General features: G+C 38.3%; 50 protein-coding genes. 14 read left to right on the top strand and 36 right to left on the bottom strand.

Features of this window, described 5'->3' with window-relative positions; genetic code table 11:
* The first annotated feature begins 172 nt into the window (after positions 1–172).
* The 3 genes from F984_RS09110 to F984_RS09100 all read left to right on the top strand — a co-directional run bounded on the left by F984_RS09110 (position 173) and on the right by F984_RS09100 (position 3,686).
* Positions 173–817: a TetR/AcrR family transcriptional regulator gene (locus tag F984_RS09110; protein ID WP_004708743.1), complete on the top strand. Its 645-nt coding sequence runs from the start codon at positions 173–175 to the stop codon at positions 815–817.
* Between the two features lie 141 nt (positions 818–958).
* Positions 959–2,593, top strand: a complete 1,635-nt coding sequence (locus tag F984_RS09105; protein ID WP_004708740.1) for an MFS transporter — start codon at positions 959–961, stop codon at positions 2,591–2,593.
* 13 nt (positions 2,594–2,606) lie between these two features.
* Positions 2,607–3,686, top strand: a complete 1,080-nt coding sequence (locus F984_RS09100; protein WP_004708738.1) for an HlyD family secretion protein — start codon at positions 2,607–2,609, stop codon at positions 3,684–3,686.
* 50 nt (positions 3,687–3,736) lie between these two features.
* Here F984_RS09100 and F984_RS09095 read toward each other — a convergent pair whose 3' ends face one another.
* Positions 3,737–4,636, bottom strand: coding sequence for a LysR family transcriptional regulator (locus F984_RS09095; protein ID WP_004708736.1), 900 nt, complete (start codon positions 4,634–4,636; stop codon positions 3,737–3,739).
* Between the two features lie 109 nt (positions 4,637–4,745).
* Here F984_RS09095 and F984_RS09090 point away from each other — a divergent pair, with 109 nt between their 5' ends.
* The 3 genes from F984_RS09090 (at position 4,746) to F984_RS09080 (ending at position 7,579) form a co-directional block, all read left to right on the top strand.
* The gene (locus F984_RS09090) at positions 4,746–5,669 is read left to right on the top strand and encodes an alpha/beta hydrolase (protein ID WP_004708735.1); all 924 of its coding nucleotides are present in this window, start codon (positions 4,746–4,748) and stop codon (positions 5,667–5,669) included.
* Positions 5,670–5,757: 88 nt separating this feature from the next.
* Positions 5,758–6,516, top strand: coding sequence for an SDR family NAD(P)-dependent oxidoreductase (locus tag F984_RS09085; protein WP_004708733.1), 759 nt, complete (start codon positions 5,758–5,760; stop codon positions 6,514–6,516).
* Between the two features lie 22 nt (positions 6,517–6,538).
* Entirely contained in the window at positions 6,539–7,579 is a 1,041-nt protein-coding gene (locus F984_RS09080; protein WP_004708730.1) for an NAD(P)-dependent alcohol dehydrogenase, read from the top strand.
* Positions 7,580–7,758: 179 nt separating this feature from the next.
* Here the strand turns inward: F984_RS09080 and F984_RS09075 are convergent, their stop codons facing one another.
* The 4 genes from F984_RS09075 to F984_RS09060 all read right to left on the bottom strand — a co-directional run bounded on the left by F984_RS09075 (position 7,759) and on the right by F984_RS09060 (position 12,377).
* A complete protein-coding gene (locus F984_RS09075) occupies positions 7,759–8,277 on the bottom strand; it encodes a GNAT family N-acetyltransferase (RefSeq protein WP_004708728.1) in 519 nt (172 codons plus the stop codon).
* A gap of 32 nt (positions 8,278–8,309) precedes the next feature.
* Entirely contained in the window at positions 8,310–9,941 is a 1,632-nt protein-coding gene (locus F984_RS09070) for a UvrD-helicase domain-containing protein (RefSeq protein WP_004708726.1), read from the bottom strand.
* Between the two features lie 4 nt (positions 9,942–9,945).
* On the bottom strand, positions 9,946–11,643 hold the full coding sequence (locus F984_RS09065; RefSeq protein ID WP_004708724.1) for an ATP-dependent nuclease: 1,698 nt from the start codon (positions 11,641–11,643) through the stop codon (positions 9,946–9,948).
* 185 nt (positions 11,644–11,828) lie between these two features.
* Positions 11,829–12,377 (bottom strand): TetR/AcrR family transcriptional regulator, encoded by a 549-nt coding sequence (locus tag F984_RS09060; protein ID WP_004708722.1) that lies wholly within the window; start codon positions 12,375–12,377, stop codon positions 11,829–11,831.
* Between the two features lie 811 nt (positions 12,378–13,188).
* On the opposite strand from F984_RS09060, the gene F984_RS09055 reads away from it, so the two are divergent.
* A complete protein-coding gene (locus F984_RS09055; RefSeq protein ID WP_004708720.1) occupies positions 13,189–13,629 on the top strand; it encodes an HD domain-containing protein in 441 nt (146 codons plus the stop codon).
* Between the two features lie 37 nt (positions 13,630–13,666).
* On the opposite strand, the gene F984_RS09050 is transcribed toward F984_RS09055, so the two are convergent.
* From F984_RS09050 to F984_RS08980, 14 genes are all read right to left on the bottom strand, one after another.
* A complete protein-coding gene (locus F984_RS09050) occupies positions 13,667–14,311 on the bottom strand; it encodes a hypothetical protein (protein WP_004708718.1) in 645 nt (214 codons plus the stop codon).
* Between the two features lie 11 nt (positions 14,312–14,322).
* Positions 14,323–15,294, bottom strand: coding sequence for a 5'/3'-nucleotidase SurE (gene surE, locus F984_RS09045; protein ID WP_079377104.1), 972 nt, complete (start codon positions 15,292–15,294; stop codon positions 14,323–14,325).
* A gap of 232 nt (positions 15,295–15,526) precedes the next feature.
* Positions 15,527–16,690: a hypothetical protein gene (locus F984_RS09040; RefSeq protein WP_004708716.1), complete on the bottom strand. Its 1,164-nt coding sequence runs from the start codon at positions 16,688–16,690 to the stop codon at positions 15,527–15,529.
* Positions 16,683–18,011, bottom strand: coding sequence for a TolC family protein (locus F984_RS09035; RefSeq protein WP_004708714.1), 1,329 nt, complete (start codon positions 18,009–18,011; stop codon positions 16,683–16,685). Before F984_RS09035 ends, F984_RS09040 begins: the two co-directional genes overlap by 8 nt.
* A complete protein-coding gene (locus F984_RS09030; RefSeq protein WP_004708712.1) occupies positions 18,008–19,594 on the bottom strand; it encodes a GH3 family acyl-acid amido synthetase in 1,587 nt (528 codons plus the stop codon). Before F984_RS09030 ends, F984_RS09035 begins: the two co-directional genes overlap by 4 nt.
* The gene (locus tag F984_RS09025; RefSeq protein ID WP_170318192.1) at positions 19,591–20,379 is read right to left on the bottom strand and encodes a hypothetical protein; all 789 of its coding nucleotides are present in this window, start codon (positions 20,377–20,379) and stop codon (positions 19,591–19,593) included. The genes F984_RS09030 and F984_RS09025 overlap by 4 nt, the downstream gene beginning before the upstream one ends.
* Positions 20,380–20,567: 188 nt before the next feature.
* Positions 20,568–22,115 carry a DHA2 family efflux MFS transporter permease subunit gene (locus F984_RS09020; protein ID WP_004708708.1) on the bottom strand — a complete coding sequence of 516 codons (1,548 nt, stop codon included), beginning with the start codon at positions 22,113–22,115 and terminating at the stop codon, positions 20,568–20,570.
* A gap of 25 nt (positions 22,116–22,140) precedes the next feature.
* Positions 22,141–23,202 (bottom strand): HlyD family secretion protein, encoded by a 1,062-nt coding sequence (locus F984_RS09015; RefSeq protein WP_004708705.1) that lies wholly within the window; start codon positions 23,200–23,202, stop codon positions 22,141–22,143.
* 681 nt (positions 23,203–23,883) lie between these two features.
* The gene (gene iaaH / locus F984_RS09010; protein WP_004708703.1) at positions 23,884–25,344 is read right to left on the bottom strand and encodes an indoleacetamide hydrolase; all 1,461 of its coding nucleotides are present in this window, start codon (positions 25,342–25,344) and stop codon (positions 23,884–23,886) included.
* Between the two features lie 92 nt (positions 25,345–25,436).
* Positions 25,437–26,156 carry a helix-turn-helix transcriptional regulator gene (locus F984_RS09005; RefSeq protein WP_004708699.1) on the bottom strand — a complete coding sequence of 240 codons (720 nt, stop codon included), beginning with the start codon at positions 26,154–26,156 and terminating at the stop codon, positions 25,437–25,439.
* Positions 26,157–26,465: 309 nt separating this feature from the next.
* The gene (locus tag F984_RS09000; protein ID WP_004708698.1) at positions 26,466–27,578 is read right to left on the bottom strand and encodes an OmpW/AlkL family protein; all 1,113 of its coding nucleotides are present in this window, start codon (positions 27,576–27,578) and stop codon (positions 26,466–26,468) included.
* Between the two features lie 728 nt (positions 27,579–28,306).
* Entirely contained in the window at positions 28,307–28,651 is a 345-nt protein-coding gene (locus tag F984_RS08990; protein WP_004708695.1) for a hypothetical protein, read from the bottom strand.
* A 303-nt stretch (positions 28,652–28,954) separates the two neighbouring features.
* Positions 28,955–29,413, bottom strand: a complete 459-nt coding sequence (locus F984_RS08985) for a hypothetical protein (RefSeq protein ID WP_004708693.1) — start codon at positions 29,411–29,413, stop codon at positions 28,955–28,957.
* Between the two features lie 396 nt (positions 29,414–29,809).
* The gene (locus tag F984_RS08980; RefSeq protein ID WP_004708692.1) at positions 29,810–30,025 is read right to left on the bottom strand and encodes a hypothetical protein; all 216 of its coding nucleotides are present in this window, start codon (positions 30,023–30,025) and stop codon (positions 29,810–29,812) included.
* 352 nt (positions 30,026–30,377) lie between these two features.
* Between F984_RS08980 and F984_RS22880 the strand changes: the two genes are divergently transcribed.
* A complete protein-coding gene (locus F984_RS22880; RefSeq protein WP_004708689.1) occupies positions 30,378–30,554 on the top strand; it encodes a hypothetical protein in 177 nt (58 codons plus the stop codon).
* Between the two features lie 251 nt (positions 30,555–30,805).
* On the opposite strand, the gene F984_RS08975 is transcribed toward F984_RS22880, so the two are convergent.
* From F984_RS08975 to F984_RS08945, 7 genes are all read right to left on the bottom strand, one after another.
* Positions 30,806–31,042 (bottom strand): hypothetical protein, encoded by a 237-nt coding sequence (locus F984_RS08975; RefSeq protein WP_004708688.1) that lies wholly within the window; start codon positions 31,040–31,042, stop codon positions 30,806–30,808.
* Positions 31,043–31,193: 151 nt separating this feature from the next.
* A complete protein-coding gene (locus F984_RS08970; RefSeq protein ID WP_004708686.1) occupies positions 31,194–31,412 on the bottom strand; it encodes a hypothetical protein in 219 nt (72 codons plus the stop codon).
* A 286-nt stretch (positions 31,413–31,698) separates the two neighbouring features.
* Positions 31,699–33,093, bottom strand: coding sequence for a methylenetetrahydrofolate reductase C-terminal domain-containing protein (locus F984_RS08965; RefSeq protein WP_004708684.1), 1,395 nt, complete (start codon positions 33,091–33,093; stop codon positions 31,699–31,701).
* Positions 33,094–33,165: 72 nt separating this feature from the next.
* Entirely contained in the window at positions 33,166–33,933 is a 768-nt protein-coding gene (ntrR, locus tag F984_RS08960) for an ADPR responsive transcriptional repressor NtrR (RefSeq protein WP_004708682.1), read from the bottom strand.
* A gap of 60 nt (positions 33,934–33,993) precedes the next feature.
* The gene (locus F984_RS08955) at positions 33,994–35,487 is read right to left on the bottom strand and encodes a nicotinate phosphoribosyltransferase (protein WP_004708680.1); all 1,494 of its coding nucleotides are present in this window, start codon (positions 35,485–35,487) and stop codon (positions 33,994–33,996) included.
* A gap of 11 nt (positions 35,488–35,498) precedes the next feature.
* Complete coding sequence (locus tag F984_RS08950; RefSeq protein ID WP_004708678.1) at positions 35,499–36,383, bottom strand: phosphoribosyltransferase family protein; 885 nt, start codon at positions 36,381–36,383, stop codon at positions 35,499–35,501.
* Positions 36,384–36,564: 181 nt separating this feature from the next.
* The gene (locus F984_RS08945; RefSeq protein WP_004708675.1) at positions 36,565–37,374 is read right to left on the bottom strand and encodes a sulfite exporter TauE/SafE family protein; all 810 of its coding nucleotides are present in this window, start codon (positions 37,372–37,374) and stop codon (positions 36,565–36,567) included.
* Between the two features lie 98 nt (positions 37,375–37,472).
* Here F984_RS08945 and F984_RS08940 point away from each other — a divergent pair, with 98 nt between their 5' ends.
* Positions 37,473–38,261, top strand: coding sequence for an AraC family transcriptional regulator (locus F984_RS08940; protein WP_004708673.1), 789 nt, complete (start codon positions 37,473–37,475; stop codon positions 38,259–38,261).
* Here the strand turns inward: F984_RS08940 and F984_RS08935 are convergent.
* The 8 genes from F984_RS08935 to F984_RS08900 form a co-directional block, all read right to left on the bottom strand.
* Positions 38,256–38,747: a GNAT family N-acetyltransferase gene (locus F984_RS08935; RefSeq protein WP_004708670.1), complete on the bottom strand. Its 492-nt coding sequence runs from the start codon at positions 38,745–38,747 to the stop codon at positions 38,256–38,258. The two genes, F984_RS08940 and F984_RS08935, sit on opposite strands and share 6 nt — an antisense overlap.
* Positions 38,744–39,508 carry an ABC transporter ATP-binding protein gene (locus tag F984_RS08930; RefSeq protein WP_000614440.1) on the bottom strand — a complete coding sequence of 255 codons (765 nt, stop codon included), beginning with the start codon at positions 39,506–39,508 and terminating at the stop codon, positions 38,744–38,746. The genes F984_RS08935 and F984_RS08930 overlap by 4 nt, the downstream gene beginning before the upstream one ends.
* Entirely contained in the window at positions 39,505–40,515 is a 1,011-nt protein-coding gene (locus F984_RS08925; RefSeq protein WP_080631541.1) for a FecCD family ABC transporter permease, read from the bottom strand. The genes F984_RS08930 and F984_RS08925 overlap by 4 nt, the downstream gene beginning before the upstream one ends.
* 2 nt (positions 40,516–40,517) lie before the next feature.
* Positions 40,518–41,537, bottom strand: coding sequence for an ABC transporter substrate-binding protein (locus F984_RS08920; RefSeq protein WP_004708666.1), 1,020 nt, complete (start codon positions 41,535–41,537; stop codon positions 40,518–40,520).
* Positions 41,538–41,799: 262 nt separating this feature from the next.
* Positions 41,800–42,672, bottom strand: a complete 873-nt coding sequence (locus tag F984_RS08915; protein ID WP_004708665.1) for an NAD(P)-dependent oxidoreductase — start codon at positions 42,670–42,672, stop codon at positions 41,800–41,802.
* Positions 42,672–44,048 (bottom strand): MFS transporter, encoded by a 1,377-nt coding sequence (locus tag F984_RS08910; RefSeq protein ID WP_004708663.1) that lies wholly within the window; start codon positions 44,046–44,048, stop codon positions 42,672–42,674. Before F984_RS08910 ends, F984_RS08915 begins: the two co-directional genes overlap by 1 nt.
* A 33-nt stretch (positions 44,049–44,081) precedes the next feature.
* Positions 44,082–45,053, bottom strand: a complete 972-nt coding sequence (denD, locus tag F984_RS08905; RefSeq protein ID WP_004708662.1) for a D-erythronate dehydrogenase — start codon at positions 45,051–45,053, stop codon at positions 44,082–44,084.
* Positions 45,054–45,263: 210 nt separating this feature from the next.
* On the bottom strand, positions 45,264–46,199 hold the full coding sequence (locus tag F984_RS08900; RefSeq protein WP_000774594.1) for a LysR family transcriptional regulator: 936 nt from the start codon (positions 46,197–46,199) through the stop codon (positions 45,264–45,266).
* Positions 46,200–46,310: 111 nt separating this feature from the next.
* On the opposite strand from F984_RS08900, the gene F984_RS08895 reads away from it, so the two are divergent.
* The 3 genes from F984_RS08895 to F984_RS08885 all read left to right on the top strand — a co-directional run bounded on the left by F984_RS08895 (position 46,311) and on the right by F984_RS08885 (position 50,954).
* A complete protein-coding gene (locus F984_RS08895) occupies positions 46,311–47,486 on the top strand; it encodes a fumarylacetoacetate hydrolase family protein (protein WP_004708660.1) in 1,176 nt (391 codons plus the stop codon).
* Between the two features lie 86 nt (positions 47,487–47,572).
* On the top strand, positions 47,573–49,360 hold the full coding sequence (locus F984_RS08890; RefSeq protein ID WP_004708658.1) for an IlvD/Edd family dehydratase: 1,788 nt from the start codon (positions 47,573–47,575) through the stop codon (positions 49,358–49,360).
* A 16-nt stretch (positions 49,361–49,376) separates the two neighbouring features.
* Complete coding sequence (locus F984_RS08885; RefSeq protein WP_004708657.1) at positions 49,377–50,954, top strand: aldehyde dehydrogenase (NADP(+)); 1,578 nt, start codon at positions 49,377–49,379, stop codon at positions 50,952–50,954.
* 76 nt (positions 50,955–51,030) lie between these two features.
* Here the strand turns inward: F984_RS08885 and F984_RS08880 are convergent, their stop codons facing one another.
* The gene (locus F984_RS08880; protein ID WP_004708655.1) at positions 51,031–51,651 is read right to left on the bottom strand and encodes a TetR/AcrR family transcriptional regulator; all 621 of its coding nucleotides are present in this window, start codon (positions 51,649–51,651) and stop codon (positions 51,031–51,033) included.
* A gap of 171 nt (positions 51,652–51,822) precedes the next feature.
* On the opposite strand from F984_RS08880, the gene F984_RS08875 reads away from it, so the two are divergent.
* Together F984_RS08875 and F984_RS08870 are read left to right on the top strand one after the other, a co-directional pair.
* Complete coding sequence (locus tag F984_RS08875; protein WP_004708653.1) at positions 51,823–53,400, top strand: MFS transporter; 1,578 nt, start codon at positions 51,823–51,825, stop codon at positions 53,398–53,400.
* Entirely contained in the window at positions 53,397–54,485 is a 1,089-nt protein-coding gene (locus tag F984_RS08870) for an HlyD family secretion protein (RefSeq protein ID WP_004708651.1), read from the top strand. The genes F984_RS08875 and F984_RS08870 overlap by 4 nt, the downstream gene beginning before the upstream one ends.
* A 79-nt stretch (positions 54,486–54,564) precedes the next feature.
* On the opposite strand, the gene F984_RS0103795 is transcribed toward F984_RS08870, so the two are convergent.
* The coding region (locus F984_RS0103795; protein WP_004708649.1) for an Ig-like domain-containing protein at positions 54,565–57,671 on the bottom strand (3,107 nt) is incomplete at its 5' end.

The following is a 57,671-nucleotide window of genomic DNA, read 5'->3' as shown; positions in this document are numbered from 1 at the left end:
TAATGTTATACATTTTTTTCTTTATTAAGTAAGAGGTTTTGTGTTCTGTAGTAGTTTGAAAAACTTCGGCTTGCATAAGCCAAACACTATTCAGCGCTATAAATTTATAAAATTGACTTAATATTCATTTTTAAATACAATAAAAATGAATAAATAATCATTTTTATTAACTATGACCGAGCCTCAACTTGTAAAACGTAAACGCAGCCCTAGCCTTGAAAAAACACAAGCAACAAAAGAAGCTATTCTTCAAGCTGCACGTATCCATTTTGCAGAGGTAGGTTTTGCTAAAGCCAAAGTTAGCGATATTGCAAAGAAAGCAAACATTGCCAATGGTACGATTTATTCTTATTTCAAAACCAAAGAAGAACTATTTGAAGGTGTGATTGAAGACATCCTACAACAAGATCTTCGTTTAATTCGGGCTACAGATTTACAGGAAAATCAAACTGTTTATTCTTTTTTGCTAGAACATCTAGATAAAATTGTGGGTACTGTTGAAAAATCTGGTCGAGATGGCATTTCACGATTGGTCTTAAAAGAAGGTGAAAATTTTCCAAATATTAAGGAAATTTACTTTCGACGCATCCTTTCTCCGTATTTGGTTGAATTTGAAAAATTAATCCAAATTGCTATAGATCGTAAAGAAATTGCGCCTGTAAATACAAAAGAGTTTTCACTATTACTCATTGCACCCACATGGATGGGTGTCTTATATAACGGCATGCTACAAAATATTGAGACAATCAATATCAATAATCTTTTCCGTACAAATTTATATGCGCTATTTCATACAAATTTTCATAAGCTCGAATAAGCCTAGAAATATGCTCATTTCTTAAGAACGAAGCGTACTCAGCTCTCGTTCTTTTTTACGTTCTCACTTATCTAAACGATTGCATTTTAAATGCGTCGATAGATTTTTACGCCTTAAATTTGTGAAGCAGAGGCTTCAGTTATGCAAAGAACGCCAAAATATTTAGAGCCTATGCCTAACTGGACGGAAACAGAACGTCCGGCATTGATTGGCTCACCTGCCTCAATTGAGCATCCGAATCACCTGAGAGTGGCTTACTTGTTTATTGGTGTATTTATCGCACTCTCGGCAAGTCTAGGAAATGGTTTAATTATTTCCAATGCTTTGCTCTTTCAAGGTGAATTTGGCCTTACCCCAAGTGAAGCAGCTTGGCTTCCTGCAGCTTTCGTTATTGGAAATACTGCTGCAAATTTATATGTCATTAAAATTAGGCAACAGTTCGGACTTCGTTTATTTGCTGAAATCAGTTTAGTTTTATGCTGTATCTGTATTGGTTTACATTTACTTGTAAATAGCTATGAAATGGCTTTAGCGGTTCGATTTTTCGCAGGTATTGTCGCAGCTCCTCTGACTTCGATGAGCGCACATTATGTTATCCAGTCCTTTAAAAAACCGTCAGCACTGAAAGGTATTTATGTCATTTTAGGTTTACAACAGTTTGGTTTACCTTTGGCATGGATGATTTCACCCGGTATTACCCACGGTGAAGGATGGACAGATTTAGCCTATTTTGAACTTGGTCTTTATCTATGCTGTTTAGCAATGGTGGTCAGCCTCAAATTACCGCGTAGTATCCGAGCTGCCGTATTAGAAAAAGCCGATATTTTTCCACTTCTTTTTATCTTTCCTGCCATAGCCTTATTCAGTGCAGTACTTGTTCAAGGCCCTATTGTTTGGTGGTTTAACAACACTTGGATTGCTTATGCCCTTTCTTTGGGCTTTGTCCTATTAGTCATTGGTCTTGTGATTGAACATCATCGTCAACATCCGCTCATCGTGACCCAATGGCTTGTCATGAAATCGACGCTCACGTTTATGATCGGTGCCTTTTCAATCCGCATTCTCATGTCAGAGCAAAACTATGCGGTCGGACATTTTTTACAAGCAATGGGCTTATTACCCGAACAATTAGTAGGACTCTACGGCATGATTGGGCTGGGTGTTCTCGTCGGAAGCGTTGCAAGTATTTTAACGTTTAAACAACACCTATTAATGCAGCAATTGCTGGTTGCAGAACTGCTTATTCTGATCGGTTGCGGTTTAGATCTTGGTCTCACGCATGATATTCGACCTCATAATCTCTACCTTTCGCAGTTTTTGATTGGCTGCGCAGGCGGTATTTTTATGGGACCACTCGTATTGATTGGTTACTTCCGTGTACTACAACACAGCCAATGGAGTGTAGTGACTTTTGCTGTGTTATTGGGAGTTACCCAAAACTTAGGTGGGTTAATCGGTACGTCTTTCTTTTCAACCTATCAACAATATCAAACTCGTCTACATCAAAATGCAATCTACACAAATCTAGATACAACCAATGCTACGGTAGAATCTCGACTTCAGCTATATAGCAGTCAGGCTCGACAAAACAGTACCGATCCCAATTTTCAGCAGAATTATGCACAAAAATCTTTAAATCAAGTTGTTACCCGTGAAGCTCAAGTTCTCGCATTTAATGACGTAATCAAAATCAATGCGCTACTGGCAACCCTCGTATTTATCTTTGGCGTGAGTTCATTGTTATGGACGCGTTATAGCGCACGCAAACAAGCATGAGTGAGTAATTAAAATGGCTGAACAAGCACAAACACTGGGTTCTTCAGCTCAGTTTAGTTCCAAATTAATTAAACCGAAGAAATCGACCCTTATTATTATGGCAATTGTACTATTGGTCGGAGTACTGTTTATTTTCAGGGCTTGGCACTTACCGCCATTTGCTCTAAACAGTGAACAAACCGATAACAGCTATATTAAAGGTCAAACCACGATTTTATCTTCACAAATCAATGGTTATGTAAAACGTGTTTTAGTGAAAGATTTTGATCATGTCAAAAAAGGTCAACCACTCCTGATTATTGATGCTCAAACCTATGATCAAAAAGTAGTTCAGGCACAATCAATGGTTGAACAAGCAAAAAATAATTTGGCCAATCAACAACAAGCCATTGCACAGCGTCAAGCCGATATTGCCTCAGCGCAAGCAAAAGTAGATCAGATTCAAGCTGAATATGAACTTTCTGTAGCTGAGTCAAAACGTTATTCACAATTAGGAAGCTCTGGTGCTGCCTCACAATCCGAACAAGATAAAGCTTTTGCCAATGAAAGAAATAATTTGGCACTTCTTAAACAAGCTTTAGCAAATTTGTCGGTTGCAAAGGAGGCTTTAAAAACGGCGCAAGTGGCTAAAGTCGGTTTACAGGCTGAGGTTAATAATGCCCAAGCTCAACTGGATCAAGCAAAAACAACTAAAAATTATAGTGTGATTTATGCACCTATGGATGGACAGTTGGGTGAAGTCAATCCACGTGTTGGACAATATGTATCAGTGGGTTCTCAATTGCTTTTTTTAATTCCCCAAAAAACTTGGGTGATTGCCAATTTTAAAGAAACCCAAATGAAAAACATGCGTATTGGCCAAAAAGCTACTTTTACAGTCGATGCGTTGGGCCATCAAAAATTCACAGGTCATGTAGAAGAAATTTCACCTGCTGCTGGCTCTGAATTTAGTGTCATTAAACCGGATAATGCCACAGGAAACTTTACCAAGGTGGTACAGCGTATTGCGGTGCGAATTGCGATTGATTCAAATCAAAAAGATTTAAATCGCTTAAGTCCGGGAATGTCCGTGATTACCACGGTAATGAACTAATACTTATTATTTCCAATGAGTGCGCTTAAGAAGATCAATCTGATTAAGCGCTATGCCTTATTAAAATTTTCTTTTAATGCATTGATTAAGATATTTAATAAAGGCGCTTGCTCACGTCTATGCGGATAATACAGGTGATACGGTTCATAGCTATGCCGCCAGTCCTTTAGCGTTTCTTCCAGTTCACCACTTTCAATATAAGGCTGAACCATATCAATAGGTAGATAAGCGATTCCTACTCCACTTCTTACTGCTTGAAGCACGGGAGATAAGGTTGTAAAAACAATTTTAGCGTTAACGTTAACACTCTGCGTTTTATTTCCTTTGGTAAATTGCCAACGATAAAGTTCGCCATGTGTGGGTAACCTTAAATTGATACATTGATGTTCAACTAAATCTTTTGGCTGCTTAGGATGGCCGTAACGTTCTAAATATTGTTTGGTAGCCACTGTCAGCATTTGTATAGGATCACTAATTTGTAAAGCGATCATATCCTTAGAAACCAAACCGCCTCTTCGAAGCCCTGCATCAAAACGACCATCTACAATATCGACCAGACCATAATCAGAGGTAATTTCGACTGAGATTTTTGGAAATTGTTGTATAACTTTTTCAACGGCGGGCCATAAAACAGTTTGGATTCCATATTCATCGGCACTAATACGTAATGTTCCTGCCGGATCGTTTTTTAAAGCACTAAGCTGATTCATGCCATGTTCTATTTCTTCGATGGCAGGTTGAATCAAGCTGAGCAGATATTCACCTGCTTCTGTCGGTGCGACACTTCTCGTAGTTCTTGATAATAGCTTTATACCAATTCGATCCTCTAAATTACGGAGTGTTTGGCTAATCGCTGATTGTGAAGTTCTAAGTTTTGCAGCCGCACGAGTGAAGCTTCGCTCCTGTGCAACCACAATAAATGTATGCAAATCATTCAGATTTTCTTTCATTATTTATAAGTATTCAATATAAGTGCTATCTCATTATAGTGGATTATCATAATGAATCACTAGGGGTATATTGGTTTCATCGAGATAGTTCTTCTCTTGGAGAAAAATGATGAAAACTGTAACTTTTAAAAATAAAGATATTGATGTATCTGCAACTATACGTTTTCCAAAAGATTTTGATGAAAATAAAAAATATGCAGTGATTGTATGCGCCCATCCAATTAGTAGCTGTAAAGAACAAACTGCCGGCGCAATCTATGGTGAAAAACTCACTGAAGCTGGGTTTATTACTTTAGCATTTGATGCATCGTATCAAGGTGCTAGCGGTGGTGAACCTCGTTTTCTTGAAGACCCTGCAACACGTGTAGAAGATTTCCGCTGTGCAGCCGACTATTTAACAACGCTTGCTTATGTTGATGAAAACCGTATTGGTGTATTAGGCGTATGTGGTGGCGGTGGTTATGCTGTTAATGCTGCTATGACTGAACGCCGTTTTAAAGCAGTCGCAACTGTGGTTGCAGCAAACTATGGTCGTTTAATGCGTGAAGGCGACCAAACACCTGAAGCTGCCATTAAAACTTTAGAAGCCATTGCAGCACAGCGTACTGCGGAAGCTCGTGGTGCCGAACCATTTATTACCCAGTACATTCCAAACTCACAACAAGAGCGTGAGCAAGCTGGCATTCATGATATTGATATTAAAGAAGCTGTAGATTACTACAAAACCCCGCGCGGTCAGGCAGAAGGTTCACCAAATAAACTTCGCTTTTCAGGTTTAGCGGCTGCTGTTGGGTTTGATGCGTTTCATTTGGCAGATCACCTACTCACTCAACCCTTACAAATTGTGATTGGTGGAGTTCCGGGAGGCTTCGGTTCATATCGTGATGGTTATGAGCTATATAGCAAAGCGGCTTCTAAAGATAAAAACCTCTTTGTGGTTAAAGATGCAAGCCACTATGACTTATATGATCAACCTGAACCTGTTGCTCAAGCCTTAGAAAAAATTATTCCATTTTTTCAAAAACATCTTTAATTCATAAATTGGAAAGTTTCTCAATCAGGGAAACTTTCCTCTCCCTTCACCTCGTGTTTCACCCTCTCTTTATAAGCTGAATATATCTATGAAAACTGTTCTTATCACTGGTGCCAGCTCAGGTATTGGTAAAGCGCTGAGCTATAAATTTGCGGCTGAAGGTTTTAATTTAATTATTGTTGCCCGCCGCATTGAGGCACTTGAGCAAATCAAACAAGACATTGAATCGAAATATCCTGCCATTAAAGTTTATGTTGAAACTGCCGACTTAAGTAAAGATGGCAGTGCAAAACAACTTTATGAAAAGTTAAATTCTTTCCAGATTGATGTCCTCATTAACAATGCAGGCTTTGGTGATTATGGCTTTCCATGGGATGTTAACCTTGAGAAAGCCAACGATATGATTAACCTGAATATTAAGGCTTTGACGGATTTATCTTTACTGTATGTAAAAGATTATGCAGACAAAGATTCAACCTTAATCAATACCGCTTCCATTGGTGGATACGCCCAATTTGATATTGCAGTCACCTATTGCGCCACCAAGTTTTATGTTGCCTCGTTTACCGAAGGTCTAGCTTTAGCTATGCAGTCTCAAGGCAAAAAAATGCGAGTTAAAGTCTTGGCACCGGGTGCAACGGCAACCGAATTTGTAGGCCAAGCTTCTGTTAATGGTGGCATAGATGGCGACCACCTATTTAGTCCAGAAGCATTTATTAGCGCCGAGCAATTAGCGGATTATGCCTACCAACTGTATCAAAGCGACAAAGTGGTTGGCATTGTCAATGAGCAAAATGGCTTCGATCTCAAAGATCTTATTTACCCTCGAGTAGTTCTTGGCTCATAAATTCAAAAGTTGAGATTTAAAGATGAAAACTTATGGCTATGCTGCTGTAGAGCAAGGCACGTCCCTTGTGCCATTCACATTTGAACGTCGCGAATCAAATGGCGATGATGTGACAATCGAGATTTTATATTCAGGCGTCTGCCACTCAGATTTACATATGGCAAAAAACGACTGGGGACGCACGGTCTACCCGTTGGTTCCCGGTCATGAAATTGTTGGCAAAGTAATTGCCATTGGTCGAGAAGTGACCAAGTTTAAAATTGGTGATCATGTCGCCGTGGGAACTTTTATTGATAGTTGTATGGCTTGCGATCAATGTCAAAAAGGTGAAGAGCACATGTGCCGTGAAATCCTGACCGAAACCTACAATGGTCAGGATCGTGTCACAGGTGAAAATACCTATGGTGGATACGCCAAGCATATTGTCGTGAAGGAACATTTTGTTCTAAGCATTCCGGATCGTTTAGATATTTCGCGTGCAGCACCTTTACTATGTGCAGGCATTACTACTTATTCCCCTCTACGTACTTGGAATGTTGGCCCCGGTACTCGTGTAGGTATTATCGGGCTTGGTGGTTTGGGTCATATGGCAGTAAAACTTGCTGTAGGCTTAGGCGCAGATGTCACAGTACTTAGCCGTTCAAAAAATAAAGAAGCGGATGCTTTACAATTGGGTGCACATCATTTGTTAGATACTTCAGATGAGGCTGCTATGCAGCAAGCATTGAATGGCTTTGATGTGATTTTGGACACAGTGCCAGTAAAACATGACATTAACCCTTATATTCCATTATTAGATATTGATGGAACTTTTGTGGTGGTTGGACAATTAGGGTTACTTGAAGAGCCGTTTACTGTTCCAATGATTATGGGCCGCCGTCGAATTGCAGGCTCTATGATTGGCGGGATTGCTGAAACTCAGGAAATGTTGAATTTCTGCGCCCGTCAAAATATTTTACCTGACTGTGAAATGATTCGTATGGATCAAATTAATGAGGCATTTGAGCGCCTAGAACGTTCTGACGTGCGGTATCGTTTTGTGATTGATATGAGCACCCTATGAGCTCAGATAGTTTCTGACTAAATTTTCTAGTTGAGAGTTGTTTCCTTTCTAAAATCAGCGCAAAAGATTAAAGATAATGGCCCTCTCAGCTAGAAATTTTTAACTGAATATTTATTTGAAAAGACTTTGAATATAAGAATTAAGTGATCAATGAGTTGCTCTATAGATACTTATAGCAACTAAACAAGCTGTTTATAATAAATTGCTGTACCGTCATAGTTCCCGTTTGAGCTTAAGGCAAAACTTGGGATGACACCCACACGAACAAATCCAATTTTGCTATATAGAAGTTCGGACACATCGCCTTCACGTGTATCTAAGAAAAGTAAGCGCAGACCTTTTTCTCGTGCAAAGTTTTCGAGTTCATTCATTAGAAATGTTGCTATTCCTTGTTTTCTTGCTGTTGTAAGTACCATGAGTTTTTCAACTTCGGCTCTATGAACGCCGTTCTTTTTACTTACCAAAGACAATTGGACACTACCTATAATCTTTCCTTGTTGAATGGCAATCCATAGATGACTATTACCTTGTACTAACTTATGATTGACCTCTCGCCAATAATTCACGACTTCGTTCTTTTCTATGGGAGCTAAGAAACCTATTGAAGCTCCGTTATTGATAGAATCTTCTAACAGTAGCGATAAGCCTTTTTCATACTCACCAATTTCATTGATCTCTAAAATTTCTATATTTTTCATATTTCCTCTTAGAATTAGTAGTAGATTAAATATCAGCTACTTAAAAAGTCCTTATATAAAGTTTCAAGATGAGGAAGCGTCAAAAAATTTGATGGTTGAGTATTTTTCTCTACTCCTTGTTTGTTAAACCGTTTAGTAGTTTGAACTAGTAAACAATATTCCTTAGCACGTGTAATACCAACGTAATGTAAATTTAAATCTTGCTTGTATTGAGGGTATAAAGGAGGGTCATCCCAACTTCCTGTATATTCTCTATATGGAAATGACCAATCATCTAAATCAATATGAAAAACAGTATGAAATTCTAACCCTTTTGATTTATGTAAAGTCATTAGCTGAACTTCATTTGTTAGAATAGGCATAAAATTTTTAATATAATTTTCACTACCTAATGTCGAGGTTAGAGCCTCAAGCTCTGAGTGACAATCAGACTCAACACCTGACAAAGCTAAAATTTCAATACTCTTGTTTCTTACTTGACTTAATTCTAAATTCTTAAGTTCTAGAAGGATTTTTCTAATTTTTAATAAATTCCCTTTTGATAAATTTGAATATGCAAAGTGCAGATCAAAGATTTCCTGCATAGTAGTTATTTTACCAAAACGGAATGCCAATATATCTCTAATTAATGCTGCCTCGGGTGTTTCAATTTTTTCAAGGGGTGTATCTGTATATAAACGATAATCAAGCTCCAGTCCTCTAGCTATATAGTTTAATGAACTAGTTCTATATGCCAAGATTGCAATATCAGAATAATTGACAGACTCATGAGATGAAGTAATTCTTTTAATTAACTCGGAAATTTTCTTTGCAGCTTGAGTTGGATTTCCTGTAAAAAGTCCTCTGAAGATTCTAATTTCTTTACAAGGCTTTATAGGATATGAAGGATTTAATAATCTTGATGCATAATTTACAATTGATACATGTGAACGATGATTTTGACTAATAGATAAAAATTTAAATAATGGATTAGCTTTTAGTTCTTCTATACATTTAGGATCACTTCCTCTGAATTGATATATGGATTGATCAATGTCACCCACCGCCGTGCCTATCAAGCCTATCTCAATGAATTTCATAAAAAGTTCATGTTGCGCCCTTGAAGAGTCTTGATATTCATCAATAAAAATAGATTTATATTTAGCCTTAATATACCGGACAGCTGCCGTGCAGTTTTCTAAAATATATAGTGCTAAACCTGCCAAAGAATCAATCCACAAAAAATTGTGTTTATATAGAGTAAGGAAGCCTATTTCATCATTTATAATATTCTTCAAAGTAGGCGCTATATAAGGCTGTTTAAAAAAATTTTTCTGAAGACCTGTTAGTTCAGTAATAATTTTACATTTATTAGGATAACCACTCCACAAATGAGATAAGAAAGGGTAAATAACTTCTTCTAAACAGAAACTATCAATAGTCCCAAAAAAACTTTGCTTTGTAATAAAGCCATTACTTTTACATCTTTTTTTTAACTCTGCACTAGCTTTCTTCGTAAAAGTCATAGCAATAACACCTTGATGAGATAACAAGGTAGGAATACTTTTTCTTATTTTCTCTTTCATCACGGTAGTTTTTCCACTACCAGGACATGCTAAAATAACTAAATTAGAAGAATATTCGATTGCCTCTATTTGCTCTTGTGTTAAATTTAGAGTCTTCATACTATTATCCAGTTATTAAAGATTTTAAGTATTTTAAAGGCTCTGCTAATTCATTATTCTCAAGGTCAATTAACTTTCCTTTAATTTGTTTTAAAAGATAAGACATCCGTATTGCTTTCTTTTGTTGCATAAATTTTATTGCATCTTGCTTATTCTCTTTATCTAAAATAGGAAGTATGGTCGCTTCTAATGAATTTATTAAATCTGTTTCCAAATCAACATTTGAAATAAATACTCCTTTATCTCTTATTGAAGCATAAAAAGAATTCCATCTCTTATCATTTGTAACATCTATGTGATTAATATCAGTTGTACTGTTTGGCCATTCTGCCAATCCTATTGCTCTTAAACAGCGATTAACCCCTGCATATTGCCATTCGCTCTTTCTTGGTACTTTAGACACATCATTATCAGTTCGCATTACCCAAGGAATTTCTAAAGCATTTAGAATATTTGTATATACTTCAAAAGCAATACCATCAACAGATAAGATAGAAATATTATAGTAATCTAAATCTATTTCTAAAGCTTTGGCTAAAGCAGTATACAAAAGAACTTCTGAAGGACCTTCAACTAAGAAAACACCATTAGAGAAAAAACTTTCTGCTGGAATTATGCTTATACGGTATCCCATGTCATCCCAATATTCAGAAATACAGTTTGAGCATCCTCCACTAGCAGCCACTGTACTATAATTTTTTACTAATAAACGAATAATTGAATCTGGTAAAAAATGTGATGCTATTTGAGGTGAATGTGAGGAAATTATAGCTTGACCCGGCAACTCTTCTATTAAATAGTTAGCTAATTTACGTTGCTGATGAGGATGTAAATGGGCTTCTGGTTCTTCTACAGCATAAAAAACAACTTCGTGATCGATATCATGTTCTGCAATACTTTTTGCTTTCCATAAAGCTAATAAAATTTGATTATTTCTACCATCTCCTCCTAGAAGAATATTTGAACCATGTACATTTGCCCCCAATTGAAGATTGTCTATAAAGTCACTAACTTGAATAGCACCAGAATCCAATTGAACTGAATATTCCGAATGATGATATGCTAATTTCTTCAGTTCTTCATTTACTTCTTTAGTTGCATGATCTACATAATATAATTGGGTTATTTTTTCATTTATTTCTTTTAAGTCAAAACCAATTTCATTTAACAAGTCCGTGTCTTCTTCTCTTTGACTTTCGGTTAAATTTGATTGAGATAGTTTAAGTAACTTACGTTTTTCTTTTTGAATAAATCGCTGTAAGTCCCTTTGGGATTGAATATATTTTAAATTGACATATTTCAAATAAAAACGGCTGTTTATTAGCTCAAGATTTTCTAAAGAAGGACCTATTAAAATTTGATAACTTAAATTATTTTTAACAGCCTGATATCGTAAGAAAGTTTTAGCTTCACTACTAACATTTCCTTTTAAAATAGATAAAACAGCATCTTCTTGTATATCTTCAAAGCAAATTGTTATTTCTAGAATATTCATAGCCTCACAAGGTGAGATATAAAAGTCTAACTCTGTTGGTTCAATGTCTGAATCAGATAAAGTTTTATCTAACAAAATTCTTAAAGCATGAAGTAAATTGCTTTTACCAACATCATTTGCTCCAATGATTAATGTATCACCATTAAATTTGATAGTACTATCTTTAAAATTACGAAAACCTTTTAAACTAACACTTGAGATTTTCACCTAGTCATACCCTATTTCAGTTAATATTTTATTAAGTAAAAGTTAAACTTTTTCATCTTATTTCATTTCCAAACTATACAATAAAAGAAAATATAGGTAATACATTTTTTATACTAAGTGGATGTAATATTAAAAATAGTTTAAACCATTGTTGCTTTCAATTAGACGATTATAAGTTAAAGAATTCACCCCATCCCCCTCAAAAACACCTCCAATACTCTTTCATCAACTTCATCTGAGCTTAAACGCTGAATGACGGCGCCTTCGATCATATATAAAAATAGTTTGGCATCGGTAAAAGAAGCATCGGAGTTAAGTGCTCTAAGCTGGCTATATATTTCGTTGGTGAGCCATGTTCTATATCTCACGGCGGTTGTATAGGCGTTTGGGTAGTTATTTTTCGTTTCAAAAATGGCTTTAAATAACAGGTAATACAGCCCGTCTATGTCTGCGTGTAAGTCATAGAGCTTTTTGAGTTTATCGGCTGCGCTTGTGTCGTGGTCGTATTCGAGCATAGTAACTACTTTTTCTTGAAGTCGCTCTTTTTGCACCATCAGGCAGATTTCAATAAAGCGTTCTTTAGATTGAAAGTAGTTATAAAACGTCATTTTTGGTATTTCAGACTCTTTCACAAGTCTGTCGACACCCACGATATGAAACCCGTTGTAATTGAACAGTTCAATTGATTTATTGACGACTTTTAATGCACGTGTTGGGAGAACTAAATTTGGCATATTTTTACCGTTATAAATTAAATTTTTTGTTGTATATAAATGAGATATAAAAGCCTTACACTTTTCTAAGGGTGAAAAAAAGGCGTAGCAAAGCCGTAAAGACTGTGCCTAGCACATCTCAAGTTTTAGTTGTTGATGAAAGTTTTAAGTAATAACGAGCTAAAGCCTGAAAAAGCCTTACGGCGATCAAGCTGCGTTAAATGTTTTAAGCTGTGTTGTTATAGCTTTTGGCAATAGGTGCCAAGAAATGATGGATGCGCAAAGCTAACTCCTTATATATGGAGTTCTGCCAGAGCATAAAATTTATGGTGGCAGAACGAAAGAGGGTTAGCAGACTGGTTTGGACTCCAGCACACCCGAGGGTGTCCCTCTCCCGTCCTACCGCTACGGGAGGGGACGAGATTTACATGCAAAACTATTCCTCAGAAGAAATAATCCTGATGTAGTCCAAAAAAACGGTCTGCTAAAACCGACTGGCAATGTAGGCCAGCCCGCAAATGGTAATCTCCAATATTTGAAGTGTCAATGTGAAATTGGCTAGAAAATATTTAAATAATTATTATTTTTCATTTAATTACATAATTAAGGATATTCTTAAGTAATATTTACAATCTGCTTTTATATCATTAAGTTAAATTTTAAAGTTGCAAAAATTTAAGGTCAGGTTTTGTTCTTATCAAACAAAAATGAATAAACAAAAATGAGCAGTAACTCTTATGCCTAACTTAAGTATTCAGTATAAAATTATGACTTAAGCACCCCATCTCAACCATTAGGCTGCGTTATATCTTTAAAGTAATAAGAGCAAAAAATGACTCAAAATAAAGTTGAATTAGCAGAGAAATTATCAAAAGAATCGCATCAAGGTCAAAAGTATGGTCCTCATGATTACTTTGATTACCATATTAAAGGTGTGGTCAATTCATTAATCGAGCACCAATTTTCAGAGGTCTATATTATTACCGCTCTTCTCCACGATAGCGTTGAAGACACGCCTCTTACCCTAGACAAAATCGAAAGCTTATTTGGAAAAGAAGTTCGTGATGCAGTAGATGCATTAACTAAACGGGAAAGTGAAACACGCGAAGAATATTTACTCCGTTGTGGTTTGAATCCGATCGCTCGAGTCGTGAAACTTCATGATGCAGCCTTTAATGCGCATAACTCACATAAAGAAAATAATCAGTCACGTGTAGATTATTACCTTCAAACCATGTTAACTGTTTCAACGGCGCAAGATAGGTTGGAATAAAAAAGACAACGAAATGAATCCGTTGTCTTTTTTATTTTTAAGATTGTGCAAATGCCCAAATATCTTTTGATGCAACCTTGTCAGATACCAGTCTAAAACTCATAGGCCCTAAGTCTTCATCTACCACAACATAACCTTTCGAGTTATTTTTTAGTGCATCACACTTATTATCGGTAAGTTGATAGTTTGCGGTATTGGCTAATGCACTTTCAGTAATCACACCCGTAAACACACAATTTAGATCTTTCGAGACAATTTTGCCTTGTGCATTCACCTCGGCATTTACCGTCGTTCCATCTGGAAACGATAAATCGTAGGTGCCGACCAATTGATTAAGCAAAAGTTTTTGATCAGCAATTTTTTCATAATGTGCTAATTCAACTGTCATTGCTTGATTAGATTGGTTGCTTCGCCAAGCTTTTGCTTTTGCATCATAGCTCATCACAATCTTGGCACGGTTTTCGTCATCATCTAAAACCAATAATTTAGTTCCATCTGCGCCAGAATAGTATTTACCCGCCATAGGTAACTCTTCATCAGTTTCGGTACTAATAATATAAGTGCCGACGTCTAAACTCGGCGCTAAGGCAGGTTTTTCAGTCGAGACTTGGTCATCATGATCATTGTCATTACAAGCGGCCAATCCAAGCCCAAGGAGTAAAACCAATAAACAACGTTTCATGGTCTTTCTCCTTACTTATTAAATAAGCTTTTTAAACGGATTTTAAGCCATTCTTGACCTGCTGGTCGTTGGTCATAAGCAACTTGCATGGCAGTCACAGCAATTTTGCTTTGCATTACAGCACTTTCATCCGACATTTGAGCGGCAGTTGGTGCCGATGGTGCCGCGTCTATTCCTAAACCAAATTGGTTGTTGCCTTTACTATCTTTGGTCACTTGGAACTTCAATTTATATAAGTCATACGTCCCAATTTTTGAAAATGCAAACGGCGTACTGGTTGTTAAATTTTTAGGGAAATTCACATTGAGGGTAATGCCTTTTGGCAACAACTGGCCCTTGCCTGCCTTAGCTTGTAATTCTTTTAATAACACTACGGTTTGCTTTGCCACAATCGCAGAGTTAGGGTTATTTAAAGTTTTGTCATCTACCGTGTTGGTATCGGCACTTAATGCGATAGATGGAATGCCACGACCTGCTGAAAACTGTACATTGCCAATCGTGCCAGAGTGTACAACGACTTTTCCGACATTTTGGCCTTCATTTGGGCCAGATAAAACTAAGTCTGGTGCTTTACCCCAATGCTTTGGTGCAACCACGTCTAGTCCATAAACGGTTGCCATGACTGGCGTACCATGCGTGTAATTCCAGTCGCCATTGGTATAGCCCGCTTTGGTAAAGGTTCCAGCCGCAGGTGCGCCAATCGGTGCTGCACCATTGTGACAACCGTTTTCAGCCGTAATTTGCTTATCATTATCTGCGTTAATCGTTGTTGAACTGTACATGACAATTGCACCACCACGACCACTTTGTGGTGAACATGGTACAGACACAAGCACGTTATGACCATTTGCTTTTAATTCATCATAGAGTGCTTTGATATTGCTGGTTAGACCGTCATCATTAACCAATAAAATATTTAATGCAAAAGCTTGAGTCGTACACAAAGACAGAATAAGGCCGCCCAATAAACTTTTTTTCATCACTTAACTACCATGTTCTTAAATTTTGATTTGTATAGTAGTTGGGCTATATGTAGGTTTAGTGACTAAGCACTCGTAAAAATCCAAATATTTTTCCATTAAAAATTAAATAATTATATTATAAGTTATTGCTATATTTCTTTTTATCAACTAATTATCAGCCTCATTGTTCATGTTAAGAATGACAAAACCCACTTTCGTGGGCTTCATTAAAAGTATCACCTCAGGCTTTAAATTAAATACGCCCAACTTCTAAGTATGGAATTAGGTTTTTATCAAAATTTGGTCGTGGGTCGCCTTCAAAACTAATAAAGCCATGCATACCCGTTAAACGCTCACCTTTATAAAACTGGTTTAACTGATAACGCGGGTCTTTATGGGAAAGCGTAAAACTCACCACGCCAACACCCTGCTGTTTTGACTTGTTATAGGCATCTTCAAGCATTTTATGATGCAAAGCCAAATCTTCGGGATGGCACATAAGCGTATGTAGCACGTGGTATTGAATAGAATCACCCAGCTTAGGCAAACGCATGCCCTTAGTTATTGGCGTCAAAAAGTTATAAACGGGTCTAAGCACAGCTATGGCCGAGCTGTAATTTAGAATTTTAGTTTGCTTAATACTATGCTGATCCCACAAGCCAAACATACCCACCAGTTTTTCACCCTTAAAGTAAAGTGAAAAGTCCGAGAGTTTTATCCCTGAAAAATACTGATGACCTTGGGCAAGCTCTTCAAAGTTATAGGCAGGTATAAAGTTGTAAAACTCTGCCATGTCGTGAATAAACTGGTTCATGGCTTCCACATGTTTAGCTTCGGCAATACAAGTGTGGATCTCTTGAAGATGACTCTGTTTAGCAGTCTGCTTTAAAAAAGCCGTGATTTTTCTTTTTGCGCCAGTGCTCGTTAGACTGAGTGTCTCGATGAGTCCTTCATCATAATAATCGGGCATTCCCGTTTTGCCCGTTTGTATAGCGGCGCGTGCGGCATGGTTATCATCAAAAATAATCATTTGGCTAAAGTTAGGTGCGTGCATGGTATCTTTCACATGCTTACCTAATACCTTCACCAGTGATTTACCCCGATAGCTATGGTCTACCCGTAAGTCGCCCGCGTAGCGTAAGTTTTGTATGTTTCGGTCGACATAACAAGGACGATAGCCATTGCTATAACAAGCCACTTTCTTTTGGCTTTCGGTATCTTCAATCACAACATGAAGTTTATGCCGATAGACAATGTCGGACGCCTTAAAATAACTCGGTTCACGCTGAAAGCTAATTTGTATACCTTTGGTGGTCATGGGCACCGCAATTAACTCTCGCAAAGCTTCGTCATCTGCCAAAGTCGCTTCACGGGTAATGAGAGTGTTATTCGCAAGTGGTGTATTTGTTTTATTCATTATTCACCTGTTGTGCGGTCTGCATAGGAACCAAACTGTTTAAACGTCCCATTTGGTCGAGTAGCTGATAAACAAACACTACTTCGTCTTGGTCATTTACGGTTTTTTGGGTTTGGGCATCGAGTAGCTTTTGCTCGGTATTGAGCAAATCAAAAGTGGTTTTGGTGCCCACATCAAACTCTTTACGTGTATAAACAAAGGCGGTAGACGCTGCCTCTATGGCATTTGCCAGTGCGTCTTTATTTTGTCGAATAGTTTGAAGCTGCGCATAGGTGGTACGGGTACGTTTATTTAAGTCCAGTTCAAGACTTCGTATTTTCTGATGAGCCAAATCGATATCGGCCTGCGCTTTTTTAACATTGGCCCGATTTAAACCATCGTCATAGAGCGGTACATTGAGCTGCACCCCAACCATATAGTTATTACTTTCAGAACCAATATAACTCGCTTCATCTTGCTTTCCGGCACGGCTGGTCAGCATAACCGTGGGCCAAAGCTCCCGTTTAGTTAAGGCATATTGTTTCTCTGCGGCTTGCATTTCATATTTAGCGCGCATTAAAGCGGGATGGTTCTTGGTTTGCGCCAAAATCTCATCTAGTCCATTCGGTATAGCTGGTAATTGTTTTATTGCAACAAGGTTGTCTGGTGTTGTACCTGTCACTTGGTAAAACTGTGCTTCACTTACAGTCAGGTTAGACTGCGCCTGTGTAATATCGGCTTGGCCTTGGGCGACTTGCGCCAAAACCTGAGCCAAGTCTGCACGGGTAATCATACCAACATCAAAACGGCGCTTTGACTCATATAAAGACCGTTGCAGATTTGCCATGGTCTTTTGTCTAAGTTCTAAAATGGCTTTCTTTTTTAATACGTCGGTATAGACCATCACGGTATTTAAAATGGTTTCCGACCGTTGATCTGACAAGCCTTGGTGTTGGGCAGAAAGCTGACTTTCGGCAATATCTACACCCAAGCGATGCCGCCCAGAGGTATAAATCGGATAATCTGCCTGTAACTGCAAACTTCGTCCTTTACGGTTTCCTTCAGTTGGAAACATGACTTTTGGCGGTGTATCTATTCTTTCATAGTCAAGTTGCCCGACTAAATTGACTTTGAGTCCATCACGCTGTTTGGCCTGCTCAAGCATAGCGGTAGACTGGTTTACACTTAAACGGCTGACTTCAAGCTGGCTTTCATGTCTTAAACTGGCAGACAACGCCTCGTCTAAAGTCATAGCATATGTATTCGACACAACCAACACGCCTAAATACAAGGCGTGTCGAAGTGTTAAAAAACGAGTATTAAAGTGCTTCATCCCTTTCATAGTTGTTCCAAACTATTGAGGGTGACTTTCTTAAGTGGTTCAGGTTTGATATTGCCTTCGATAATGCCATCAAACATGACCAGTTGCTTATAGGCATTCCAGCCATTATTAGCTTGGCGAATTTGCGGCTCATCAAGCTGTCCTAAGTTTCGTGCAAGTTCATAATGGAAGTTTTGACGTAAAATACTGTCGATATATTCATTGTTAATGCTGTGATGAATTTCGCCTTCAAAAAGCACGCAATAAAATGGTTTAACCTGTTGCTCCGTATCAATCGCCAGTAAGGAAATCGCTTTCGACTCGGTTTCATTTAACTGAGACAACAACTGTTGGGCGGTTTCAGGTGCTAACTTTTCACCGACCAGATCTACCCCAAAACGGCGGCCTTGGAACTCAAAACACGGAATTTGCTCTAAAAAGCCAGTCACTTTTAAGCAATCATCCAGACAGTAACGCAGTAAGCCATTACCCGAAGTAATCAGTGGGCTAACCACATCACCTTGTTTAAGCTGCCATGAAGGAACGATTTGACCTTGTTTTTCACCTTCTAAATATTCAAATTCATAGAAGTGGCTTTGGTATGCGAGTGGGTATTGGTCGTTATAGGGAATGGTCACTACACCTTCGGTTGCCCATAACCCTTTGCCTTCAAACTGAACACTGGGCAGTTTCTCTTTTAATTTTTCGGCCCAAGCTTTTGAACCTGCGGTATCCCAACTCGAAACCAGACTTAACTTTGGCCAGAGCTTTTTAAAGTCGATCTGTGCGCCACTTGAACTTGCAATTAAAGCTTGAGCACTTTCAGGGCTATGCGGTGCAGTCACTTCTTTTAATGAAGCCTGACGGTTGCCCCATTTACCACTTTGTAAAACTTCAACCACATCTTTTTGCAATGCCTCTAAACGTTCAAGTAATTGCAGCGCAAACGTTGGGCTCCATACCGAAATCATGGCTAAGTTACGGTTTGCGACCAAATAACAAATGGTGGCAAACAGTGCATCGTCCGCGTTGGCTGCAAAGGCAACGTTACTTGGAACCGCTTGGGTAAACTTGGACAATATACGTTTACCTACACCAAGTAGCGCACTGTCATCATTTAAGTTTTTATCTTTTAAAACTTCACGCTGACTTTCAGGCAACCATGACACCGACCAGTAATGTGTACCCGAACTCAACTGTGGGCATTTACGGTATAAACTTGCCATCCACGGCGCAATCGCATGGTCAAGTTCATCTAAAAACAGCTTGGTGTATGGAATAAACTTAATTTGTTCGCTCGAACCACTGGTCGGCTGAAAGCGAACCAGTTTACTACTCGAGAGTGAAAGCTTTTGTTCACGGTAACGCTGAATGTCTTCTCGCCAAGCGCTATAGCGAGTGGCAGGAAATGCTTTTACAAACTGCTCATAATTTTGAACCTTTTTATCTTTGGCAAAGGTCGAGGTCTGTAATATCGAATGCAAAATTTGACGTTGTGTGGTCTCTAGGGCATTAAACTGCTTTTGGAAATTACGGTCAGATGCATCACACCATTTTTTTAAAATAAGATGCGAGCCGAGAGTCAGCCATTCATTAGATTTCATTGGATAGCCTCTCTACGTTTTGTTTTATGAGTTACACGGGCTTCAAACTTTCCTTTACTGGTCGGCTTAGTCATCAGCTTTACGGGGAAACGGGCAATATCTTTCCAGCCAAGACGACCAATACACGGCAGTTCTGTACCGGCTTTCCAAGTTGGATTTTTCTGTTCAAAGAAATGAATATTTGGGTTCTTTTCTCTCATTTCGGCAGTAATCGGTGCGACTTCGCCTTTTAGTGGTTGATAGTCATCACCAAAGTTGAGTAAGCCTGCTTCACGGTCGTAATATTCACCAAAGAATTTTTCACAGTAGTGCTCAACCACTTCCGAAAGGTGTTGGTTTTCATCTTTAATGTTTGGGTAATACACATAATAGTTATTGGCAAGTAATAGATAGGTCTTATAGCCTTTAGAAATGAGGAGCCAATAAAGTTCGTTAAAAGGATATTTAATGCGAAGTTTAATCATGAGTTTAAGCATGGTGCTTTGTAAGCTACGCGTGCCCCAGAACTTCTTCAAAATAACAGTATCACCGCTAAAGAGTACGGTGTAGTCTTTACCGTTTAAATAAAAGTGCTGCACAACAACCGTCGAGAAACCGACTATTTCGTCTGTTTCAGAGTCAAAAATTAAAATCGCACCGCTTTTATTTTCAAAATCATCTACAAAAATAGAAAATCTGGTATTTTCATAATACTGTTCGTAAATGGAATACATCACTTTTAGTCGATCAGTATCAATTTGCTCTTTTTCAAAATATTGCCCATAAGTTGCATTTTTCAGGTTCAATTTTGAAATCAGTTTATATGTTGTATTAATCATAATACTTTAATCTCCCACATTCAGATCTGTGAGTTCCACTCGCTCATACGGCGATATTAGAAACTCGTATAAATGTTCTTTTTCTATGAAGGGATACGTTTTGATATGCCCTATTGTTTTTCATTCTTTAAAAGCTGCCCTCTACTGCTAAAACCTTACATATTCATTTTCTTCCCCCTATCCATAAAGATGGTTAAAAAGGCGGTCACAAACATGATGATTGCGAGCATGCGTAATAAATCATTGAAGCTAGATGTCAGTGCTTGAAAGTGAATGTCGCGGTAAATCACACTTATCGCGATTTGCTGAGCATTTGCACCGACTTCCTGATATTGCGCCGTGAGCTGGTTAAGCCTTTCTGTAAATATCCAGTTTTGCGGTGTCATCGACTGATTAATCTGAGTGACGTGCATGGCTGTTAGCCAGTCTAAGGATGAGTTGATAAGTGCCAGTCCAACCGCGCCGCCAATATTGCGCATGAGGTTATAAATACCGCTGGCATCGGCCACTTTGCTGAGTGGCAAGGTGCTCATAGCCAAATGTGACACCACAATCAGGCAAATCATAAGACCAATACCGCGGTAAATTTGCGGCCAAAACATAAAGTCATAATCGCTATGAATGCTGAGGTGCGAATTGAGCCATACACCAAAACCAGCCAGAACCATTCCAACAAATACGGTTTTGCGGGTATCGAAGTTAGGAATAAGCCACGCAAGAAACGGTGCAAAGCAGAACATGACAATGCCTGTCACCATCATGACGTGACCAATCTGGCTACTATTCATTTCACGGACTTGCCCAAGAAACACAGGAATCATGTAACCCAAGCCATACAGCGCCATGCCAATCACAAACGTTGTAATAGCACTCAAAGTAAAGTTTTTATTTTTAAATACCGATAAATCGAGCAAAGGCTTAGGCTGGGTAAAACTTCTAGAGAAGAAAATCATGCCGCCTATTAGGCAGACCATAAAAGCAATACGAACGCCTGTGTCGGCAAGCCAGTCATGTCGTGCGCCTTCATCGAGGAAATATTCAAGCCCACCCAAAAACATCGCCATACCCACCAGACTGAGCCAGTCCATGCTTTTGATGAGTGAATAATTGGCACGGTCGATATTTGGACCTGAGTAAATAACTGTGGCAATGATAATGCCTGGAATAATATTGATCAGGAACATCCAGTGCCATGAGAAATTATTGGTAAGCCAACCACCAATGGTGGGGCCAATTGCTGGGCCTAATGTACTGATCATGCCAAACATGACCAAAGGCAATGAACGTTTTGGTTCTGGAAACAGTAAATACAACGCCGTCATGGAAGTCGGAATCATGCCGCCGCCCATAAAGCCTTGAATACCACGGAACACCAGTAAACTTTCCAAGTTCCATGACAAAGCACAAAGTAAAGAACTCACCGTAAACCCAATTGCACACATGGTGTAATACACCCGTGTTGAAAGCACCCGCGAGACAATACTCGACATTGGAATTGCAATAATTTCGGCAATTAAATAAACCGTTTGTACCCAAGTGACTTCATAACGACTTGCACTCATACCAGCTTGAACTTCGTTTAGAGAACTCGCCACAATCTGAATATCAAGAATTGCCATGAAGTTGCCAAAAATCATGGCAGCAAAAATTGCCCATGCAGTTTTTGCAGGAAACCTCCACTCGGCTTCAACATGCTTATTCATTTTCTTATTACCTAAAATTTTTTTATTAAGTTCTTAGGTCAACGGTGGCACTCACCGACATTCCAGGTTTAATCAAATCAATATGTGGGCTTGAATCTATGGCAATACGTACAGGAATACGCTGTACAACCTTGTTAAAGTTACCCGTTGCATTATCTGGTGGCATGAGTGAAAAAGTTGCGCCTGAAGCTGGTGAAAAACTCTCAATTTTTCCGGTATAGGTAAGGCTCGGATAGGCATCAATTTTTAACTTCACTTTTTGACCGATATGCATTTTTTCAATTTGGGTTTCTTTGAAGTTCGCTTGTACATACAAACTATTTTCAGGAATGATCGCCATTAAGCGGGTTTGTGGAGAAACGCGTGAACCTTTTTGAATTGCAAGGCTACCGATCTTACCCGAAACAGGACTGACCACTTTTGATGAAGCTAAATCAACCTGATACAGGTTTAAATTCGCATTGGCACTTTGAATATCTGCCAAAAGCTGCGCTCGACTGGCTTGTAAGCTCCCCAACTGAGCTTCTGCTGCATTTACGGCGGCTTGTGCTTTGCTGAGCTGTGCTTGAGCTGTTAAATATTGAGACTGGATCCCTTCAAAATTTTGTCGGGTAATCACGCCATCTTTTAATAAATCTTGATAGCGCTCATATTCTTTTTTCAAACGAGATAGGTCGGCTTGTGCTGCCACTACACCACTATTTGCTTCAGTAATTGACGACTTGGCAGACTTTTCATTTTGTTGTTGTACGCCCAGTGCGGCTTCTTTTAAGCTGACCACAGAACGGGCTTGGTCATAACGAGCTTGATAGTCACGATGGTCTAATACCGCTAAAGTTTCCCCTTTTTTTACCACCTGATTATCGTTAATTAATAACTCCATCACTTCGCCTGAAATTTTTGGCATGACCCAAGTCACATCGGCTTGCACATAAGCATTATCAGTAGATTGATAGAATCGGTATACCAAAAAATAATATACGATACCGGCAACTAAAAATAACAGCAGGACACTAAAAACACCCCAAGTTATTTTCTTTCGACTTTGGAAATTAGTATCAGTTTCTAGCTGAGCTACGTTATCCATATTCATTCCGCTTATTTGTAATATTCGATTTTTTATTTAAGCCAATAAAATTATTGGTTTCTTTTTTACGTAACTTTTCACTTGGTTTTATTCAATGAATCGTGACAGCGTAAAGTTTGGTGCAAATTATGGTTCTGAAGTTAATTAAATATCATTGACTTCTTTGCCATATATTTTTTCTATTTATGTCAATAAAGCATATTATATAAACTATGTTTAAAAATTATGTAATTCGAACTAGTGTAGATTTCTCGTAATAAATCCATCTAAAAATTCAATACAAGCTATTGTTAATAAACCCTTTAATTTTTATTTAAGCTTCAATAAAACTCCTTTAATAAAAGCAATATATTGCAGAAATATTAAGAATAAATTTTATTATGTAATATTTAAGTATTATTAATTAAAATAATATGTAATTTAAAAATGAGTTAACAATAAAAATTGTTATACTTATAAAAATAGAATATATATGATTTATAAATATTATATTTTATAAAATTAACAACAACAAACTGACAAAATATTAAATCTAACAAGCAATGATTGCTTAATAAATAAGCCATTATAACAAGTAAAATGGCTTATAATTTTTTGGATAAAAAACAGTCTTAAAATAAATTTAGACCTATTATTAAAAGACAAACAAAGCTTTAAAAATAGTGATTTAAGAGGTTTTGTCTATTGATTTAAAACCTTAAAAATTTCTTCTAAAGTTATTCCAATCGCAAGCAATTCACTATCTTGATGAGCTAAGCCATCTATTTCAAATCCGATTGGCAGTTTTGATTTCGCGCCCTTTCCAATAGGTAAACTCAGGCCCGGTATTCCAATATTACTGCCGGGGTCTGTATTTCGCATGAGTGTCTGGAAAGTTTCAATTGAATAGACTTCTTCGTTTGCTAGTGGTGCAACAATCGGTGATGTCGGAAATAATAAAGCATGTAAATTATGCGCTTTAAATGTGTTTTGGTAGAGTTCAAGCAATTGTGGACGAGCTTCACTAATCGCTTTTTCATACAAAGGTAAAACAGGAACAAATTGACCAGTCTGATCTAAAGTTAACTCAGGAAGAATATTCAGTCTAAAAATTGCCTGTACATCTGGGCTTGAGATCTGATCGACTACAGCCTCTATGGTCAAATTTACATGATGATCTTTCAAATATTGAATCAGGTCATACTTGCCTTCATAGATAGCCACAGGAAATGAAATAGCTTGATTGAGTTGTTCTAAATTTGGCATATCGACTGGAATAATTTCGACTCCTGCACTTTTTAAAAGCTCAAGCGCAATATGAGCCTGTTTATGAACGTCTTCATCTAAATGATTCCAAAAATATGAATTGATACCGAGTCGAATTTGATGAGGCTCTAATGGTTCTTTCTTTGGCTCTTGAGTGATGAGTTCATCAACTAAGATAATGTCAGATACGGTATGTGCAATAGGTCCAGCGGTATCTCGAGTATGTGAAATCGGGGTAATACCTTCTTGTGAATATCGTCCTACCGTAGGACGAAAGCCGACACAGCCATTTAAGGCACTTGGCAGACGAATAGAAGCGCCTGTGTCTGTACCCATAGCAATCGGAACCATGCCCGCTGCAACAGCTACCGCACTACCCGAAGAAGACCCACCAGCAATATGTGACGGGTTTACAGCATTTCGTGTACCCACAACGCTCTCTATATGCATGGCAGTATTATAACCGGTTACCCCAAAGGCTAATTCGTGCATATTGACTTTACCAACAATGATTGCACCTTGATCAATGAGTTTTTGAATAACGGGCGCAGAAGTTTGAGGTCTAAATTGAGCCAAAGCTGGCGTACCTGCACTATTTGGAAAACCTGCAACATGAATATTATCTTTAACCGCAATTAAAATACCCATCAAAGCTGGACATGGTTTTCCACTCAGTAGGTATTCATCCCAATATTGAGCTTGCTGAATTGCTGAAGCTTTATCTGTGCTAATAAAAGCATTTAAGGATTGCTGTTTTTCAATCGTATCGAAGTAATGATGCACAAGCTCTTCACAAGATACTTTTCTTTCATGAATGAGTTTAGTAATGATATCTACTGAAGCGTTTGATAAACCCTGTGATTCGATCCAATTATTTTTTTCATTTGTATTTAACATAGTAACTTAGAATCCATTTAAGTTGTAATTTTAGGAACTTAGTATAAATTGCTCATTCATTCGCATCCTCAAAATTGAGGATTGCTTAAACTTTAATGCCGAATGAGCAAGGCCATTTCAGTGCGATTATTGCAGCCGATTTTTCTCATAGAATTGTTCAGATGAGTCCTTAATGTAGTAAAGCTAATTTCCAGTAAATTTGCCACGAGTTTATCACTTAAACCTTTAGAGACTAAATGAACCACTTCTTGCTCACGCGAAGTTAAACCGTATTGGGTTGATAAATCTGCTGGTAAAGCTTGGGTAAAATAAGGTTCAAGTAAGTTTAATATTCTTTTTTCACGTTCACTAAACATATCGGCGTCTTTCGCACGCCAAATGCGTAAATCACCAATATCCATACCATTTCGGACAAAATAAATATTTATGCCGTGATATAAGCCATAGGCTCTCAAAAACTCATTGTAATATGGTGTTTTTTTAAGGTTAGCAAGAGGCATAACTTCATTTACAAATGTTGGTTTCTGACGTTTGCGAAGCTGTGCCGTAATCGGATCATCAAATTGCCAAATGCTCTCATAATCCTCCATCGCTTTTGGGTCGATTTTCCATATTACGCCTTCTCTCGATAAGTTATTGGTTGAATCCCAAATGTAAGATGCCGCGAAATCAGCCCGTAATAAGATGGCAATATCAGCAAGGATATTTTCACGTAAATTGTAGTGCCCTTTCCCTGAGCCAAGTTTCCATAATATTTCAGAAAACAATGTAAACTCAGATGGACTGAAATCCTTTTCTAAAAGTGCGGTCATCGTTTACCTATATAACGAAATCCATCGAATTTTAAGAAGATCGGTTAAGCGCTTCCTTTGAGCTTAGTACCAATCTCATTCTTTTCTATAACACATCTATTTTTTGATTTGATAAGTATGAGATGTTGTAATTTTCATGTAAATAGTCATCTAGACATTACATTTGTTGGGGTCATTTTTGTACTGGTGTTTGATAAGAATTACAAAAGTATAAAAATATTGATTTTCAAGTGTTGTAGTTGTTTATAGCATTAAAAAGCCCTCATTAGAGGGCTTTTTAAGTAGCCTTTAATGATTTTTCAAAAAAAATTAGAACCGATACCCTATCCCTAAATAAGTAATAAGCGGATCAATATCAACTTTTGTTGTAGCGTGTATCAGTCGATTTCCTGTAGTTTGATTGACTACATCAATTTCGGCTTTATTATTCAACTTTGCATATGAGACTGAAGCAACTGTATACCATGAATCATTAAAATCATAGGTAAAACCAGCCGTAAAAATTGGGGCTATTGCATCATCCGTATCAACATTCACCACTATATTGCCACTAGATTCTTTTCGGTCTAAAGCTGCTCCTGCTTTGCCATCTAAAACATTCTGGATCATATGACCTGCGGAGACTAAATCAGAACGAATTCCATCGTTGAGTTTAATATCATTAAAATGGGCATACATTATGCCTGCTCCAATATAAGGTCTAAACTTATTTACCCCACTTTTTCCAAACTGGTATTGTGCTTCTATAGTTGGCGTCCATGCCCGAATAGTTGCAGCTTTAGATTTATTTCCTAGGTTAGTAATTGGAATTGCTTGACCTAAGGTAAAACCGTCAGGGAAAAGATATTTCACTAAGTCGTTAGGAGACATTGCAACTCCGCTTAACGGCGCTAAGATTTCTCCTTTTCCTTTAATATCAACTTTGGGTGGAATTCCGCCAATAAATTGTAAGGACACGTTATCATTCAAATAATAGTTAAATGTTAAACCTAATGTGTCTACATCATCAACTTCTAGTCCCGCATCTTGCTGCTGCCAGCTACTTAATCCCTCAATTCGAGCTGTACCAGCAACTTCAGATAAAACATTTCCCTTACCGTCTGTAAGTTGATTTTGGATATCGGGTTGGGCTAAAAACTCAGTAAGAGTTTCTTTTAAATTCCAAACCTCTCCTCCCATATCAGTCATAGTGGCATTCGGATCAATTGAGTTTAAAAAACTAGTTGTCGAAATAGTTCCTACTTTAGCAACAGTACCATTTTTAACGCTTGTATTAATGTTAAATGGATTTGCGTTACCTTGTGGCATGACATGTAGCCAACCAGCAGATACAGAGAATCTTTTAAACTCCTCTGCATAACTCATGCTTGTTGTTAATCCTAATGAAATAGCTACAGCTGTTTTTATTACCTTTTTTTTCATTTTTATTCCATCCTAGAAATACCTATTGCTGATTTGCAATAGTTTTCTGAATATAACCATAAATATATTTTTATCAAACATTAAAATTTACTTACTGATAAGTGGTGATAAATTAACCAAATTCTGTGATCTAATTATCAAAATAAATATTTTTACGACGTAGGAGATTAAAAATTTATAGCTATATAATTTGATATGCTGTCTAAAAATTAGATACAAGCATATTTTACTAACGATATTCGCCTGCAAGACCAGACATTTTTAAAAACGAATGCAAAAGTTACTCCCTGAAATCCACCCAATAGAAGATAGGGGCAAGTGTAAAATGCTTCAAATGAATGTATATCTAACTGCACTGATATATGGCCAAGCCTTTGATCTAATGCTAATTTACAGCACACTGTACGCAGATACTTACTCGAATATTATTTTTAATCGTGTGTGCTTGCATCCTGATAGCAAAATGGAAAGTATTACTAAAAGTTTCGTGTTACTCATCGTTAAAGTAATTAAGTAGTTCGGACTTGAATATAGTGTTATAAGGTCATATTGCCAGTTAGGGTTTCTCGTTTAAAAGCATGAATGGGCTAACTGGCAACCCAACTACTACATTGTAGATCTGCTTAATGACCTGCTTCTTATTGTGATCATTTTTACACATATCTCTTCAGGGCAGGTCGCCATTTAAATTACTACTCGATTAGCAATCATATAATTTATAAGAAATTTTAACGAGAGTTTAATTTTTGGCGGTTCATTTTTTGAGGTACACTTATTTTTCCAATAAAGTTCGTTAACCATAAAATACATTCATCACGATGCTCAAAATGAGGAATCAAACTTAAATCTACTTTTACGTCTCTATCTGCTAAAGGCATACTCAAACAATATTCAAAATCAATGGAAGAATATTTTAACTTTAATTTTTTTTCTTCAGCTTGTTTCGTAATTTCAGTCATTAAACGGTTTAAGTTAACAACCAAATTATTAGAAATTTGATTTTTTTCGTATACCTGTTCATATACACTTTCTGCGACATCTACGTACTTTATAAGTTCTGCATTTTCATTCATCACTTTAAATTTCCTTTTTTTTAAATTATCTGCAGAAAAGTGTTTAATTGCGTTAAGTGGACCCAACCTTATGTAAATATCGTATAGTTTAATTTACCAAAAATTATACTTAAGTGTTTGTTATATATAAACTTGACATTACTAAAAATACATTTTAATACATTTAAATTTTCTAAAGAAAACTTTTAGTAAATTTAAAAAGAAAGATGGCTCGTAGATAAACTAAAAAACCGCCCCAATAGGCGGTCGCTAGAATATCAGCAGTATATAGAAGTTAGCTTCACGCATACTTCTATATTCTTCTCACGAAGATATTTTTGTTTTTTTAAGGTAATCTTCTGATTTAAAATAATTTATTATCATTTCTACATTTTCTTCTTTTTCAGGTGTTGGAGATACTGGAATAATTTCCTTTGTAAATGCATAGTCTTTAGGAATCATTTGAGAAATAGGTGGAAGTTTAGGTTTTCCGCCTGTCGTAATTTTTTCAATAAATCCTGCTAACCATAATATAAACTCATCCCCATTTTTATAATTAGGCATAAGGGATAAATCTATTTTAACGGTACAATCTGCTAGTGGCTTTGTAAGACACTCTTCAAAATTAATATAATTATGTATTAGTTGAAATTCAGTTCCTTTGATAGCTTGACGTATCAACCCAATAAGACAGTTCAAGTTTTCAATCGTGTCTTCCGTAAATAAGTTCTCATTTTTTATTTTTTTATATACCGTATCTGCGATAGCTAAATACCTAGGCATTCGTATCTCTCCTTATAATTATACAATTATTGAGCCAACTTATGAAAAAGCTGCTCTTTATGGAATTATGATAAATTTAGAGTTAAGAAAAGAAACAAAATTTGTTTTGAACGTTAATATTGTGTTGGTTTAGTAAGGCACACTATAAATACCCTTAAAAAAACTATGGTTTTGATAACTTATCCGTAAAATTTACGGTTAAATTGATAGTAAAGGAAATATTTACTTTCAACTTAATTTTATCTGTGCGGTAATTTTTCCTACTGTATTTAGCAATATTCTAAAAAACCTTTGTTTAGCTTCCTTATTGGTAAAATAGATGATGCAAAATCAACCATATCTTTCCCTATTTCATTTTTCACAAATCTTTCCCATTAAAAAACCCACCGAAGTGGGTCATTTGTAATCTATATAGTAGCTGTTGCCATCGGAGCTGTTGAAAACCATATTTAAGGTAGGATAAATCAATTCACCTTTTAACAAAATATATTCAACCTTGGCTCTCTGTAATCTAGATGAGTGATTGATTCTATTAGTATTTACCTCTGTATAGTTTGCCTGTGCTCTTATTTCTTTTCCTTGGTAATCAATAATTGTAATGTCTTTTAGCATTAATATGCTCCAATTTAATCACACATAGTATGCTTAACGAAATTTTTATACTATCAATATTTTGTAGGTAAATATTTTAGATTAATTTTTTAAATTTAATCATCTAGTACATGGTGAAAATTTATATATGTGTGTTTTATGTACCCCCACTTAAAACTTAGATTGGATAATTCCGGGTTTTAAAGGATAGAACTCAACAGGTTATATATAATTGATTTTATTTATGAAACATATCGTCGAAATAAAGCTCATTTGTAGGACATATCAACACATATAAGTCTCAAAACTACCGCAATGTAAAGGTGTTTAAAGCGTACTATGAACTTTCCCTATTGAAGATAAGAAGATAAAAATGTCAGGTTTTAAAAGTTTTTCTCAAAATACAACTAACCAAGCTAATATCATTAAAGCTCAAATGAACAAGCATTCGGCAGTAACGCCGCCTACTGAAACTCAACCACCGCAAGTTCCTGGCACTGTAAAAGATCTGCCTGAGAATAATGATCAACCTGATCCTAATAACAAATAATTTCTTATTAGCAGTGCGTTAAGTTGCTTTTAAGGCCTTGCTACTATCAAAAAATAAATTAGTGCACTGATTTATTATACTATTAATTACTTTTATCAATTTAATTTGTTTAGTTATTTAAGAAATTGTAGCCATCCATTCCAGAAAATTGATATGACTAGTCTCTCAGATATGAGGGGCTTTTTTAATTGTGTATCCACTTAACCTGTACTTACCCCTATAAAAAAGAGCACCTAAGTGCTCTCTCATCTTTATTGATTTTTATATAAGGCAAAATTTATTGCCCGGTCGTACGCATGTTCTTGTAGTTCAGTATATACATAGAAATACTGTGCTGACTTGGTAGCAGGGTTAATAAGTTTCATAGCTTGATAACTATGAGTATTTAAATCATGAGGATCAACATCAAAAGCATCTAATTGCTGCTCTCTCCATTCTCCACTTAGAACACCACCTACACACAGCCATTTCGTTGTGTTGTCTGACATATATAAACCTTATTTTTGGAGGTGTTCACATACCTTAGCACGACGTTCATTAATCAGTATTAATATTTTATTGCCAAAATGGAAAAGCCCCGCCAATAATCGATATTTAACGGGGCTTCCTGTGCCGTAATACGTCCGACAAATGATAAAACTAGTTTTTCGGTACTCTTAAGATATCCAATACTAATTTTGACATATCGTGTAGATCTGAACCGACTGGTAACCAAAATTGGTAAATGAGGTTATTACGGTTGTAAATCTGTTTGTAGTACTCTGTTTTGAATGATGGATCAATATCAGAAGCTTTTAGTAATCTGCCTTCTTTTTCAATCACTTGCCCATCTAATTCACCGCCTACACAGATATTCATTTTAATTACCAGTTTTTAGGTTGACTGGACTTTAACATAAAAAATTTAATAAAAATGACTTTATTGAGCCTGAACGAAATTAAGTTCTTTAATTTCCACACCCTTTACTTTTCTAGATTTTTCAATTGCTTTTAGCAATTGGCTTAATAAAAAAAGTTTCATGCTTAATAAGTGAAATTATCCTATAAGATATAATTTACAGCTAACAGTAAAATATATATCTAATTAATTTATCCACCGCTTTTTAAATTTGAACTATCGCTGTGCTTAAAGTGGAATACAAAACTTAAACCTCAGTCCCTAAATACCAATTTTTCCAAGAACTGGTTCCCCTAGTTTCAATAGGCACAGTTGGAATTAATTTCTCTTTTAGTATTTCAGTTTGTGCAACTGCTTTAGCAAGCCTTGCTTTAACTGAATGAATACACTCACGGTCACCAAATTCGCAGCGGTCTAAAGTTGTTCCGCCGCAAGGCCCGTTGGCTAAACCTTTTGGACATGTTTCAGGGCAAATATATAAAGTATCGCTTAGGCGACACTGACCACAGCTTTCACAGCCCACTAAGCTATGTTTACTGAGCACTTCGGTTTTAATTAATACCTTAGCAACTAAGGAATTTTCCCAAAAAGATGCTTTAAAAATAAAACGTCCAAGCCCCTTGGCAATTTTTGATCCAAACATTGCTTCATGCATAACATGTAGCTGGCGATATTTAATTAATTGTTTAGATGATGGCTGACGCGAAAAATGAGAAATTTCAGGCGAAAACTCTTTGCCTGTCGTGACTTGCCAAAGTGAATTCCAAAGCTCTTTTAAGGCCTTAAGGTTAAGATGTCTGTATTGCTCGATGTAGCTTTCAAGCAGCATTTGCTCTTCTGGTTTATGGCAGGCAGATAAGTGAATTCCTGCAAACCCCAAGTGTTTACATATTAAAATTTGCAAAGCACAACGTAAATAAACACGGTCAGTGTGCCCTGCCTGTTTTTCTTCTGCCAAGACTTTTAGAATGTGTGGAGTAATTACAATACCCGCAACCTTATGCTTCACCATAAAATTAGCACGGCCCAAAGTCAGTGGCATTACACAAGCCAGTATTTGCTGCGAATAATTGTTCTTGATTAAAAATGCTTTGGCTTGTTTTAAAGCTTCAATGTCATAGCCCAATTGGGTAATGATAAAGTCAGCGCCTGCTTTAATTTTCTTATGTAGTTTTAAATACTGTGCATCACGCTCAGCTTCAACATATTTAAATGGGTTAAAAGCCACCCCAATACGAAACCCGCCATGTTGCTTGGCAGCCATTACGGCGTTTACTGACTCTAGGTATCGGCTACGAGGCTGTCCATCTCGACCATTATGATGCTCTTTAAGTTTGTCGCCTGTAAGCAATAACAAGTTTTGAATATTGGCTGTTTGAGCTTGCTCTAAAAAATGCTCAAAGTCTTGTATGTCTCGGGCCTTACCTGAAAAGTGTAAAACTTTCTCTATTGAGTCAGGGTAGCTTTTGCTGGCTTCAAGCGGCGCAATATCATGATCTGAATGTACGCGATCTGCCAATGTCATTGCAGCCGGATATCCTGCAAACTCATGTTTCACAGGATAAATTTCATGCAGTGAAGTGAGGTACTCCACCAACACAAAAAACTGGTTTTGCTGGAAGCAGGGAGAAACGTGTGACATAGGCAAAGCGCTGATCAAAACATGAAATCAATCATAAGCGCGGCATTATAAATCAAAGCGCATCAAGATGCGCTAGTCAGAAAGCTCATTGTTTTGCTTGTCTTCACCCTCTTTATTTCGAGGTAATTCGAGTGAGCGAGGAAATATAAAATCAAAAGAATCGAGTGCGTAGCGGTAAAGCTGAGCTGGCCGTTTGCCCACAATTTTACTGTGGTTGGTTTCTTCAACTGCACCTGCTTCTATCATACGGCGTCTAAACGCTTTTTTATCTAAGGATTGCCCAAGAATAATTTCATAAATGGTTTGTAGCTCGGTCAGTGTAAATAACTCGGGCATGAGACTGGCTGGCAATGCGGTATAGCGGGTTTTATTGGTTAAACGCTCTAAAGCTAATCTGAGCAATTCATTATGATCAAACGCCAATACTAAATCTTGTGCTTTTGTCACTGGCACCCATTCGCTGTACTCAGCCAAAGCTTGGTGTTCGTAAGCATTAAAATCAATTAAAGCAAAATACAAAATCGTCACTGCCCAGCCACGCGGGTCACGTTTGGCATTACCCACAGAAGCAACTTGTTCCAAGTAAGGTGAAGCAATCCCTGTTTTTTCAACCAGCTTACGATATGCGGTGGCCATCAAATCTTGATCGTGCTTTAAATCGGCAAAACCACCCGGTAAAGCCCATTGGTCTTTGGCTGGAAAGTTGGGTCGCTTAATGAGTAATACCTGTAACTGACCATTAAATACCGAGAAAATAGCCATATCGACCGTGAGTAAAGGTGCGTCATAATCTCGGCGATCATAACTGGCAAGGAATTCTTGTTCAGTTTGAATAGTCACGTTCAACCTCTCGATAAAAACGATGAGCCGATACACATGCAACGGCTCATCTAAACTCAGTTATGCGATGGATAAACGCTCACGTATTTGATCCAAAGTACACTCATATTGAAGTTTACCATTTTCAAAGACAGTTTTTAGTGCTCCGCCTTGTTCTTGTTCGGCTGTTTGCTCATCAAATAAAGTAAAGCCATTTTCGCTTTCTTCAATGCGTAACAGACCTTTCGCAGATTTTTTTACACCTGAGTCAGTAATCGGGTCTTTGAATAGTTCGCGTCCTACACCATTTACTTGCCCCCAAGTTGCTTTCACAGCAAACCCAAAGGTATCGCGAGTTAAGTAGTTATAGGTAAAGCTACCGATCCCAAACACCAAATTGTTTGAAGCAAAACCTTTGGCTTCAAGCCCTTCTAAAATACGCTGTGCACGGTCTAGGGTAATTGAGTCACCATAAATTAAACCGACACGTTCATTGAGTACTTTATAGCCTTGGTCAGTTGTTGTACCACCAAACACTTCCCATAAACATTCTACCGCGCCTTTATATGCTGGGCTGCCGACTTCGGCGTCTGGGTCACCACAAATAATTTTAACTGGGTCACCAGAGTCTGGACGGAAAACCAATTTCGCCAAACCTAAAGCATTGGGTTGTCTTGCCAGAATTTCAGATTTTAAAGCCACCGTAAATTCTGTAATCACTCGCCAAAAATCCCAAGTATCAGACACAATACTGACAACACCCGACGGATAAAGCTCGCAAATTAAACGCTTAAATGTGTCTAGCTCACTGTTTTCTGTACCCATACACATCACACTGTGTTCGGTCGCTGGTACAGAAACCCCAATCACACCTGTTGCATTGTAATATTCTTCTGCATAGTCAATTGAAGCAACCGAATCTGTTCCAATAAAACTGGTTAAGTGTCCCACACCCGATTGTGCCGCATCATAAATTCCACTCATGCCACGGCTACTAAAATCGTGTCCTTGCACAGGTACAAAATCGAGTGGTGCGCCAGTTTTTACGGCATATTGCGTTAATAAACGTTTGTACTCGTAGGCAATCGTTGCTGTAGTGCAGCTTTTCCAAAGCTCAGCACTTAAAACCGTTTCAATATAGTTAGTTAACCAAAAGAAACGCGGGTCGGTATTAATGACGGTAAGCACAGGTACACGCATATTGACACGACTACCTTCCGACAAGGCTTTAATGCGTAAAGGTAAATAGCCCAAGTCGTGTAATGCTTCAATGTGATCGACTGGTACAGCACCTTCACCTAATGAACTATCCATACGGCGTTTATAAGCAGCCACGACTTTGTCTTTAGGTTGTTTGAAAAAGCCTTCATTCCATGTATCGATTAAAAAGTGTTTGATAAAACCCTGAAGTCCAAAGAACACAACTTTATCATCGAAGTCAGGCAACATTTTAGCAAGTCGAGATGAACGCGGCGTAAAGTTGGCGTATACATACTCTGTACCTGCTGGATACTGACGTCTGTGATCAGCTTTATAAAAATCGATAGCGTTTAATGGATTAAGTTTAATAGTCATCTTTATTCTCTTTATTTTGCTGCAAAAGCAATTACTGAAATTTTGTCTGATGGTTGTTGAGGAAAGCTGTCTGAGGTAAACAGTTGGTCAAGCAATCCATCAAAAACCTCTATTCCTTTACTAAAAATACCGTGTGTCACATATAGAACGACCTTATGGCAATTGAGGCGACGGAGTTCTTTGGCAATACCAATAAAGGTTGCACCGCCGTCACAAATGTCATCGGTAATGACCGCTGTTAGGCCTGATAAGTCAGTCGCATGTACATGTGTACCCAAAATTTTGCCAGTCACTGGATCACGTTTTTTATCACACTGAACAATAGTGATAGATTGTTTGCGCTCAGAATTAAAAGCATCTGCAACCATTTGTGTACGTGCTTTCGCGCCTTTGTCTGGGCAAATCAGTACTGTTTTTTCATCTTTTAATAATGTACTTAGCGCTTCACTCTTTTCGATGATGTCGACTGAACTGATATTTACAACTTCACTAAAAGAAGTATTGGCAGCAAGTAAGGCTGTAGTGACTTCACTATGGCAGTCCCAAACAGTCACTTTGCCTTGTTTGCCTGCTTTTTTGTCTGCATTAATGTTGAGTAACTTAGTCATCACATCAAGCGAGAACGCTTGGCCTACTGCACAAATACGGTCCTGACGTGCATATGGAAAATACGGAACTTCTAGGTCAATGGTTAAACCTTGAGTCAGCAATATATTTTCAAGTAGTAAATAGTCCATCAGATCGTGACTTGAGGCCATCTTTGCACGGACCAATACCTTGCCAGATAGTGAACCTAAGGTTGTCTCATCAATTTGAACATGACGCTCGCCACCAGAAAACTGCGTGAATTTCACTGGAATTTCATTTCTTGCCGCATCTAAAAGCTGGATAGCCATATCATCCTCTTTTTGTCTGATGACCTTCGATAAATATATAGTGGCATAAAGCCACTATATATTTCAAGTCTATTTTTCAAACTTTTTTCAAAGCCCTTTAAGACATAAATTTTGCAGTTTTAGAGCATTTAGAGATTTGTTATTTAAGAAAAATTATTCTTCAAACAATTGAAATAAAAAATTAATTTACAAAAAGCATGACTATTAGAACTATTATTAAAAGTAGCGGATAGAACTTTGCACGCAATAAATCAGGTAGTTTTGAAATAAATTTTTCTGAAAAATATAGCCCGATCCATGTCCCTGCAACCAAGAATAAAGCGGCTTCAAACCAGATCAAACCGATAAATCCACTAGGTGCCCATGTAGATTGCCAAATTGACAATACACAGTAAGTAAACGTTGCAGTTAAAGACAGAGGCAGTGTGAGAATATTTGCAATAGCCGCGGCCTCTGCCATAGAACTACCCCGCCGCCGTAATAAAGGAACCGTCATTACACTTCCTCCAATACCTAAAAGTGCTGCAACCCAACCAATAATGCCCCCTTTAATGAGGTCACTGTTTTGACCATAGTGTTGCTTTTGCCTTGAGGTCACTATAAACCCTGGTCGGTAATAACAATCTAGAATGGTTATGAACACATAGCCCATAAATATCCAGCGAAGCCAATTTCCATTAAATAATGAAGCCATGACCGCACCGACAATTCCACCAAGTGCAATACCACCCCATAAAAAATTGATCTTTTGCCAATCTATGTGTCCAGACCGATAGTGTCGAAAGGTTGCAAAACTTGCCGAGCAGAGCATGACAAAAGCAGATGTAGCAATGGCGATTTGCATGGCATGTACCCCCACCATGCTTTGATTGCCCCACTTTTGAATAATGACTGTATAAAGCAAAGGCACAGCAACAAATCCGCCACCAAAACCAAATAACCAAGTGGTGACTCCTGAAAGTAGTCCAAATAAAAATAGCTCATATAGCATCGTTATCTTCCTCACATTTATAGAGGCATGATATAAAATAGCTCTATGGCAAACTAACGTAAAAAAGCCATCTTTTTATTTTTTTCAGCCAAGAATATATGCGTAATATTTCAATTAACGAGGTAGACCATCTACCGCAAGCAGTTCTAGCGTTAGGATCAGATTATCCTGCTGATACTTTGTTAGATACGCATAGCCATCGCCGTGCCCAGTTCTTATATGCACCCGAAGGCCTCATGAAAGTTGAAACTGAAGATGGACAATGGCTCGTGTTACCGTACAGTGGTGTATGGATACCTGCAGGTAAAGCACATCAGGTATGGCTATCTAAAGTCAGTACTTATAGTTTGTATATAGAAGTGAATAATGCCCCAAGACAGGCAAACTATTGCGAGGTCGTGCAAGTTTCACCGTTAATGCATCAGTTACTGATTCAAGCAAATCAACTGCCTGTTGACTACCAACGTTCAGGCCGTGACGGTGCTCTTATCGATTTATTGTTATATGAGTTAGAAGCTGCACCAGCCCTGCCTCTGTTTATTCCATTGCCTCACAACACATTACTATCAAAACAGTGTGCTGAGTTTATGGAGCATCCCGATATTCATAGCAGCCCTAAAGATTGGGCACATGACCACAATAAAAGTGAGCGAACATTTCACCGCTGGTTTAAGTCAGAAACGGGGATGTCCTTTCAGGCTTGGCGTAATCGAGTCTGCATCATCTATGCTTTAAATGCCTTAAAAGAGAATATCTCAATTACGGAAATTGCTTTTAGTTTGGGCTATGAACACCCGGCAGCTTTTACAGCAATGTTCAGTAAAATTATGGGTTATCCGCCTACCCATTTTCAAAAAAGATTTCATACACATGATAAAGCACTATAAAGATTTACTCATGTGAATGGTGTCATAGGTATCGATCCATTCGCGTTGAATAACCTCAAAGCCTTGGAGCCGCCAAAACTCTTCAGCCGCAGGTAAAAATGGATGGGTATGCAAATACAAAGTCGTAATTGCACTGTTTTTTGCATGACTAAACAACATGTTGCATAGCTGTGTCGCGATGCCCTTACGGCGGTATTCAGGCAATACAAACAACTTAATGACTTCTACCGTATTGGTCGGCAAATTTAAATCAAAACGATGGTCATACGCCCGATATGCAATGGTGCCAATAATACGGTTTTGATCTTTTACTGTAATAAAGCAGCCCAATGAGTCTTTAACATAGGACTGCTCAAAATTTTGTAAATCTTTAGGAATTTGCCCATGATAAATTTCTGGAAATAGCAGCTGTCTTGTATAAAGTGCAAACTCTACCGCAGGCTCATAATCTGTTTTGCCAACCACCTGATAATTCAATATATTCATAGCCAAGAATGATCAGGAATCACAATGGTTTTGTCTTGAATCATGGCTTCATGAAACTCAACATCGTAGACACTTTTTAAAAACTTCGGATCGGTGATTCGAGTTTTTGACTCAGGCTTAACCACCTCATGTTGGCGCATAAAAAATAGATGATCTGCAAATAAAAAGGCCAAATTGGGATCATGCATAATTGCAATCACCGTAAAATTTTGCCGCGACAACTGACGCAACTTTTTCATTAAATAAGACTGGTAATAAACATCGAGATGATTGGTTGGCTCATCGAGCAAAATAACTTTTGGAGCTTGCACTAAAATACGGGCAATCATAACCAGTTGCCGTTCACCACCCGACAACTCGGTATAAGGACGATCGCGTAAATGCTCAATGTCTAAATCAAGCAAAGCTTGGTCTACACGTTCCCAGTCTGATTTTGAAGGTCTATATCTGCTAAAAGCAGCACGCCCTGTAATCACCACATCTTTAACCAAAAATGGAAATACGGTTTTATGAAACTGCGGTAAAAAACCAAGCAACGCAGCCCGATCTTTCCCTTTAAAGTCCGATAATGGTTTTCCAGAGTAACGAATCAAGCCATCTTTTACGGGTTCTAGACCCGCCATCAATTTAAAAAGTGTCGATTTTCCACAACCATTACGCCCTAAAATCACTGAAAACTGATTTTCGGGAAACTCCAGATGAATATTTTTAAGAACCTGTTTGTGCCCATAGGCATAATTTAACTGATCAATTTGAATCATGCCCAATGAGTCCTCTGTGTTTTCATTAATAATAAGAAAAATGGTGCGCCGAGTAACATAGTAAAAATGCCAATCGGTATTTCAAACGTCAGTAAAACCCGAGAAAAGTTATCAATCAACAGTAGAAAACTGCCGCCCAGCACCATATTGGCAGGAATACTGTAGCGGTGATCTGGTCCAACCAACATTCTGACAATATGTGGCATAAATAGCCCATATAAACTAATAATGCCCGCCGCAGCCACAGATGTGGAAGTACATACAGTCACCAAAGCAATTAAAAGAAGCTGTTCCCAACGCGGATTAACACCAACTGCCTGCGCTTCTTCAGCACCAAGTGCCATTAAGTTTAATCGCCAACGCATTGCAAATAATCCAGCAAGGCCAATACAGATTGGTAACACAGCGTATTGAACTTTTTGCCAAGACGCCTGATGTAAGTTTCCCATGGTCCATTGCACAATCGCTTGCAGTTTAAATGGATCACTTAAGTATTGAATAACGGTAAGTCCTGCCAAGAACAGTCCAGAAACAATCATGCCTGATAAAATTACCATGACTAAAGACGTCTGACTCTCATGTTTCTGATGTGCAAATAAATAGGTTAAGCCAACAGCGCATACACCAAAGATAAAGGCTGATAGATTTGGCGAAAGCCAACTTAATGAAAGCGCTAAAGCTGCACCGAACGCGGCACCAGATGAAATACCGAGTACATAAGAATCGACCAAGGGATTACGAAACAATGCTTGCAAGCCATTACCCGCGGTTGCTAAGGCAGCTCCCACCATAAAGGTCAGTAAAATTCTAGGCAGCCTGACATTTACTAAAATGTTTTGCATCAATCTAAATTGTTCTGCATCAAAATATGGTGTACCAAAGACCGCTTGTACACCCCAAAACAAATAATCCCATGCACTCAATGTTTGCGTTGGCCCAATAAGCAGCGAGATAAAAATCATGAAGAAAGGTAACGGGTAAAACCAATAATATTTCAGCTTTTCCATATTCATGACACCAACGCTTTGGCAAGTTGCTCACCATACAACTTGGTTAAAATACGCTGTTGTAAAGCACTTACTGGTAAGTCGGACTGTTCAGGATAAATACTGTGATTTAGATAAATCGCCGTAATAATAATTTTGATGGTGTGTGGGTTATATATAAATGCAGGACTCAAATTAAATACCTTTCGGTTTTGTACGGCGCTTAAACCTTGTAATTCTTTTCGTTCATAAATCAGTTTAGGATTGGTATTCCAAAGCACAATATTGTCAGGGTTCCATTCAATTAAAGTCTCGGGGTTGACGTTGGGCTGGTTAGCAGCAGTCTGAACAATGTTGTAAGCACCAGCCAGCTCAATAAAATCATTGGTAATCGACTCCCGTCCTGAAGTAGAAAAAATTCGCCCTCCTGACCATGCATAGTAAATCGATTGTTTATTTGGCTGACGTGCAGTTTTGGCTGCGACTTCCGCCACAATTTCATCCGAAAAACTTAAAATTTCTTGAGCACGCTTTTGGGCACCACTAAGAACGGCAATTTCAGATAGCTCTTCTTTCACTTGTTTGTAGGTGTCTGACTCCATTACATATACAGCAATACCAAATTGCCGTAATAGTTCAATCGTTTGGGTTTGCCCACTTCCCAAAATGACCAAATCTGGTTTTAACAACACGAGACTTTCAATATTGGTTGCATTGGCTCCTTGTGAAGGTGCTGCAAGCTGCTTATTGGCAATGCGTTGATCTATTTTTGAGTAGGCATTAAATAATAAAGGTTGAATGTATACTTCGGCCGGTATACCAACCACTTTATGACCTTGCCCTAGCATATAGAGGCCATCTAAACCCGACTCAAACAGAGAAACGATTCTTTGCGCTGTTTTAGCTACACAGACTTTAGTATTTGTACTATCTAAAACACATATTGAATGGGAAGTTGAGTTTTCTTGAGTTTTTCTATTTTGCTCAGATGAAGAGCATCCGCACAGAATCAACAATGTGAGTATGGGAGCCAACAACCTCATGATGGCCCCGAATGCACAAACACAGTGCAGAATAAAAAGATGTGTTTATTTGGTGCATTTTTCATGTGAAAAAAACACCATAAGTGAGCAAGACTATTTGAATGATCATTAATACGTTAGCAAATCAAATATTGTGAAGAAGATAATTATGATTAAGCAATAAAAATGCCAGCACTACAAATGAGTTTAAATATGCAGCAGAACGAATCTGCTGCTTTTTTATAAATAAATTAAAATCTACCGATCTTAAGTAAAGCAATAATTACACATGATTCATGCGTTCTAATTCACGAATTAAGCCAGAATGATCAAGCTCACCGTCTCCGGCAGCAAGCATATTTTCGAACAATTGGCTGACTTTTTGCGCAATAGGTAAATTCAACTCAAGCGATTTAGCATAGCTAACAGCTGTATGAATGTCTTTATGCTGGTTTCGAGCTGTACCTCCCGGTTTAAAATCTCGATTTAACATGCGTTCGCCATGCTGTTGCAAAATCGGTGAATCTGCAAAACCACCTGTTAGTGCTTGTTTTAGTTTTATCGGGTCAGCTCCTGCTTTACTGGCAAGCAATAAACCCTCACTCACGGTTGCAATGGTAGATGCGACTATCATTTGATTAACGAGTTTTGCCAACATTCCACAGCCGGCATCTCCAACTAAAATTGGCCGCCCCATGGCAGATAGAACGTGTTCAGCATGTGAAAATGTTTGAGCATCGCCACCTACCATAATTGCCAGACTTGCATTTTGAGCACCTTTTTCACCGCCAGAAACAGGTGCATCCAAATATCTAAGTCCGTTTTCTTTACATTTTTCACTTTGGTTTTTTGCAACTTCAACCGGTATTGAACTCATTACAATGACCGTGCTTTCAGGTTTTAGCTGTGAAATTGCACCACCTTCTTGAAATAAAATTTCATCACAGGTTTTTCCATCACTGAGCATACAAATCAGAAACTCTACATCTTTTCCGACTTGTGCAAGTTCACTACAAACATGTGCACCCGCTTCTTTTAAACTTTCTGCTTTAGATGAAGTTCGATTCCAGACCTTAACTTGATGATCAGCTTTTAATAAATTCATGGCCATTGGCATTCCCATAATGCCAGTTCCAACAAAACCAATTTGAGCCATTATTTCATCTCCGTAGCAGTCCGCACTTTAAGTCGCTGTTGTTCTACTTTTAGGCTATCAGACTTTAACTTTGCCAAAAGCAGTAACCCCAAACCGCCCATGGCGACAAATCCGGCAATGGCAAGGAACGCTACTGTATAGGTGCCCGTGGTGGTATATAAATAGCCTGTTAAATATGGACCAGTAAAACCACTTAAATTACCTACAGAGTTAATTAAGCCAATACCGGCTGCAGCGCCCACTCCTGTTAGAGTCTGCCCAGGGATAGTCCAGAAGATATTAATCGCACTAAATACACCGATTGCGAGCAGAATAAAGCCCACAATAATTGCCCACGGTTGATTCACAATCAAAGCAATCGCAATTGCGAAAGCCGCCATGAGTGCAGCACAAGCACCATGTTTATAACGTTCTTGTTTACGGTCAGAACGGCGGCTCCATAAAACCATTCCAACCGCCGCAAATGCATATGGAATAGCGGTGAGTAAGCCATTTTGGATAAGGCTGATTTGCATACCAAAGGTATTACGGAACGACTCTAAAACACTTGGTAAGAAGAAGAACATCGCATTTGAACCAGACGTAATTCCAAAATAAACAATAGCCATAATCCACACTAAAGGATTTTTAAACACTTGTTTAATGAGTTCACCTTTTGTTAAAGCAGCATCGGCAGATTGCTGTTTTTCTCGTTCTTCACGCTCTAGCGTATTCATGAGCCATTGACGCTGCTCACCTGTTAACCACTGTGCTTCTTTTGGGTTATTGGTTAAATATTTTAGGCAAACCAGTCCTAAAATAATGGAAGGAATCCCTTCTAAAATATACATCAAACGCCAGCCTTCATAGCCAATGGTATTACCCCATTGCATAAGACCGACCGAAATTGGTGCTCCGATAATTTGAGCAATTGGTAACCCTAAATAGAAGGTAGCGAAGACACGGGCACGATATTTAGCAGGAAACCATAAGGTTAAATAAAAAATAACCCCCGGAAAGAAACCCGCTTCTGCAATACCCAGTAAAAACCGTAAAATAATAAATTGAGTCCCACTATGGATAAATCCCATAAGTCCGGCAATAATTCCCCAAGTAATCATGATTCGGGCAATCCAGATCCGTGCACCAAACCGATGAAGTAAAACATTACTCGGTACTTCTGCAATAAAGTAACCCAAGAAAAATACACCCGCACCTAAGCCAAAAATAGTTTGGGTAATTCCAATTGCATCATTCATATGTAGCGCAGCAAAACCAATATTGGTTCTATCTAGAAAGGCCATAATGAATAAAATAATAAGAAACGGGATAATTCGACTCGAAATACGCTTAATTGTCTGCTCTTCGAGAGCAGTGACATTTTTGATATCTTCCATAATAACTCTCACATGAATTGGCGATCACTGCCATTAATTTTGGGTATCTTCTATATGTGCCTGAATGATGCTTTCAAAATTCTCATCTGCTTGGAAACCTAAAGATTCGGCATATTCGGCTTTCACTTGAACCGGCCAGCTTTGAACAATCCTTTGAATCGTTTTATCTTCCTGCCACTGCACTAAATCAGTTGCTTGTTTACCGGCAACTTTTTCAAGAGCCTCAAGCATTTGCTTAACGGTAACGGTCAATCCCGGTAAGGGAATAATTCGGTTATCTTGGAGTGTCTCTGAAGAAATTGACGCAGCCTTAATCATTGACTCAACACAGCGTCTTGGTGAAGTAATGAAAACCGGAGTATCTGGCGGGACTGGACAAACAGCCGTTTCCCCTTTTAAAGGCTCTCGGATAATTGAGCTAAAAAATGTAGAGGCGGCTTTATTAGGCTTACCCGGACGAACCACAATCGTCGGTAATCTTAAAACACGGCCATCAATAAAGCCTTTACGTGAATAATCTGAAACGAGCAATTCTCCTACTGCTTTTTGCATACCGTAAGAGGACTTTGGTGTAACCACCGTATCATCTGTTACAACTTCTGGTAATTGACCACCAAATACAGCGCAGCCACTCGCAAAAATGACTCGAGGCATTGTTTGTTTTTTTCTTAATTCTTCTAATAAATTTAAAAGGCCATAAAGGTTTACATCCATTCCCAAGTCAAAATCAGCCTCTGCTGCCGAACTCACCACAGCAGCCAAGTGCCAAACAACATCAATATTTTCTGTGATGTTTGCGACTGTGGTTTTGTCGGTAATATCCCCTACAATCACCTCAATCTTAGGGTCTTGCGGTAAATCATCACCAGCAAATGCATCAAACAAAATAATTTTATCGATAGGCTTAGCTTGATTACCGTCTAAAGTTAGGCTTCCGGTTTTTAAAATCTCTTTGGCAATTTGCTTTCCAATAAAACCCGTGCCACCAGTAATTAACACATTCATACAGGGATCCTTTCCTAATTCTTATTCACTTAAAGATTTTTAATCATCATGAATTAAACGATAAGGAGTCCCTGCAATAATTTCCAATGAATAATTTCTAAATATTGATAACTTTTTAATATCAGTTTCATGGTTAAACATTAACTAAATTAAGTAAGCTTTCTTTTAATTTAAAAGCCCCAAGTCTTCTATGTCTTGAGGCTGAGGACTTTACTTACGTTTTGCATTTTTAAGTAAAATATTAATAAATGCTGCGGCTATATCAGACACTGGTTCATCTTTACGTGTCAAAATTCCATAATCTTGAGCATCTAAAATCAGGTCTGTTTCTAAAATCTGTAGCTGTCCTTCTTTCACCTGATCAATCACCATTGCTTCTGGCAACATGCCTACCATAGGCGCCCCTTTTAAGATCTGTAAAAAGGTCTGCATCGACATGGTATTTACCGTATTTAAAGGAATTTTGACTTTAGCTCGGGCGAATGCACCTTCCATACGCTCCCGAATGGGTGTGCCTTTAGGATAAAGTACCCACGGCCATTTTAATAATTCTTCTAATGTACAAAACTTTTTCTGGGCACATGGGTGCGCATTATTGACAACAATACAGAACGGCTCTGGACCTAAGGGCTGGAAATCGAAAAACTGACTTTGCGTAACATCGGTAAAACGGCCTATGGCTAAATCTAGAGTATGTTCACTCAACATTTCCATTAAATGATCACTGGTCTGTTCAACAACATCGATAGAAAGTAGCGGCCATTGTTTCTTAATTTCGATAATTGAGTTTGGAATTACCACGGCGGTTGCTGCAAATATTCCCCCTACTTTTAAAAACCCATGTCCACCCAACCGTAAAATCTCGATGTCTTCAACAAAATGTTTTGCGTCATTCAAAACCCGCTGGGCATAACGAATGACATGTTCACCCAATGCCGTTACGGGCATATTTCGGGGCAGACGCTCAAAAACCTGAAACCCAAGAAGGCCCTCAATTTCCTTTAGCATTTTACTTACGGCAGGTTGACTTAAATTCATCTGCTCAGCAGCCAAATGCATGTTATTGGTTCGAGCTAATGTCTCCAACAAAACCAAATGCTTGAATTTAAGCCAGTTATTTAAACTTGAGTAAGTCAAATCTGCCATTTTTAAAATTCCTTTTTGATAACCACTGGTTATTAATAATTAAATTATTACGATTGGTGTTTATTAAATAAGAAACATATCATGATTTCAAATAAAAGAAGGAAGCTTTAAATGAACTTTACGTTAAATTCCCAAAACTCATTACCAGATGATGCAACTCAAGGATGCTTAATTGGCCGTGCGTGGATTCCAAGTCAAATCTCGGGTCCATCACCTATTATTTTAAGAGGCAATCAAGTTTTTGATATTTCGGAAAAATTTCATACCATTTCCGAATTACTTGAAAACGCTGATCCTTTAAAAGCTTTATCTGAAATTGAAGGAAGACAAGTTGGTTCAATTGATGAGTTATTTGCCAATACTGTCGCCGAGCCAGATACCAACAAGGCATACTTTTTAGCCCCAATTGATTTACAAGTAATTAAAGCAGCAGGTGTTACCTTTGCTGCAAGCATGTTAGAACGAGTGATTGAAGAACAAGCCGGTGGCGATGCACAAAAAGCTCAATCGATTCGTGAAGTTGTACAAGGCGTAATCGGTGATAATTTAAAAACTATCGAACCCGGTTCTGAAAAAGCGCTACAACTCAAAGAATATTTAATCGAACAAAAAATGTGGTCTCAATATCTTGAGGTAGGTATTGGTACAGATGCCGAGATTTTTACTAAAGCCCCTGTTTTAGCTGCTGTAGGCACGGGACAAAATATTGGTATTCACCCAAAGTCTGAGTGGAATAATCCAGAGCCGGAAGTCGTATTAGTTGCCAACAGCCAAGGTAAAATTTTAGGCGCGACTTTAGGTAACGATGTGAATTTACGGGACTTTGAAGGTCGTAGCGCCTTACTGTTGAGTAAAGCGAAAGATAACAACGCATCTTGTGCGATTGGTCCATTTATTCGCCTTTTTGACCATACTTTTACTTTAAATGATATTCGTACTTGTGATGTTGAACTGCAAATTCAAGGCACCGATAACTTTGTGTTAAATGGGGTGAGTTCTATGTCGCAAATTAGCCGAGATCCTGAAGATTTAATTCAACAAACTCTTAATGAAAACCATCAATATCCAGACGGTTTTGTTTTGTTCTTGGGTACTTTATTTGCACCTACTCAAGATCGAGAACAAGCTGGGGCTGGCTTTACCCATAAAGTAGGAGATGTTGTCCGTATTCATTCACCTAAACTTGGTACTTTGTACAACACGGTTATGACCAGTGATAAAGCAACACCGTGGAATTTTGGAATAAATGCTTTGATGCGTAATTTGAAGCAGCGTGAATTACTATAATTTTCACGTATTATCGATCGATTGAATTGCAAGATTCATCTGGTAAATAAACTAATTTCAAAAAGTATGAGTGAAAGGATCAAAAAATGAATGATCAAAATAAACGGATTTTTTTACGTAGCCAAGAATGGTTTGATGATCCTGAACATGCCGACATGACCGCTTTATATGTTGAGCGTTACATGAATTATGGCTTGACCCGTGCCGAGTTACAATCAGGTCGCCCAATTATTGGAATTGCACAAACCGGTAGTGATTTGACCCCATGTAACCGTCATCACAAAGAACTTGCTGAACGCGTTAAAGCGGGTATTCGAGACGCAGGCGGTATTCCAATGGAATTTCCTGTCCACCCGATTGCAGAACAAACCCGTCGTCCAACTGCAGCACTTGACCGCAACTTGGCCTATTTAGGCTTGGTCGAAATCTTGCATGGTTACCCGCTTGATGGTGTGGTACTGACCACTGGTTGTGACAAAACTACTCCTGCATGTTTAATGGCAGCAGCCACAACAGATATACCTGCAATTGTATTGTCTGGTGGGCCAATGCTAGATGGACATTTTAAAGGTGAGTTAATTGGTTCCGGCACTGTGCTTTGGCATGCAAGAAACTTACTCGCGACCGGTGAGATTGACTATGAAGGGTTCATGGAAATGACCACTTCTGCTTCACCTTCGGTCGGACATTGCAACACTATGGGTACAGCACTTTCCATGAATGCTTTGGCAGAAGCGTTGGGGATGTCTTTACCAACATGTGCAAGTATTCCGGCGCCGTATCGCGAACGTGGGCAAATGGCCTATATGACTGGCAAAAGAATATGTGAAATGGTTTTAGAAGACTTACGTCCTTCTAAAATTATGACCAAACAATCTTTTGAAAATGCAATTGCTGTAGCCTCAGCTTTAGGTGCATCGAGTAACTGCCCTCCTCACCTCATTGCAATTGCCCGTCATATGGGGATTGAGCTGAGTTTAGAAGACTGGCAACGTGTTGGGGAAAATATTCCGCTTATTGTGAACTGTATGCCGGCGGGTAAATATTTGGGTGAAGGTTTCCACCGTGCGGGTGGTGTCCCTGCCGTTCTACACGAATTACAAAAAGCTGGTGTATTACATGAAGATTGTGCATCGGTTAGCGGTAAAACAATTGGGGAAATTGCCAAAAATGCAAAAACTTCAAATGCAGATGTCATTTTTCCTTATGAGCAACCTCTTAAACATGGTGCCGGTTTCATTGTGCTTAGTGGCAACTTCTTTGACAGTGCCATTATGAAAATGTCTGTGGTGAGCGAAGCATTTAAAAAAACCTATTTATCAGATCCAAACAATGAAAATAGCTTCGAAGCAAGAGCGATTGTTTTTGAAGGTCCCGAAGACTATCACGCACGTATCAATGACCCTGCCTTAAACATTGATGAACATTGTATTTTAGTCATTCGTGGCGCAGGTACAGTGGGTTATCCGGGCAGTGCTGAAGTCGTCAATATGGCTCCACCAGCGGAGTTAATTAAAAAAGGGATTGATTCACTGCCTTGCTTAGGAGATGGCCGCCAAAGTGGAACTTCTGCCAGCCCATCTATTCTCAATATGTCACCCGAAGCGGCTGTAGGCGGTGGAATTGCCTTACTTAAAACCAATGACCGTTTACGTATTGATTTAAATAAACGTTCTGTCAACGTGCTCATTTCTGACGAAGAGTTAGAACAACGCCGCCGTGAATGGAAACCGACGGTCTCTGCCTCTCAAACACCTTGGCAAGAAATGTATCGCAACATGGTAGGTCAATTATCGACTGGTGGTTGTTTGGAACCTGCAACTTTATATATGCGAGTCGTAAACCAAGACAACCTTCCAAGACACTCTCATTAATTTCAGGATATTTGTTATGACCATTATCGGACACAACTTTATTGGCGGTTCACGCAGCGCACAAGGTACAAGCTTATTAAAAAGTGTAAATGCGACAACGGGCGAAACTTTGCCTTATGAGTTTCACCATGCAACCGAGCAAGAGGTTAATCAGGCCTGTGAAGCTGCCAGTCAAGCGTTTAAGACTTACCGCCATACGTCTCCTGAACAGCGTGCTGTTTTTCTAGAAAATATTGCCGATGAACTCGATGCATTGGGTACAGATTTTCTTGAAATTGTCTCACAGGAAACTGCTCTGCCACTTGCACGCCTACAAGGTGAACGTGCCCGTACCAGTGGACAAATGCGTTTATTTGCTAAAGTGCTGCGCCGTGGTGACTTTTTAGGTGCTCGTATTGATACTGCTTTGCCTGAGCGTCAGCCTTTACCGCGCCCGGATCTACGCCAGATTAAAATCGGTGTTGGTCCGGTGGCAGTCTTTGGGGCAAGTAACTTTCCTTTAGCATTCTCAACTGCAGGTGGTGACACTGCTTCGGCACTGGCGGCTGGATGTTCGGTGGTAGTAAAAGCCCATAGTGGACATATGGCGACAGCAGATTTCGTAGCGCAGGCAATTGAGTGTGCGGTCGAAAAATCAAATATGCCAAAAGGTGTATTTAACATGATCTACGGTAATGGCGTAGGTGAACCACTGGTTAAGCATCCTTTAATTCAGGCTGTGGGTTTTACGGGTTCATTGCGTGGTGGTCGCGCTTTATGTGACATGGCCGCAGCCCGTCCACGACCGATTCCTGTGTTTGCTGAAATGAGCAGCATTAACCCGATGTTGATGTTGCCTGAAGCCTTAAAAAACCGTGGTGAAAAAATTGCACAGGACTTGGCTGATTCGGTGGTTTTAGGCTGTGGTCAGTTCTGTACCAATCCGGGTTTAATCTTGGGTATTAAATCGGTCGAATTTAGCCAGCTCATTAGCAACCTAACCGACATTATGGGTGCTAAACCTGCACAAACTATGCTCAATGCCGGCACCTTAAAAAGTTATACCGCTGGTCTTGAGCACTTAACCCAGCATCAAGGCATCAAGCATTTGGCAGGTCAAACTCAACAAGGCAATCAGGCTCAGCCGCAACTGTTTAAAGCTGATGTTGAGCTTTTACTGGCCGGTGACCAGCTTTTACAGGAAGAAATCTTTGGGCCAACCACAGTCATTATTGAAGTTGAAGATAAGGCCCAACTCATTCAGGCGCTACAAAGCATGAATGGTCAACTGACTGCGACTTTAATTGCCGATGAAACTGACTTAACCGAGTTTGCAGATGTAGTGCCAGTTTTAGAGGAAAAAGCCGGTCGATTACTTATAAATGGCTACCCAACGGGTGTTGAGGTCTGTGATGCGATGGTACACGGCGGGCCATATCCAGCCACTTCAGATGCACGAGGCACTTCAGTTGGAACCTTGGCCATTGACCGTTACTTAAGACCTGTGTGTTACCAGAACTATCCGCAAAGTTTATTGCCAGAAGCCTTAAAAGACAGCAACCCATTGCAGATTTTAAGACTGGTGAATGGTGAGATGACTAGAGACGCGATCTAAAAAATAAAAAGAGACCAGATGATGGTCTCTTTTTTATCGATATTCAAATCTTACGTATATAATATAAATTGCCAAATTAACTTGTTTTGTAATTGATATTTTTTAAAAATAAATCAACAGCGTAATCAACCCAAGCACTAATTTCATCGGTTGATATTAAATAATCAGGATGAGTCAAACATTTTAGATGAGCATCACTTCTTAACAGTGATAAAAATATATTTGCTGCGACTTCCGAAGAAGAAGTTAATTCAATTTCTCCTTGTTTAACCGACTTTTCAAGATAACCCGCAATAATATTTGCCAGACGTTGTGGCCCCACTTCAAAGAACTTTTCCGATAATTCCGGGAATCTTACGGCTTCTGCAATACAGACTCTAAAGAATGCCAAACCCGAATGCGATAAAATAAAACACAAATAAGTTTTCCCAATTTCAGTTAAAGCTGAACGTAAGTTTTTGGCCTTTGTCTCAACCAATATAATTTGCTCTTGCATATTGGCACATTTGCGCTCAATGACGGCAGCAAACATTGCTTCTTTATTTTTAAAACAACCATACATGGTGGCTTTTGAAACACCTGCTTCTTTTTGAATCATATCTGTGGTTGTGCCACTAAATCCGTGGATCAGAAAAAACTTTGTTGCTGCATCTAGAATTTTTTGATCTTTCTCTTTGGTTTTAGTGCAATCTGACATACGAACCTACAAACATATTTAGCAATTTCATTCTTAGTGTACCTCATCGAAAAGTTCAAAATCGAGAATTGACGTAATTTTAATAAGATAGTAGAGTACCGATCGGTACAGTTGAGCTTAAGATTTGCCCTGTTCGGTGCAATAAGCTCATTTTAAAATTTAAGGTAAAAGATGAATATACGACCACTCATCGGTTTGGCAGGTGCAATTTTTGCAGCCATGACTGTCGAATTTAATAACCGAATTAGCAGCATTACCTTGGTCGATATTCGCGGTGCAATGGGCATTAGTGTCGACGCTGGTTATTGGGTCAGTAGTATTTATGCCAGTGCCATGATTATTGGCATGATCCTGTCCACCAGTTGGGCCGTTATTTTTTCCATGCGTCGGGTTCTTCTTTTTGCGATAGGACTTTGCCTCTTCTCTAGCGTTTTAATTCCTTTTAGCCCAAATATCGAAATATTTTATTTATTACGGGGCTTGCAAGGACTCGCTAATGGTTTAACCATTCCTTTACTTATGGCCTGTGCCCTTAGATTCCTAGGACCTGAAATTCGTCTATGGGGTTTGGCCTGCTATGCATTAACAGCAACTTTTTTCCCCAACTTAAGTGCTGCACTTGCTGCCTTTTATTTAGATGTGATTGGTTGGAAGATGATATTTTTCCAAACCATTCCTTTTTGTGCTTTAAGTGCTGCTCTGGTTTACTTCGGTATTCCCCAAGATCCTTTAAATTACTCCAGAATAAAAACTTATGATTGGACTGGTGCGATTCTAGCTATTATTGGCTTGGCAAGCTTAAGTACCATGCTTTTGCATGGCAATCATTTGGACTGGTTTAATTCAAAATTGATTTGTGTTTTGGCTTTAGTGAGTGCCATTACCCTACCTTTATTTTTAATACATGAATGGCGCTATCCAACACCATTAATTAAACCGCAAATGCTCGAAATACGAAATTTTGGCTATGCTGTTATTGCACTGTTTTGCTTTGTGATTATTGGTATGTCAACTAGTACATTACCCCTTAATTACTTAAGCGCTGTGCATGGTTATAAGCCCACTCAAACCATGTGGATTGGCTTACAAATTGCCGCATTACAGTTTATCTATATTCCAATTGTCATTAAGGTTTTAAACCAAGCTTGGGTTGATAGCCGATATGTACATGGGTTTGGTTTACTTTTGGTGATGGCTGGCTGCTTAGGTGCAAGTCAACTTGATACCACTTGGAACCAAGACCAATTCTATTTTTGGCATGCAATCTCATGTTTAGGACAAACCTGTGTAGTGCTTTCGCTCCTCATGATGGGGACAAATAGTGTCCACCCAACTATGGCAATCTATGCTTCGCCTATGATTAATACCCCGCGTGCTATTAGCGGCGTACTCGGTGTGTGCCTTTTGGACTGGGTCAATCGAGTACGTGGTGAATACCATTCAACACGGCTGATTGAAAATACCGCACAACATGTTTTTCAAAATATTCAAGGCCCTGTTATTAATCCTCTTACCCCGCCTGTGCTAAGTGCAGATGGTACCGAACGTGTTTCCGGTGGTTTATCTGCCTTAAATTCTGCGATTCAGGCACAGCAATCAGTGTTAGTCATTAGCGATCAATATCTGATTTTAGCGGGACTTACTGCAATTTTATTTATCGTTATGCTGATTTTGCCAGTTAGAACTTATCCACCACGCATTGCTCTCATTAAGTTAATGAATAGTCATAACTCAGGAAAATCTTTATGAGTACTCTCGAAGCCCAAGATCACTCCATGACCGAGTCACCCAAGTTAACAAAGATGCAATATCTTAAGAAACACTGGGTTATGGTTATTGCATTTATTATCGTTCTAGTTTCCATTTTATGGATTTTAAAAGTTATATTTTTACCTTCTTCAGTGGTTAAAACTGACGATGCACGGGTAGATGTCGAGTACTCAACCATTGCTCCTAAAGTGTCAGGCAATATTGAAGAAATTTATATTAAAGATCACCAGACCGTAAAAAAAGGCCAACTTTTGGCACGGATTGATGCACGAGATTATCAGGCGGCTTTAGCTGAAGCAGAATCTAATTATGCTAAAGCACAAGCTGACTTAAATGAAGCAAAGCTGGCAGTAGAAAGACAACCCACTGTTATTCGAGAAACAGAAGCCCAGCTTAGAAAAGTAGAAGCCGGTATTAAACTCACCAAAGATAATACAGCACGTTATGAGCAACTACAGGCGCTTGGTGCTGAGTCTAGATTGATTACGCAACAGTCAAAAACCACATTGACTGAGCAATATGCTGACTTAGACAGCAGTAAAGAAAAAGTTACCAATGCACAGTATCAGCTCAACCAATATAAAATTCAGGTTCAAGCCAAACAAGCCGCTTTAAAACAAGCCCAAGCTGCGCTTGATAAAGCAAAACTGAATCTGAGTTATACAGAAATTCGAGCGCCTATTGATGGCATGATTGGGCAAAAGTCTGCAAATGTGGGCAACTTTGTTGGCGCAGGTAATCCACTCATGGTGGTTGTGCCTTTAGATCAAGTATATGTAGAAGCAAACTTCCGTGAAATTGAGCTAAAACAAATTAAAATCGGCCAGCCTGTCACTGTTTATGTCGACGCTTACAATGTTGAGTTAAAAGGTGTGGTAGACAGTTTTTCACCATCGACTGGTGCGTTTTTCTCGCCAATTTCAGCAACCAATGCGACGGGTAACTTTACTAAAATTGTTCAGCGTTTACCTTTACGCATCAAACTCCTTGAGAACCAGCCGGATATTAAGTTGTTGCGTCCTGGTCTATCTGTTGTGGTTTCTGTGGATACGACTAAAAAGTAAATTTGAGATTATGATGTAATTAAAAAAGAGACCATTAAATGGTCTCTTTTTTAGTTTCTACATGTTAGTTCACAAGTATTTAATGAATAAATGCATTTGAAGCCATTAAATCCTCTAATGTATAGTGCTTACCAGTAAGTAGAATTAATTCTTGTGAATGATAAGTGGATTGATTAAAGCCATCTCTATCTACAGATACAACTACTCCAGCCTGCGTATCTTTTACCGTTATAAATTCTTGAAGGTTTCCATTGTTATTTATAAGCAATTTTGACAAATCAAGTTTATCATTCTCTGAAAGATTAAAATCTGTCCACTCTCCATTACTATTACCACCTAAATTATCAATGTCATCAAGAACTTTGAAAATTAAAGTGTCTGCACCTGTATCTAAAGTATATGAATATATTTGGTTGGCTGTAGCTGTCTCAATTACATCATTACCAATCGTACCCACTACTGTTTTAGCAATATGTTGTTCTATTTGCACTTTACCCCAAGTAGTTCCATCATCAAATACAATCGATGATAATTGCCCTTCGCCAAAATGAATGGTGGCAGTTGAATCATTAAATGAAATAATTCTATCGTCACTAGCTTGCTTTAATATAATTTCATCCGGTGAAACTGATTTTAGGTAAAGTGTATTTTGTTCATTTGTATTATCTAGGATATGAATATAACTTAGTGACCCTAGTAACTTCTTATCCACAATATATGTATCATTACCGGCTTCACCAATTAAGCCAGTGTATACATTCGGAGAGTTACCACCATAAATCAGCGTATCATTCCCGGATCCACCATATAAATGATCAGAACCTGTATTCGATATTAATGTGTCGTCTCCACTACCACCATACAAGTAGTCATCTTGGATTCCACCTTGAATCGTATCATTACCATCTAGACCATAAATTACAGAATAATTAGCATCTGCCTGTAAATGATCTTCTCCTTTGGTTCCTAATAATTTACTGGCGATATTGGCTTCAATTTGCACTTTATCCCAAGTAGTTCCATCATCAAATACAATCGATGATAATTGCCCCTCTCCAAAATGAATCGTGGCAGTTGAATCATTAAACGTAATAACTCTATCCGCGCTAGCCTGTTTTAAAATAATTTCATCAGCTGAAACTGATTTTAAATAAAGTGTATTTTGTTCATTTGTATTATCTAAGATATGAACGTAACTATTTGAACCGAGTAATGCTTTATCTACAATATAGGTGTCATTCCCTGCTTCGCCAATTAATCCTGTATATACATTCGAGGAATTACCACCATAAATCAGTGTATCATTCCCGGATCCACCGTATAAACTATCTGAACCTCCATTAGAAATTAACGTGTCATCTCCATTGCCACCATATAGATAATCATTCTGTAAACCACCTTGTATCGTATCATTACCATCTAGACCATAAATTACAGAATAATTAGCATCTGCCTGTAAATGATCATCTCCACCTGTACCTAATAATCTACCGATAATATTGGCTTCAATTTGTGTCTTATCCCAGACTGTTCCATCATCAAATACAATAGATGATAATTGTCCCTCACCAAAATGTATGGTGGCACTTGAATCATTGAACGTAATAACTCTATCCGCGCTAGCCTGTTTTAAAATAATTTCATCAGCTGAAACTGATTTTAAATAAAGTGTATTTTGTTCATTTGTATTATCTAAGATATGAACGTAACTATTTGAACCTAGTAATTTCTTATCCACAATATATGTGTCATTACCGGCTTCGCCAATTAATCCTGTATATACATTCGGAGAGTTACCACCATAAATCAGTGTATCATTACCAGAACCACCATATAAATGATCAGAACCTGTATTCGATATTAATGTGTCATCTCCACTACCACCATATAGGTAGTCATCTCCAGTAGATCCCTTAATAATTTGAAGAAATGTAGGATCATTTGGCTTATAAGTTCCAGATACAACATTAATTACAGTTGTCAATGGTTGAGAGCTATTTCCTGCTTGATCTATAGCAGTTACTCGGAATTCTGTATTCAACCAATCAAATTTTTCATCAACATTTACTTGGACCCAAGCACTACCAATTTTTTGTTCAACAAAGTAACTATCGCTTGGCGCTTCAAAAATAATTTTATCTGTACTCAAATCATAACTAAACAAATTAGCTAATATAGGTGCTGTAGTATCAGGGGCGTTTAATTGAAGCAAACTTTCATTCCCTTTACTATCTGTAGCAATTACTTTTAATGACTCACCATTCTCATAAACAGTATTCAAAATTACGGTGTAATGCCCTGATGCATCAGCTATAGCTGAACCGATCACATCACCTGCAGGGTTTTTAATAGTTATAGTGACGTTTGCTTCTGTTGTACCTTGTACGACTTGCCCCTCAGTCCATCCACCTTGAATAGTTGGTTGATGTAGAATCGGTGGCGTAATATCTGGAGCAATAACTTTTTTTGCCTCAGTTTTATTACCCGATTGATCTGTTGCTATTACGCTTAAACTTTCGCCATCTAAATAAGCTTTATCTAGAGTAATTGAATAATTTCCACTTTCATCTGCATTAGCTATACCTACAACTTTTGTTTCGTAATGATCTACGTCTAAAATAGTTGTGGGCACTTCTTGGGTTACATTTACATTTATAACCGGAGCCATTGAACTAGAATAATGTACCGTCAAACTATAGGTTCCAGGTGTTAATACTAAACCTTTTGCTAAATCAATGCTGTAATCACTATTCCCTGCTTGAGAAACATTACCTGCTAGCTTTGAATTTAAGCTAGAACCAGAAAGAGTTGAACTATAACTACCATAAAGAAAATTATTCGATGAACTCAGATTTAGAGAAACGTGTGCATTAGTACCTGTAACTTCAAAGTAATATGTCTTCGATAAATAATTTGACTGAACCGATTCACTCAAAACAGATTGCTTTTCTAATATAGTTACTTCTTTATAAACCGCAATTACCTGTTCTACCGCTACTTTTGCACCCGCTTCAGTCTTTCCTGCAACCACTTTACCCGTCGTATCAATTGTTACAGTTAAGCTTGATGGGGCTATGGTATCCGGTGCAACAATTGTTTCTGGTGCTGTAGCATTACCAGCTAAGTCTGTTGCAGTAGCAGTTAAGCTTTCACCATTTAAGTAAGCCTTATCCAGCGTAATTGAAT

Origin of the sequence: Acinetobacter nosocomialis NIPH 2119 (assembly GCF_000368085.1) — a bacterium.
GTDB lineage: Bacteria > Pseudomonadota > Gammaproteobacteria > Pseudomonadales > Moraxellaceae > Acinetobacter > Acinetobacter nosocomialis.
Note: the sequence above shows the minus strand (reverse complement) of the source record. Positions and strands in the feature narration are given on the sequence as shown.

Bases quoted from the DNA above. Each gene is read 5' to 3' on its own strand.
- F984_RS09075 (WP_004708728.1), bottom strand. From the start codon at position 8,277: ATGAAAAATATAGAAATTTTAGAGATCAATGAAATTGGTGAGTATGAA.
- F984_RS09085 (WP_004708733.1), top strand. From the start codon at position 5,758: ATGAAAACTGTTCTTATCACTGGTGCCAGCTCAGGTATTGGTAAAGCG.
- F984_RS09050 (WP_004708718.1), bottom strand. From the start codon at position 14,311: ATGAAACGTTGTTTATTGGTTTTACTCCTTGGGCTTGGATTGGCCGCT.
- F984_RS08990 (WP_004708695.1), bottom strand. From the start codon at position 28,651: ATGAATGAAAATGCAGAACTTATAAAGTACGTAGATGTCGCAGAAAGT.
- F984_RS08965 (WP_004708684.1), bottom strand. From the start codon at position 33,093: ATGTCACACGTTTCTCCCTGCTTCCAGCAAAACCAGTTTTTTGTGTTG.
- F984_RS08930 (WP_000614440.1), bottom strand. From the start codon at position 39,508: ATGATTCAAATTGATCAGTTAAATTATGCCTATGGGCACAAACAGGTT.
- F984_RS09005 (WP_004708699.1), bottom strand. From the start codon at position 26,156: ATGACCGCACTTTTAGAAAAGGATTTCAGTCCATCTGAGTTTACATTG.
- F984_RS08875 (WP_004708653.1), top strand. From the start codon at position 51,823: ATGAATATACGACCACTCATCGGTTTGGCAGGTGCAATTTTTGCAGCC.
- F984_RS08890 (WP_004708658.1), top strand. From the start codon at position 47,573: ATGAATGATCAAAATAAACGGATTTTTTTACGTAGCCAAGAATGGTTT.
- F984_RS08985 (WP_004708693.1), bottom strand. From the start codon at position 29,413: ATGCCTAGGTATTTAGCTATCGCAGATACGGTATATAAAAAAATAAAA.
- F984_RS08895 (WP_004708660.1), top strand. From the start codon at position 46,311: ATGAACTTTACGTTAAATTCCCAAAACTCATTACCAGATGATGCAACT.
- F984_RS08910 (WP_004708663.1), bottom strand. From the start codon at position 44,048: ATGGAAGATATCAAAAATGTCACTGCTCTCGAAGAGCAGACAATTAAG.
- F984_RS09110 (WP_004708743.1), top strand. From the start codon at position 173: ATGACCGAGCCTCAACTTGTAAAACGTAAACGCAGCCCTAGCCTTGAA.
- F984_RS08955 (WP_004708680.1), bottom strand. From the start codon at position 35,487: ATGACTATTAAACTTAATCCATTAAACGCTATCGATTTTTATAAAGCT.
- F984_RS09015 (WP_004708705.1), bottom strand. From the start codon at position 23,202: ATGGATAACGTAGCTCAGCTAGAAACTGATACTAATTTCCAAAGTCGA.
- F984_RS09095 (WP_004708736.1), bottom strand. From the start codon at position 4,636: ATGAAAGAAAATCTGAATGATTTGCATACATTTATTGTGGTTGCACAG.
- F984_RS08980 (WP_004708692.1), bottom strand. From the start codon at position 30,025: ATGCTAAAAGACATTACAATTATTGATTACCAAGGAAAAGAAATAAGA.
- F984_RS09100 (WP_004708738.1), top strand. From the start codon at position 2,607: ATGGCTGAACAAGCACAAACACTGGGTTCTTCAGCTCAGTTTAGTTCC.
- F984_RS22880 (WP_004708689.1), top strand. From the start codon at position 30,378: ATGTCAGGTTTTAAAAGTTTTTCTCAAAATACAACTAACCAAGCTAAT.
- F984_RS09040 (WP_004708716.1), bottom strand. From the start codon at position 16,690: ATGAATAAAACAAATACACCACTTGCGAATAACACTCTCATTACCCGT.
- F984_RS08975 (WP_004708688.1), bottom strand. From the start codon at position 31,042: ATGTCAGACAACACAACGAAATGGCTGTGTGTAGGTGGTGTTCTAAGT.
- F984_RS08940 (WP_004708673.1), top strand. From the start codon at position 37,473: ATGCGTAATATTTCAATTAACGAGGTAGACCATCTACCGCAAGCAGTT.
- F984_RS08970 (WP_004708686.1), bottom strand. From the start codon at position 31,412: ATGAATATCTGTGTAGGCGGTGAATTAGATGGGCAAGTGATTGAAAAA.
- F984_RS09020 (WP_004708708.1), bottom strand. From the start codon at position 22,115: ATGAATAAGCATGTTGAAGCCGAGTGGAGGTTTCCTGCAAAAACTGCA.
- F984_RS09070 (WP_004708726.1), bottom strand. From the start codon at position 9,941: ATGAAGACTCTAAATTTAACACAAGAGCAAATAGAGGCAATCGAATAT.
- F984_RS09035 (WP_004708714.1), bottom strand. From the start codon at position 18,011: ATGAAAGGGATGAAGCACTTTAATACTCGTTTTTTAACACTTCGACAC.
- F984_RS08935 (WP_004708670.1), bottom strand. From the start codon at position 38,747: ATGAATATATTGAATTATCAGGTGGTTGGCAAAACAGATTATGAGCCT.
- F984_RS08900 (WP_000774594.1), bottom strand. From the start codon at position 46,199: ATGGCAGATTTGACTTACTCAAGTTTAAATAACTGGCTTAAATTCAAG.
- F984_RS09055 (WP_004708720.1), top strand. From the start codon at position 13,189: ATGACTCAAAATAAAGTTGAATTAGCAGAGAAATTATCAAAAGAATCG.
- F984_RS09030 (WP_004708712.1), bottom strand. From the start codon at position 19,594: ATGAAATCTAATGAATGGCTGACTCTCGGCTCGCATCTTATTTTAAAA.
- F984_RS08945 (WP_004708675.1), bottom strand. From the start codon at position 37,374: ATGCTATATGAGCTATTTTTATTTGGACTACTTTCAGGAGTCACCACT.
- F984_RS09080 (WP_004708730.1), top strand. From the start codon at position 6,539: ATGAAAACTTATGGCTATGCTGCTGTAGAGCAAGGCACGTCCCTTGTG.
- F984_RS09090 (WP_004708735.1), top strand. From the start codon at position 4,746: ATGAAAACTGTAACTTTTAAAAATAAAGATATTGATGTATCTGCAACT.
- F984_RS08925 (WP_080631541.1), bottom strand. From the start codon at position 40,515: ATGGAAAAGCTGAAATATTATTGGTTTTACCCGTTACCTTTCTTCATG.
- F984_RS08880 (WP_004708655.1), bottom strand. From the start codon at position 51,651: ATGTCAGATTGCACTAAAACCAAAGAGAAAGATCAAAAAATTCTAGAT.
- F984_RS08885 (WP_004708657.1), top strand. From the start codon at position 49,377: ATGACCATTATCGGACACAACTTTATTGGCGGTTCACGCAGCGCACAA.
- F984_RS09060 (WP_004708722.1), bottom strand. From the start codon at position 12,377: ATGCCAAATTTAGTTCTCCCAACACGTGCATTAAAAGTCGTCAATAAA.
- iaaH (WP_004708703.1), bottom strand. From the start codon at position 25,344: ATGTTAAATACAAATGAAAAAAATAATTGGATCGAATCACAGGGTTTA.
- denD (WP_004708662.1), bottom strand. From the start codon at position 45,053: ATGAATGTGTTAATTACTGGTGGCACGGGTTTTATTGGAAAGCAAATT.
- F984_RS08870 (WP_004708651.1), top strand. From the start codon at position 53,397: ATGAGTACTCTCGAAGCCCAAGATCACTCCATGACCGAGTCACCCAAG.
- F984_RS09000 (WP_004708698.1), bottom strand. From the start codon at position 27,578: ATGAAAAAAAAGGTAATAAAAACAGCTGTAGCTATTTCATTAGGATTA.
- F984_RS08920 (WP_004708666.1), bottom strand. From the start codon at position 41,537: ATGAGGTTGTTGGCTCCCATACTCACATTGTTGATTCTGTGCGGATGC.
- F984_RS09105 (WP_004708740.1), top strand. From the start codon at position 959: ATGCAAAGAACGCCAAAATATTTAGAGCCTATGCCTAACTGGACGGAA.
- F984_RS08915 (WP_004708665.1), bottom strand. From the start codon at position 42,672: ATGGCTCAAATTGGTTTTGTTGGAACTGGCATTATGGGAATGCCAATG.
- F984_RS08950 (WP_004708678.1), bottom strand. From the start codon at position 36,383: ATGGCTATCCAGCTTTTAGATGCGGCAAGAAATGAAATTCCAGTGAAA.